At 62.9% G+C, this 57,671-nt stretch carries 46 protein-coding genes, 1 tRNA gene and 1 other RNA gene (2 of these 48 running past the window's edge); 15 read left to right on the top strand and 33 right to left on the bottom strand.

Translation table 11 applies throughout. The features are described from left to right. A protein-coding gene (locus J2858_RS09890) for a protein-L-isoaspartate O-methyltransferase family protein (protein ID WP_210104619.1) crosses the window boundary here: on the bottom strand, positions 1-4 show its start. 650 nt of this gene lie to the left of the window's left edge; only the first 4 of its 654 coding nucleotides appear in the window; its start codon is at positions 2-4; its stop codon lies beyond the left edge, outside the window. 190 nt (positions 5-194) lie between these two features. On the opposite strand from J2858_RS09890, the gene J2858_RS09885 reads away from it, so the two are divergent. Continuing rightward, entirely contained in the window at positions 195-401 is a 207-nt protein-coding gene (locus tag J2858_RS09885; protein WP_210104618.1) for a hypothetical protein, read from the top strand. A 126-nt stretch (positions 402-527) separates the two neighbouring features. On the opposite strand, the gene J2858_RS09880 is transcribed toward J2858_RS09885, so the two are convergent. Beyond that, positions 528-601 (bottom strand) — tRNA-Cys (locus tag J2858_RS09880). Positions 602-933: 332 nt separating this feature from the next. After that, on the bottom strand, positions 934-1,854 hold the full coding sequence (gene thyA, locus J2858_RS09875) for a thymidylate synthase (protein ID WP_210104617.1): 921 nt from the start codon (positions 1,852-1,854) through the stop codon (positions 934-936). 256 nt (positions 1,855-2,110) lie between these two features. Between thyA and ssrA the strand changes: the two genes are divergently transcribed. The 4 genes from ssrA to J2858_RS09855 all read left to right on the top strand — a co-directional run bounded on the left by ssrA (position 2,111) and on the right by J2858_RS09855 (position 3,677). Continuing rightward, positions 2,111-2,481: a transfer-messenger RNA gene (gene ssrA, locus J2858_RS09870) on the top strand. A gap of 132 nt (positions 2,482-2,613) precedes the next feature. Beyond that, complete coding sequence (locus J2858_RS09865; RefSeq protein WP_210104616.1) at positions 2,614-3,120, top strand: SspB family protein; 507 nt, start codon at positions 2,614-2,616, stop codon at positions 3,118-3,120. A 23-nt stretch (positions 3,121-3,143) separates the two neighbouring features. After that, entirely contained in the window at positions 3,144-3,350 is a 207-nt protein-coding gene (locus tag J2858_RS09860; RefSeq protein WP_210104615.1) for a DUF4169 family protein, read from the top strand. A 90-nt stretch (positions 3,351-3,440) separates the two neighbouring features. Then, positions 3,441-3,677: a ribbon-helix-helix domain-containing protein gene (locus tag J2858_RS09855; protein ID WP_210104614.1), complete on the top strand. Its 237-nt coding sequence runs from the start codon at positions 3,441-3,443 to the stop codon at positions 3,675-3,677. A gap of 151 nt (positions 3,678-3,828) precedes the next feature. Here the strand turns inward: J2858_RS09855 and J2858_RS09850 are convergent, their stop codons facing one another. The 4 genes from J2858_RS09850 to J2858_RS09835 all read right to left on the bottom strand — a co-directional run bounded on the left by J2858_RS09850 (position 3,829) and on the right by J2858_RS09835 (position 13,554). Beyond that, positions 3,829-7,434, bottom strand: coding sequence for an AsmA family protein (locus tag J2858_RS09850; protein WP_210104613.1), 3,606 nt, complete (start codon positions 7,432-7,434; stop codon positions 3,829-3,831). Positions 7,435-7,636: 202 nt separating this feature from the next. Further along, entirely contained in the window at positions 7,637-9,052 is a 1,416-nt protein-coding gene (locus J2858_RS09845) for an FAD-binding oxidoreductase (RefSeq protein WP_210104612.1), read from the bottom strand. 153 nt (positions 9,053-9,205) lie between these two features. Further along, positions 9,206-12,358 carry an efflux RND transporter permease subunit gene (locus J2858_RS09840; RefSeq protein WP_210104611.1) on the bottom strand — a complete coding sequence of 1,051 codons (3,153 nt, stop codon included), beginning with the start codon at positions 12,356-12,358 and terminating at the stop codon, positions 9,206-9,208. Continuing rightward, the gene (locus J2858_RS09835) at positions 12,355-13,554 is read right to left on the bottom strand and encodes an efflux RND transporter periplasmic adaptor subunit (RefSeq protein ID WP_210104610.1); all 1,200 of its coding nucleotides are present in this window, start codon (positions 13,552-13,554) and stop codon (positions 12,355-12,357) included. The genes J2858_RS09840 and J2858_RS09835 overlap by 4 nt, the downstream gene beginning before the upstream one ends. Positions 13,555-13,837: 283 nt before the next feature. Between J2858_RS09835 and J2858_RS09830 the strand changes: the two genes are divergently transcribed. Both J2858_RS09830 and J2858_RS09825 read left to right on the top strand, forming a co-directional pair. Further along, positions 13,838-16,438, top strand: coding sequence for an ATP-dependent helicase (locus J2858_RS09830; RefSeq protein ID WP_245365694.1), 2,601 nt, complete (start codon positions 13,838-13,840; stop codon positions 16,436-16,438). A 63-nt stretch (positions 16,439-16,501) separates the two neighbouring features. Then, positions 16,502-17,650 carry an amidohydrolase gene (locus tag J2858_RS09825; protein ID WP_210104609.1) on the top strand — a complete coding sequence of 383 codons (1,149 nt, stop codon included), beginning with the start codon at positions 16,502-16,504 and terminating at the stop codon, positions 17,648-17,650. A gap of 87 nt (positions 17,651-17,737) precedes the next feature. Here J2858_RS09825 and J2858_RS09820 read toward each other — a convergent pair whose 3' ends face one another. Both J2858_RS09820 and J2858_RS09815 read right to left on the bottom strand, forming a co-directional pair. Next, positions 17,738-19,099 carry a DUF2778 domain-containing protein gene (locus J2858_RS09820; protein WP_245365693.1) on the bottom strand — a complete coding sequence of 454 codons (1,362 nt, stop codon included), beginning with the start codon at positions 19,097-19,099 and terminating at the stop codon, positions 17,738-17,740. Between the two features lie 273 nt (positions 19,100-19,372). Then, a complete protein-coding gene (locus J2858_RS09815; RefSeq protein ID WP_210104608.1) occupies positions 19,373-20,599 on the bottom strand; it encodes a YeeE/YedE family protein in 1,227 nt (408 codons plus the stop codon). 171 nt (positions 20,600-20,770) lie between these two features. Between J2858_RS09815 and pncA the strand changes: the two genes are divergently transcribed. The 3 genes from pncA to J2858_RS09800 all read left to right on the top strand — a co-directional run bounded on the left by pncA (position 20,771) and on the right by J2858_RS09800 (position 22,560). Continuing rightward, positions 20,771-21,397, top strand: a complete 627-nt coding sequence (gene pncA, locus J2858_RS09810; RefSeq protein WP_210104607.1) for a bifunctional nicotinamidase/pyrazinamidase — start codon at positions 20,771-20,773, stop codon at positions 21,395-21,397. 141 nt (positions 21,398-21,538) lie between these two features. Then, the gene (locus J2858_RS09805; RefSeq protein WP_210104606.1) at positions 21,539-22,246 is read left to right on the top strand and encodes an AzlC family ABC transporter permease; all 708 of its coding nucleotides are present in this window, start codon (positions 21,539-21,541) and stop codon (positions 22,244-22,246) included. After that, positions 22,246-22,560 (top strand): AzlD family protein, encoded by a 315-nt coding sequence (locus J2858_RS09800; RefSeq protein ID WP_210104605.1) that lies wholly within the window; start codon positions 22,246-22,248, stop codon positions 22,558-22,560. The genes J2858_RS09805 and J2858_RS09800 overlap by 1 nt, the downstream gene beginning before the upstream one ends. A gap of 5 nt (positions 22,561-22,565) precedes the next feature. Here the strand turns inward: J2858_RS09800 and J2858_RS09795 are convergent, their stop codons facing one another. The 4 genes from J2858_RS09795 to J2858_RS09780 all read right to left on the bottom strand — a co-directional run bounded on the left by J2858_RS09795 (position 22,566) and on the right by J2858_RS09780 (position 26,366). Continuing rightward, complete coding sequence (locus J2858_RS09795; protein WP_210104604.1) at positions 22,566-24,395, bottom strand: aminopeptidase P family protein; 1,830 nt, start codon at positions 24,393-24,395, stop codon at positions 22,566-22,568. Positions 24,396-24,465: 70 nt separating this feature from the next. After that, positions 24,466-25,347: a 50S ribosomal protein L11 methyltransferase gene (locus J2858_RS09790; protein WP_210104603.1), complete on the bottom strand. Its 882-nt coding sequence runs from the start codon at positions 25,345-25,347 to the stop codon at positions 24,466-24,468. Positions 25,348-25,470: 123 nt separating this feature from the next. Then, the gene (locus J2858_RS09785) at positions 25,471-26,070 is read right to left on the bottom strand and encodes an SCO family protein (protein ID WP_210104602.1); all 600 of its coding nucleotides are present in this window, start codon (positions 26,068-26,070) and stop codon (positions 25,471-25,473) included. Positions 26,071-26,210: 140 nt separating this feature from the next. Beyond that, positions 26,211-26,366, bottom strand: coding sequence for a hypothetical protein (locus J2858_RS09780; RefSeq protein ID WP_210104601.1), 156 nt, complete (start codon positions 26,364-26,366; stop codon positions 26,211-26,213). A gap of 202 nt (positions 26,367-26,568) precedes the next feature. On the opposite strand from J2858_RS09780, the gene J2858_RS09775 reads away from it, so the two are divergent. Both J2858_RS09775 and J2858_RS09770 read left to right on the top strand, forming a co-directional pair. Beyond that, positions 26,569-28,533 (top strand): methyl-accepting chemotaxis protein, encoded by a 1,965-nt coding sequence (locus tag J2858_RS09775; protein WP_210104600.1) that lies wholly within the window; start codon positions 26,569-26,571, stop codon positions 28,531-28,533. 2 nt (positions 28,534-28,535) lie between these two features. Next, positions 28,536-29,000, top strand: coding sequence for a chemotaxis protein CheW (locus tag J2858_RS09770; RefSeq protein WP_210104599.1), 465 nt, complete (start codon positions 28,536-28,538; stop codon positions 28,998-29,000). An 86-nt stretch (positions 29,001-29,086) separates the two neighbouring features. Here J2858_RS09770 and J2858_RS09765 read toward each other — a convergent pair whose 3' ends face one another. After that, complete coding sequence (locus J2858_RS09765) at positions 29,087-29,578, bottom strand: CreA family protein (protein ID WP_210104598.1); 492 nt, start codon at positions 29,576-29,578, stop codon at positions 29,087-29,089. A gap of 86 nt (positions 29,579-29,664) precedes the next feature. Further along, entirely contained in the window at positions 29,665-30,255 is a 591-nt protein-coding gene (locus J2858_RS09760) for a 3'-5' exonuclease (protein WP_210104597.1), read from the bottom strand. 264 nt (positions 30,256-30,519) lie between these two features. Between J2858_RS09760 and J2858_RS09755 the strand changes: the two genes are divergently transcribed. Beyond that, entirely contained in the window at positions 30,520-31,047 is a 528-nt protein-coding gene (locus J2858_RS09755) for a GNAT family N-acetyltransferase (RefSeq protein ID WP_348635467.1), read from the top strand. A gap of 118 nt (positions 31,048-31,165) precedes the next feature. Here J2858_RS09755 and ligA read toward each other — a convergent pair whose 3' ends face one another. The 4 genes from ligA to lpxC form a co-directional block, all read right to left on the bottom strand. After that, positions 31,166-33,325, bottom strand: coding sequence for an NAD-dependent DNA ligase LigA (ligA, locus tag J2858_RS09750; RefSeq protein ID WP_210104596.1), 2,160 nt, complete (start codon positions 33,323-33,325; stop codon positions 31,166-31,168). 171 nt (positions 33,326-33,496) lie between these two features. Then, positions 33,497-35,170: a DNA repair protein RecN gene (gene recN, locus J2858_RS09745; RefSeq protein ID WP_210104595.1), complete on the bottom strand. Its 1,674-nt coding sequence runs from the start codon at positions 35,168-35,170 to the stop codon at positions 33,497-33,499. A gap of 13 nt (positions 35,171-35,183) precedes the next feature. Further along, positions 35,184-36,050, bottom strand: coding sequence for an outer membrane protein assembly factor BamD (locus J2858_RS09740; protein WP_210104594.1), 867 nt, complete (start codon positions 36,048-36,050; stop codon positions 35,184-35,186). A 185-nt stretch (positions 36,051-36,235) separates the two neighbouring features. After that, on the bottom strand, positions 36,236-37,189 hold the full coding sequence (gene lpxC / locus J2858_RS09735; RefSeq protein ID WP_210104593.1) for a UDP-3-O-acyl-N-acetylglucosamine deacetylase: 954 nt from the start codon (positions 37,187-37,189) through the stop codon (positions 36,236-36,238). A 308-nt stretch (positions 37,190-37,497) separates the two neighbouring features. Between lpxC and J2858_RS09730 the strand changes: the two genes are divergently transcribed. Continuing rightward, positions 37,498-38,190: a hypothetical protein gene (locus J2858_RS09730; protein ID WP_210104592.1), complete on the top strand. Its 693-nt coding sequence runs from the start codon at positions 37,498-37,500 to the stop codon at positions 38,188-38,190. Positions 38,191-38,307: 117 nt separating this feature from the next. Here J2858_RS09730 and ftsZ read toward each other — a convergent pair whose 3' ends face one another. From ftsZ to J2858_RS09710, 4 genes are all read right to left on the bottom strand, one after another. After that, positions 38,308-40,158: a cell division protein FtsZ gene (ftsZ, locus tag J2858_RS09725; RefSeq protein WP_210104591.1), complete on the bottom strand. Its 1,851-nt coding sequence runs from the start codon at positions 40,156-40,158 to the stop codon at positions 38,308-38,310. Positions 40,159-40,235: 77 nt separating this feature from the next. Further along, positions 40,236-41,567, bottom strand: a complete 1,332-nt coding sequence (gene ftsA / locus J2858_RS09720) for a cell division protein FtsA (RefSeq protein WP_210104590.1) — start codon at positions 41,565-41,567, stop codon at positions 40,236-40,238. Continuing rightward, the gene (locus J2858_RS09715; RefSeq protein ID WP_432443312.1) at positions 41,564-42,493 is read right to left on the bottom strand and encodes a cell division protein FtsQ/DivIB; all 930 of its coding nucleotides are present in this window, start codon (positions 42,491-42,493) and stop codon (positions 41,564-41,566) included. The genes ftsA and J2858_RS09715 overlap by 4 nt, the downstream gene beginning before the upstream one ends. Next, positions 42,481-43,407, bottom strand: a complete 927-nt coding sequence (locus tag J2858_RS09710; protein ID WP_210104589.1) for a D-alanine--D-alanine ligase — start codon at positions 43,405-43,407, stop codon at positions 42,481-42,483. The genes J2858_RS09715 and J2858_RS09710 overlap by 13 nt, the downstream gene beginning before the upstream one ends. A 279-nt stretch (positions 43,408-43,686) precedes the next feature. Here J2858_RS09710 and J2858_RS09705 point away from each other — a divergent pair, with 279 nt between their 5' ends. Next, positions 43,687-44,991: an MFS transporter gene (locus tag J2858_RS09705; RefSeq protein WP_210104588.1), complete on the top strand. Its 1,305-nt coding sequence runs from the start codon at positions 43,687-43,689 to the stop codon at positions 44,989-44,991. 440 nt (positions 44,992-45,431) lie between these two features. Here J2858_RS09705 and murB read toward each other — a convergent pair whose 3' ends face one another. The 10 genes from murB to ftsL form a co-directional block, all read right to left on the bottom strand. After that, entirely contained in the window at positions 45,432-46,406 is a 975-nt protein-coding gene (gene murB, locus J2858_RS09700; protein ID WP_210104587.1) for a UDP-N-acetylmuramate dehydrogenase, read from the bottom strand. Further along, positions 46,403-47,818, bottom strand: a complete 1,416-nt coding sequence (gene murC, locus J2858_RS09695) for a UDP-N-acetylmuramate--L-alanine ligase (RefSeq protein WP_210104586.1) — start codon at positions 47,816-47,818, stop codon at positions 46,403-46,405. Before murC ends, murB begins: the two co-directional genes overlap by 4 nt. Continuing rightward, a complete protein-coding gene (murG, locus tag J2858_RS09690; protein WP_210104585.1) occupies positions 47,815-48,939 on the bottom strand; it encodes an undecaprenyldiphospho-muramoylpentapeptide beta-N-acetylglucosaminyltransferase in 1,125 nt (374 codons plus the stop codon). The genes murC and murG overlap by 4 nt, the downstream gene beginning before the upstream one ends. Positions 48,940-48,948: 9 nt before the next feature. Further along, positions 48,949-50,103, bottom strand: coding sequence for a putative lipid II flippase FtsW (ftsW, locus tag J2858_RS09685; protein WP_210104584.1), 1,155 nt, complete (start codon positions 50,101-50,103; stop codon positions 48,949-48,951). Between the two features lies 1 nt (position 50,104). After that, on the bottom strand, positions 50,105-51,514 hold the full coding sequence (murD, locus tag J2858_RS09680; RefSeq protein ID WP_210104583.1) for a UDP-N-acetylmuramoyl-L-alanine--D-glutamate ligase: 1,410 nt from the start codon (positions 51,512-51,514) through the stop codon (positions 50,105-50,107). Positions 51,515-51,518: 4 nt separating this feature from the next. Continuing rightward, positions 51,519-52,619, bottom strand: coding sequence for a phospho-N-acetylmuramoyl-pentapeptide-transferase (gene mraY / locus J2858_RS09675; RefSeq protein WP_210104582.1), 1,101 nt, complete (start codon positions 52,617-52,619; stop codon positions 51,519-51,521). A gap of 22 nt (positions 52,620-52,641) precedes the next feature. After that, entirely contained in the window at positions 52,642-54,075 is a 1,434-nt protein-coding gene (locus J2858_RS09670; RefSeq protein ID WP_210104581.1) for a UDP-N-acetylmuramoylalanyl-D-glutamyl-2,6-diaminopimelate--D-alanyl-D-alanine ligase, read from the bottom strand. Further along, on the bottom strand, positions 54,072-55,532 hold the full coding sequence (locus J2858_RS09665) for a UDP-N-acetylmuramoyl-L-alanyl-D-glutamate--2,6-diaminopimelate ligase (RefSeq protein ID WP_210104580.1): 1,461 nt from the start codon (positions 55,530-55,532) through the stop codon (positions 54,072-54,074). Before J2858_RS09665 ends, J2858_RS09670 begins: the two co-directional genes overlap by 4 nt. Before the next feature lie 64 nt (positions 55,533-55,596). Further along, on the bottom strand, positions 55,597-57,342 hold the full coding sequence (locus tag J2858_RS09660) for a peptidoglycan D,D-transpeptidase FtsI family protein (RefSeq protein WP_210104579.1): 1,746 nt from the start codon (positions 57,340-57,342) through the stop codon (positions 55,597-55,599). After that, a protein-coding gene (ftsL, locus tag J2858_RS09655) for a cell division protein FtsL (protein WP_210104578.1) crosses the window boundary here: on the bottom strand, positions 57,342-57,671 show its 3' portion. Its footprint extends 141 nt past the window's final position; only the last 330 of its 471 coding nucleotides appear in the window; the start codon falls outside the window, past its right edge — the gene reads right to left on this strand; it ends in the stop codon at positions 57,342-57,344. The genes J2858_RS09660 and ftsL overlap by 1 nt, the downstream gene beginning before the upstream one ends.

The following is a 57,671-nucleotide window of genomic DNA, read 5'->3' as shown; positions in this document are numbered from 1 at the left end:
TCATTGTCGTTCGCCCCGTAAAAGCGCTCGTGAAAACGTTTGTGTGGTCTTCTCATTACTGGGGGCCGGGTCGGCTTTCAAGACCGCTCAGCAAGCGCCCCGCCAAAAAGCACGCCCGCGCCCGCAAAACCACGGAACATTCCAGGGAGCGCACCGTTGGCCCTTCAGAGAAGCCTTAAAAAAGGGAGACGACCATGCCGACAAACCTGCCTGATCCCAATCCCGCCGAAGGCCCGCGCGGCCCAACCCCTGTTCCCGGTGTGCCCGACCGCACCCAGGAAAAGCCGCCGCTCACGCCGGCGCAGGATCCGGGAGACAACAAGAACCCCAATGATCCGACGCTCGATCCCACGCTTGAGCCGGCGCTGATGCCGATCGGCGATCCCGCCAGCATGGCCTAAGCGGCGCCCCATCTTAAACGATCAGAAGGCCGTCTTTTGCGCGAGCAGGAGGCGGCCGTTTTCATGCGGAAAACGCGCGACGCATGTGCACCGGGGAAAACAATCGGCTGAAGATAAAAGGAAGGTTGGAGGCCTCGCCCGGAATCGAACCGGGGTGCAAGGATTTGCAGTCCTCTGCGTAACCACTCCGCCACGAGGCCAACCAGGTATTAAAAGCGTGTGGTGACGGGCGTTTAGAACGGATCTCAAAACTGTGCAAGTCCTTTCCGACGCGCGACACGGATTTTTCCCAAGCCCCGGTGGAAAGATCGATGCTCCGCCTGCCGCCTTTGCAAAAGGCGCACCGAGCCGCGGCCACCGCTTGAAACCTCCGCGGCCGCCCCCCCCGTCACAGTCTGTTCAAGAATTCCCTCTGTTGCGGCGAAAATGGTGACTTCGAGAACCGGAGCGGAGCGTACTTAGAAGTACGTGAGCACCGGACAATCAGAAATCGCCATTTGAAGCCCGCCGGAGGGAATTATGGGACGGTCTGTCAGACGGCCACCGGCGCCTCGACCGCCGGATGCGGATCATAGCCGGTCACCTCGAAATCCTCGATCCTGTAGCCATCGATGCTGTCCGGCTTGCGCAGGAGCCGAAGCTTCGGGAACGGGCGCGGTTCGCGCTTCAGGATCGTTTCGGCAAGCTCGATGTGGTTGAGGTAAAGGTGGACGTCTCCGCCGACCCAGATCAGTTCGTCCGGCACCATGTCCACCTGTTGCGCCACCATGGCCAGAAGGGCGGCCTGCTGGCAGACATTGAACGGATTTCCGAGACCCAGATCATTCGACCGGACGCCGACCATCAGCGAGAGCTTTGCCGGCGACTGTGCATCATCATCCATGCCGCGCACGAAAAACTGGTAGAAGTTGTGGCAGGGATTGAGCGCCATTTGGCTGAGATCCGCCACGTTCCAGGCATGAAACAGCATGCGGCGGCTGGTGGGATTGCTGCGCAGCGTCTCGATCACGGTTGCGATCTGGTCATGCTCGCGGCCGTCCGGCCCCAGCCAGCGGCGCCACTGCTTGCCATAGACCGGGCCGAGATCGCCCCAGGCCAGTGCAAATTCCTCGTCAGCGAGCACCCTCGCCTCAAAATCTTCCTGGGAGATGTCCAGGCCAGTTTCCTTGCGATACTTGGCGAGCGGCCAGTCGGTCCAGATGCGCACATTTTCCTGCAGCAGCGAGCGGATATTCGTCTGGCCGGTCAGGAACCAGAGCATCTCCTTGACCGCCGTCTTCCAGTAGACGCGCTTGGTCGTATAAACCGGAAACGTGCCATCCGACATGTCGAAGCGCATCATTGCGCCGAAGGAGGCAAGCGTGCCGACGCCGGTGCGATCGATGCGCTTGTCGCCCTTGGTGAGAACCTGCTCGACGATATCGAGATACTGGTATTCCGGATGGCGCGCCATGACGATTCCCTGATTCTTCTGCGCGGGCATGCTGTATGCGCGCAAAACCGGCGGATGGGCCAGGCCCCCGCCTCAAACGGCCGGGATCATAGGGCAAGCATGTCTGGATAGACAGACCCGACCAACGCAGTTTCCCCACCATTCCGCAGGCGCCAGGCGGGGCCGGTGGACAAGGAACCGCGCCGACCACCGGTTCAGCCACCTACCGTGCAAGCGCCCTCACCCGCCGAAACACGTTGAAAACAAAAGCGGAGGCCCCCTTTTCAGCGCGCCATAAAACACCTATATCACTCGTGCCGGGGCTTGCTCCGGCTATGGCAATAAACTGTCGGTGTAATAAACCTATTGGACCCGGGGGCGGTACCCGGCGCCTCCACCAAAAACCGGCGGCCTCAAAGACAGGCCGGCTTTTGATGGGGGCGAAATAGGATCGACAAGGGCGTAAAGATCGAACTTTTGCTCGGCATGATACCGCCGTTATCGGGTCACAAGTGTAGTTGCAAACGACAACAACGCTAAGGGTTATGCTCTCGCTGCCTAATGGCGGTGCGGGAAATCCGAACCAAGTCCTCTAGGTTAGCCCCTTGAGGCGGGGTCCGAAGGCACCTGGCAACAGAAGCCTTCACTTTTCCAATTTGCCAGTTTTTCGCTATGATCGTCACGAACCACGCCTCGGGACTTCCGTGCGGGCCGCACCTGTCTTATAACGGGTGAGGCAAATCGCCGGAACAAGACGAACTTGATTGGAAGAAGGCACCTATGGGGCAGGATCACATCCGTTACGACATTCTGGCGCAGGACGCATTGCGTGGCGTCATCCGTAAGGTTTTGACCGAGGTGGCCGCAACCGGCCGGCTTCCGGGTGATCATCATTTCTTCATCACCTTCCTCACCGGGGCACCGGGCGTGCGCATCTCGCAGCATCTGAAGACCAAGTATGTCGAGCAGATGACGATCGTCGTGCAGCACCAGTTCTGGGACCTGAAGGTGACCGATACGCAGTTTGAAATCGGCCTGTCCTTTTCCGATACGCCGGAACGCCTGGTCATTCCGTTCAACGCCATCCGCGGCTTCTACGATCCTTCAGTCAACTTCGAGCTGGAATTCGAGGTGCCGCTGGTCGAGGAGGACGAAACCTCTGCGGAAATCACCGCCTATCCCGTGGATGCGGTCGCAAAGCCTGCCGGCGATGGCGAGCAGAGCGGCGGCGAGGAAAAGAAGCCCGCTTCGGTCGTCTCGCTCGATTCCTTCCGCAAGAAGCAGTAACCGGCGTTTTTAAAGAGGACGTCATGAGCGCGGACATCGTCAATCTTCGACAGTTTCGAAAGACGAAGGCGCGCTCCGAGAAAGAGCGTCAGGCGGAACAGAATCGCCTGACCTTCGGCCGCACCAAGGCCGAGAAGAACCTGACCCGGGCGCTGAACGACAAGGCTGCGAAAAACCTTGAGCAAGGGCGGATCGAGGACAAGCCTACGGACGACACGGGCGAAGACTGACGCCGAAAGATCCTGATAGATCAACGACTTGCGAAAACCTGCAGACTCAACTTCAAAACCTCTTCTACCGATTGATCAGGGCAGGCCCGCGTGATCCGCAAACACTCCGCCACGCTGCACGGTCACCGCACCAGCTTTTCGCTGGAGGCTGAATTCTTTGACGACTTGAAATCCATTGCCAATGCACGCGGCTTAAGCCTTGCCGCGCTGATCGCCGAAGTCGACGACGCCCGATCACCCGACAGCAATCTCTCCTCGGCCCTCAGGCTTTATGTGCTGGGCTGGGTGAAGGCGCATGGTGCGCCCGTGGAAACGCGCAGAACCTGAGCAGCAGACATCGGCGTCGCCTTGCGCAGCGTGAACGGTTTGCTGGCCCGCCTTGCGCAGAGTCAGGCGGATCCGCCTCCAGATCGCAGCTGGAAATTTTTCGCTATTTGCTACTCCCTGCCCATGTCCGACAGGGCAATGGTTCCCGACCTTACCGGAACGGCGGCGGCTGCATCTGCATGTCGAAGAGTGGCGGCTGTTGCTGGCGCTGCTGTTCCGCCTCGCGGCGCAGCTTCTGTTCTTCGTCAAGGCGGGCCCGTTCCTCGGCCGCGGCCTTTTCGCGGGCCAGCCGACGCTCCTCTTCGCGCGCGGTATAGAGCACCACCTCGCGGCGAAGGCGCTGTTTTTCGAGCACGCTTGCCTGCAGCGTTTCCACCCGGCGGCGCTCCCGCTCGAAGGCGCGCATGGAGAGGAAGTTGGTCATCGCCTCCACCTCGATGGTTTCCTGAGGGGCGCGCACATCGCCATCATAACGTAGCGTCAGCGCGGGCTCAGCTCCGGCAAGCGCCTCATCGCCGGGATCGAAGGTGAGGCCCAGCTCGCCCGCCAGACCGCCGTCGGCAAGGTCCATGCGAAGCTCCCCGGCAAGCGAGGCGCTGCCGGCCCGCGCTGTAATATTCTGCGCCCGCCACTCACCGCCGGTGATGGTGAAAGGCACCTCGACGGCGCCGATCTCGGCGCGTCCCGCATGGATGCGGCGCCGCACCAGCGGCTGAACCTTGGCGGCCGTCACCTCGCCGTCGATGCGGTCGGCGTCGGCCAGCAAGCCCGGCAGCATCGACGCGTTGAGCGCCGGCAAAGCGACATCCTTGACTTTGATCGTGCCCGAGCCGCTCGCGGCAGACAGAAGATCCGCCGGGCTCTTGGCGGTTGCCTCGGCCGCGAGTTCCGCGCTCAGCCGGCCGGTCGCCACCGGCTGGCCACCGCTTTGCCAAAGCATGCCACCGAGATCCGCTCCCTCCACCTTGAGACGGGTCTGGAAGAGGCCAACCCCACCGCTATGCGACATAGAGAGGCGCCCTGAAAGACGGCCGCTCTTCCAGCCGCCGCTTGCATCATCCAGCGCCACACCGCCTGCCTTGCTGGTCAGCCGTCCGGCAAAACCGTCGATCGGGCCAAAGCCCAGCGTCCCCAGCGTGCGCGCCTTCAGATCGAGCGTCACATCCCAGCCGGCAAAAATCGGCAGGGCAAATTCCTTTTGCGATACAGCACCGGTTTTTGCGTCGGTGAGCGGCCCATAGACGGTTTCGGCAAGCCAGCCGAGATCGACGCTGCCCAGCGACATGGCCCCGGTCACCGTCGGCACCGGTGCCGCGCGGGCAAGCGTCAACTTCCCGTCGACCGGGTTTCCGCCAAGCGTACCGGTAAGGCCGGCGATGCCGATTTCGCTGCCGCTGACGGCAATGTTCGCCTTCAGGTCTGCGGCAAGCCCCATCCCGAATTGCGGAAGGCCGATGCCGAAGGTCAGAAGCGTCGGCTCCAGATCCGCGCTTTTCAGCGAAACGCCAAACGATCCTTCGCCGAATGTCTCGGCGTGCAGCGCGAGGCTCCCCTCTGCCGAAAGGGCGGTTCGGTCTGTCTGGTAGGAAAGCTTGGCGGTGGCCGGCGCCTCGCCATGCGTCTCTACGCCAAGGGTCAGGCGCGCGTCCGCATCGCCCTCGAAGGGTAGCGTCTCAAAGCCGGCCTGGCCGAGCAACGTCGCGGCCTGCGGATTGGAAAACACGGCGTCCAGCTTCAGGTCGGTGGCAGCCGTCAGGTCAAACAGGTTGGGCAACGCCAGTTGCGCATCCACCTTCGTCCCATTGCTGTTGCCGGCGACATGGGCGGAGACCCCGTTTGCCAGTGTCACATCGGCCGTCAGGTTCGTATCGGCATACCAGGAGGCGCTGCGCGACAGCTGCTCCAGTGCCGGGTGGCGCGGCAACTGCTCGCGCAGCATGGCAACAAACGGGCCGGGATCGAAGGCGCTGAAGGTCAGCTGGCCCTTACCGGTATAGTCCAGAAAAGAGCCTTCCGCCCTGCCCTTGGCCGCAAGCTTTGCCCCGGCAATATCGCCGACCGTCAACCGCTCAAGGGAAAGCGCACCATCGCCCAGCGTGAAGGCGGTATCGACATCGTTGGCGGCAATGCCGAAGGCCGTCAGCCGCCCGGCCTTCAGATGCGCCGACAGGCGATGATCAAGAACCTGTTCCCCCGCATCGCCGCCGGTGAGCAGCGAGGCCAGCGCCCGCAGCGCATCGAAATCGATCTCGTTTCCGGCCAGATCCATGGCGAGATCCGGCACGCCATCGCCCGGCGACTTGCGCTCGACGCGGCCCTTGAGGATCGCAGGCCCTACCGACAATTCCAGCCCCTCGAACCGCTGCAGTTCGGGCGTCAGGGCAACCTCAGCCGAAAAACCCGCGGTCTTCAGCTGGCGAATGGCCGGATCCACCAGCCCCTTCAGCCAGTCGGCAAGGCCGGAAGGCTGGTTTGAGGCAAGCAGCATCGTGCCGGTAAAGGAAGGGCCACCGAGAAGCTTCAGCGCGCCTTGCGCTTCCACCCGCGTTCGCCCGGGCAGGATGGCAACCGCATTGTCGACATTCCAGCCGGTGCCGGCCGGGCGCATGTTGAGCTCCACATCGCGCACCGTCGTGCCGTCGGCAACGATCGCCGGCAGGCGAATCGTGGCACGGCCCGGCACCTGCGGCACCGGTATTCTCGCCGCCATCTCGACAAGCGCATTCAGCCGCCGCTGTGCCGACGCATGCGGATCGCGCGCGGTCTTGCCGTTCACCAGTTCGCCCGTCAGGCGGTTCACATCCACCTGCTGCCCATCGGCCGTCAGCAGGAATTCCGGCTTGTCGCCGGTGTCGAGGGTGGCTTCGCCCGTCACCACGTAAGGATTGTCCAGCGCCCCGACCTCGACCCGGTATTCAGGAATGCGGATGCGCTCATTGGTCAGTTCGAACTTGCCCTTGGTGCGCGGCGGTGGCGGCGGCTTGATGCCCTTGGGAACGACAGGTTCTACCGGCGCATCGAGGAAGACCATGGAAAAGGCGCCCTTGTAGTCGGGCTTTCCGGCCGCAACCGCAAGCGCACCATCCAGCTGCACTTCCACGGGTTGAATGTCGGGACGCACCTTCATGCGCAGGGGCACGGTGCCGGTCGCGGCATCCGGTGCGCCGCTCGAAAGCGAAAACTGCGCCTCTTCGCCATCAAGCGTCGCATTGCCATCGGCGCGCCAGGGACCGGCAAGCGAGGTGGCCGACATTTTGGCGGAAAGCCCGGTCAGGTGGCGCGTGCGGCCGGTGCCGTCATCGATGAATTCGATCTGGCCGCCTTCGATATGGACATCTTCCAGCACGACATTGCGAGCCGGGATGTCGGGCTGGCCGCCGCGCGTCCAGTCGAGACGGCCGTCCTTCAGCAGACGGATGCGGGCCTTCGGGTGCTCCAGGCGCATGTCGAAAATGCGTGCTTCGCCGGAGAGGAAGGGCGCAAGCTCCATATCCATCGAGAAGCGCTCGACCTGGACCAGCGGCGAACCATCCAGATCCTGCCCCACGCGCACATCATGCAGGGTGACGGAGGGAAAGGGCAGGATGCGGGCATCGACCGCACCGTGAACAGAAACCTTCTTGCCCAGGATATGGCTTGCCTGTTCCTCGAAGCCCCGCCGAAAATTCGACCAGTCGACAAAAAACGGCGCCAGCAAGGCCGTAAACAGCGCGATGACCACAAGGCCACCGAGCAACAGCATTATCCGTCCGAGCACCTGTTCATTCTCCTGAGAGCGCCGCCCGACCCGACAGATCCGCCGGCCGCTCTAACATTTTGAACTGTTTCGCAATTGTCCTGCGCCGGCCAAAACCCTGCCTCACCACAGGGTTTATCCTTCGCAGATGCACTCTAGCGCATAACCCCATGCGGTTTAAGGACAAAATTCCCAAGCACCCAGAGGAGTTTAGCGGCAAGCATCAGACGCCGGGGCGCAGGATCTTGCCGGGGTTGAAGATATCGTATGGATCAAGCCCGTGCTTGATCGCCCGCATCAGCGGAAGCGCCGAGCCCGCCTCCTGCTCGAGGAACGTCATCTTGCCCTGGCCGATGCCGTGCTCGCCGGTGCAGGTGCCGCCCATCGAGAGGGCCCGACGGTTCAGCCGTTCCACGAAGGCTTCGGTGCGCGCCACAGCCTCGGCATCCTTGTCGTCGAACAGGATAAGCACGTGGAAATTGCCGTCGCCGGCATGGCCGACGATCGGTGCCAGATAGCCGTGCTCAACGATATCGGCATGGGTTTCGGCCACGCATTCCGCCAGGCGGGAGATCGGTACGCAGACATCGGTGGAGAGGCCTGCCAGATGCGGGGCAAGCGCGCGCGACGCCCAATAGGCATCATGACGGGCTTTCCACAGCTTTGCCCGCTGCTGGGCATCGCCGGTCCACTGAAAATCCTCGCCGCCGCATTCGGCAGCGATCATGGCAAACTGTTCCGATTGCAGCGGCACCGTCTCTTCCGTGCCATGGAACTCCAGAAACAGCGTCGGCTTTTCCGCGTAGTTCAAACCGGAATAGGCGTTGCAGGCGCGCATCTGCACTTCATCGAGCAGTTCGATGCGGGCGACCGGAATGCCCATCTGGATGGTCATGATCACCGCGTCGCAGGCCGCCTTCACCGTCGGAAAGGCGCAGACGCCGCCGCCGATCTTTTCCGGAATGCCCTGCAGGCGAAGCGTGATCGAGGTGATGATGCCAAGCGTTCCTTCCGAGCCGACGAAAAGCCGCGTCAAATCGTAGCCCGCCGAAGATTTGCGCGCCCGCGTCCCCGTGGTGATTTCCTCGCCATCGGCCGTCACGACGGTCAGGGACAGGACATTGTCCTTCATCGTGCCGTAGCGCACCGCATTGGTGCCGGAGGCGCGGGTGGCCGTCATGCCGCCGATCGAGGCATTGGCACCGGGATCGATCGGAAAGAACAGGCCGGTATCGCGCAGATAGGTATTCAGCGCCTCGCGCGTCACACCCGGCTCCACCGTCACGTCCAGATCCTCCGGCGAAACGCGCAGCACCTTGTCCATGCGGCTGGTATCGAGCGAAATGCCGCCGCGCGGTGCATTCACCTGCCCTTCCAGCGACGAACCGGTGCCAAAGGCAATGAGGGGTACATGATGGGCAGCGCACGCCTTCACCACCGTCTTCACATCCTCGACCGATTCGGCAAAGACGACGCCATCGGGCAGCTGCGACGGCAGATAGGTGGTGGTGTGCGCATGCTGCTCGCGAAAGGCCTGGCCGGTCTGCAGCCGGTCGCCCAGGCTCTGCTTCAGAATTGCAAGAACAGCCGCGATGCCCTCTTCATTGCGTGGGCCGGCCTGCGCGTCTCTCATCACCATCGTCATGCCTCCAGATCGGGCAACACACGCCCGTCATGCTCTGTAACGCTTGGTACGGGAGCCGGTCGTGGTTGTCCATATCGATGAGTGACACGTTTGCAGGATGTCCTGCGCGCCCAGCACATGCGCGCAGGAAACGGGCGGCTGACAGCGTCACTCCGCCGCCAGCAGCGGCTTTTCCTGCGCATTGGCCGCCCCTTTGTGCGCCCGCTCCAGTTCCTCGTGCAAGCGCTCTTCCTCATGGGCATGGGGCTTTGCGAAGCGGGCAATCAGCAGGTAGGCGACCGGCGTCACATAGAGCGTCACAAGCGTTGCAAGCCCGAGCCCGCCGACGATGACCCAGCCGAGCGCCACGCGCGCTTCGGCACCGGCACCGGCCGCCAGAACCAGCGGCACGCCGCCGAGAATGGTCGCGATCATCGTCATCATCACGGGGCGAAGGCGCAAGCGGCAGGCTTCCTCGATCGCCTGGCGCACAGCGATCCCCTGATCCCGCAGCTGGTTGGCAAACTCCACGATGAGAATACCGTTCTTCGCCATGACGCCGACCAGAAGCACGAGGCCGATCTGGCTATAGACGTTGAGCGACGATCCGGTGAGGACCAGGGCAAACACCGCGCAGGCAAGCCCGAGCGGCACCGTCGTCATGATGATCAGCGCCGACAGCACGCTTTCGAACTGTGCAGCCAGCACCAGGAAGATGATGGCGATGGCAAAGCCGAAGGTGATGGCCATGCCGTTGGCGTTTTCGCCGAGCGTCTTTGCCTCCGCCAAGGGCATCAGGCGAGAGCCTTTGGGCAGGAGGGGCTGGGCAAGCGTCGTCACCTCTTGGAGGGCCGCGCCGAGCGAGACGCCATCGCCAAGGCTTGCCGAGAGCGATACGGAAGCAAGCTGCTGCTCGCGGTTGAGGCGCGGCGAAACGGCGCCTTCCTTCAGGCTGGCAATGGTCGACATCGGCACGACCTTGCCGTCCCCGGTGCGCAGGAACACGTTTTCCAGATCGGTCGGATCGTTGATCGGTTGCATGGAGGACACGAGCTTCACCGGCAGCGCCTCGCCATCGACAAAGACGTCGACGATGGAGCGGCCTTCCAGCAGCGCCTGCATGGAGGTGGATAGCCCGGTAATATCGATCCCGAGATCGGACGCCCGTTCACGGTCGATGGACACGGAAAGCTGCGCCTGGGTGGGCTCGTTGTCGAGGCGCGGGGTGACGAAGGAGGAGCTTTTCTCCATGGCCTGCACCAGCTGGATGGCGGCCGCGGTCAGGCTTTGATGATCGGCACCGACCAGCGCCACCTGCAGCCCGCTGCCGGCGCCACGAATGCGCAGGCTGTTCGACTGGATCGCAAAGCCGCGCAACGCCGGCACGCGGGCGGCCGCTGCGGTAATGTCGCTCGCGATCTTGTCCTGGCTGCGGCTGCGCTCCTCCCAGGGCGCCAGCGTGATGACCATGAAACCGGTATTGGACGAGCCGCCCATGCCGGAAATGGAATAGAGGTTGCGGATATCGCCCTGATCGATCAGCGGCTTCAGGTTTTCCTCCACCCGCTGCAGCTGGTCCTGCGTATACTCCAGGCTGACACCTTGCGGCGCCGTCGCCCGCAACATGATCATGGAGCGGTCCTCGCGCGGCGTAAGTTCGCTGGTCACAAGACCGAAGGCGACATAGGCCGCGCCCATGATGACGACGCAGACGGCGATCACCACCACCGGCGCATTGAAAGAGAACTGCAGCGTGCGGGCATAGGTTGCCGCAAAGACATTGCCGAAACCGGAGAGGAGGCCCTTCGGCTCCACCATCGGTTTTGTCAGCATGCGCGAGGCAAGCATCGGGCAGAGTGTGAGCGCCGTGATCGAGGAGAGGCCGACGGCGAGCGCCAGCACGAAGCCGAACTCGCGGAACAGGCCGCCCAGCTGACCCGGCAGGAAGGACAGCGGAATGAAGACGGCGGCCAGCGTGGCGGTCGTTGCCAGAACGGCGAAGAACACTTCCTGGGTGCCGAGAATGGCTGCGGCACGCGGCCCGAGCCCCTGCGCCCGGCGCCGCACGATATTTTCCAGCACCACGATCGCATCGTCCACCACAAGGCCGGTGGCGAGCACGATGGCAAGCAGCGTCAGGATGTTGATGGAAAAGCCGACGAGATAGATCGCCGCAAGCGTGCCGATCAATGCTACCGGCATGGTCAGCGCCGGGATTAGCGTCGCGCGCCAGTCGCGCAGGAAGAGATAGAGCACGGCAACCACGATAAGGGCCGAAAGCCCGAGCGCCAGTTCCACTTCGTGCAGCGCGCCGCGAATGAAGGTTGCATCGTCGGAGGTAATGACAATCCTCGTGCCCGCGGGCATCGCCGCTTGCAGGTCGGCCACCGCTGCGGCCACGCCGGTGGAAATGTTCAGCGTATTGGACTGGGCCTGACGGATGATGCCGAGACCAACACCCTGCACGCCATTGGAGCGCAGCGTCGTGGTGCCGTCATCCGGGCCGAGCGTGACGCCTGCCACATCGCGCAGGCGGATATTGTCCTTGATCAGCACGTTTTCGAAATCGGCCGGCGTCGACAGATTGGCCGTCGCGCGCACGACGATATCCTGCGTGCGGCTGGTCAGCGATCCGGCCGGCACGTCAAGCGCGGCACTTGCCAGCGCATTTGAGACATCGGCAACCGTCAGCCCGCGGCTGGCAAGGGCAGCCTGGTTGATATCGACGCGGAAGATCTTTTCCTGGTCGCCGTAGAGCTCGACATCGGCGACACCTTCGACGGCGGCCAGCCGGTCACTGATCTCGTTGTCCACGAGCAGCGTCAGGTCTTCCATGGAGAGCGTGGACGAGGTGACGGCAAGCCGCATGATGGGCTGCGAATCGGAATCAGCCTTGACGATGCGCGGGTCGTCAGCGCTTTCCGGCAGCTGGCCGGCAACGCGGCCGATCGCATCGCGCACGTCGTTGGCCGCGACCGCCAGATCCACCGTATCGGAAAACTCCATCGTCACGCGGCTCGCGCCGAACTGCGATTCCGACGACAGCGCCTTCAGCCCGGAGACGCGCGCCACCGCCCCTTCGATCACCTGGGTCAGTTCCTGGTCGACGGTCTGCGGCGAGGCGCCGTCATAGGTGGTGCGCACGGTAATCACCGGCTGGTCGACATCGGGCAGTTCGCGCACCTCGACGCCGACAAGCGCGGCAAGGCCGGCCACCACGATCAGCGTGTTGATGACGGCGGCCAGAATGGGGCGTCTGACGAAAAGGGCAGTGAACGTCGATTTGGCGTTCTCGATCTTCAGGTCGGAATTCTCGCTCATTGACGCGCCACCTCTTCAGGCTTTTCGCCGGCGCCTTCCATGCGCACCGGCTGGCCTTCGCGCACGCGCTGCAGGCCTTCCACGACGATCCGGTCATCCGGCTTCAGATCGGCCTTGACGAGGACCGTATCGGCGTTGCGCTGAATGATGCCAACGCGCACCTTGAAGGCCTTGTTGTCGGCGATCTTCCAGACATAGGCGCCTTCGGCATCCCACTGCACGGACAGCGGATCGACGGCAGGAAATGTCTCGCCCTCGAAGCGCATGGACACTGCAAAAGACATGCCGGCCCGCAAAACGTCGGACCGGTTGTCGATGCGGGCGCGCACGCGGATCGTGCGGCTTGCGGCATCGACCCGGTTGTCGATGCTTTCGACCTTGCCGGCAAAGCTTTCGCCCGGACGGCTGATCGAACTTGCCTCGACCGCCATTCCCGGGGCAATGGCGGTGACGAACCGTTCCGGTGCCCAGAAGTCCACGAGAATTTCAGAGCGATCGTCCAGCGTCACGATGCTGGTCTGGGTGGTGACATTGTCGCCGAGATTGATGGCGACGATACCGGCGATTCCGTCGATCGGGGCAAGGATTGCCCGGCGGCGCAGGTTGAATTCGGCAGTGCTGACGGCAAGCTTTGCCGCTTCCTCGGCAATCTGCGCGTCGAGAACATCGAGCCGGGCAACCGATTGCAGGTTGCGGTAGGAACTGGATTTTTCCACGGCGCTGCGCAGCGCGACACGCGCCTTTTCAAGTTCGATCTTCTGTTCCTCGTCATCGAGACGCGCCAGCACATCGCCCTTCTTCACCGGCTTGCCGGAGGAAACCAGGATCTCGTTGATCGTACCTGCCGTCTGCGGCATGACGACGACGGACTGGATGGCCATGCCGCTGCCGATGGCGTTCAGGCGATCATTGACCTTGTCGACGACCACCGGCCGGGTCACGACCAAGGTGGCCCGCTGCCCGCCCTGTCCGCGGCCGCCCTGCCCTGCCGCAGCGCCCGCCCCGCGCGCCGGCTGCGCGCCAGCGCCTGGCGTCTTTTCCGGTCCGGCAACAGCCGGCTGCACGAGGGCGACGGCCTGTTGCGGCACGCCGATCCGCACAAGCGCATGGCCTGCATCGGGGCTTATGACCAGCCACAGACAGAGACCCGCCAACAGCAGGACAAGACTGAGGAGCAATTGCTTCCAGATGCGCATTCGGCACTCCGATGGGGGAAGACGTTTTATATCGAGCCAAAGTATCACGTTTAGCAAGATCTTACGCAATGCCGGATTGCCAACCTTGCCGAATTGTAACCTGACGTATCTTCACGGCAGCGTGATGACGAAGGCCGCCGCGTCTGGGGGCACCTCCTCTCCGCCCGCACCGCCGCTTTGCCTGCGCAAAACATAGGCGGCTGCCCGTCTTTCGCGCCGCATCTGGAATAAAAGCAGAACATGCACTATGGCCTTGTCCGGCGCAAACCACTAGATTGACCTGATGACGAACAGCTTCGACGATATTCCGTTCTTTGACGAGGAACCGGATCACGCTCCCAAAAAAGGCCGCGCGCCCGGCACGGCCGGCGCCCACCCATTGGAACCGCCCTTTCCGGACACGTCTCTGACGGGAAACCGCGCGGCACGGTCTGCCGATGATGAGGGTTTTGCGCCCGGTAGTCCCTCCACGGGCGTGCCGCCCACGGGCGTGCAGGCAGCCGGTGGCCTTGGCCTTGCCGCGCGCGCCATGGCGGCGCGCGACCAGCACCGCGCGCCCGACTATCTCTCCGGCCTCAACCCGGAACAGCGCGATGCGGTGGAAAGCATGGATGGCCCTGTCCTGGTGCTGGCCGGCGCCGGCACCGGCAAGACGCGGGTTTTGACGACGCGAATCGCCCATATCCTCGCCACCAACCGCGCCTATCCGAGCCAGATCCTGGCTGTCACCTTCACCAACAAGGCCGCGCGAGAGATGAAGGAGCGCATCGGTGTTCTGGTCGGCGGCGCCGTCGAGGGCATGCCATGGCTCGGCACGTTCCACTCGATCGGCGTCAAGATCCTGCGCCGCCATGCGGAGCTGGCCGGTCTTCGCTCCGATTTCTCCATCCTCGACACCGACGACGTCATCCGTCTCATCAAGCAGTTGATCCAGGCCGAGGGGCTGGATGACAAGCGCTGGCCGGCCCGCCAGTTCGCCGGCATGATCGACACGTGGAAGAACAAGGGCCTGACCCCGAAGGACATTTCCGAAGGGGATGCGCGCGCCTTCGCCAACGGCAAAGGCCGCGAGCTGTATGCCGCCTATCAACTCCGGCTGAAGACGCTGAACGCCTGCGATTTCGGCGACCTCCTGCTGCATCCGATCGACATTTTCCGCCGCAACCCGGATATCCTGCGCGAGTACCACCAGAAATTCCGCTATATTCTGGTGGACGAGTATCAGGACACCAACACGGCGCAGTATATGTGGCTGCGGCTTCTGGCCCAGCGCCCGAAGGACGTGCCGCAAAACGTCTGCTGCGTGGGTGACGACGACCAGTCGATCTATGGCTGGCGCGGCGCGGAAGTGGACAATATCCTGCGCTTTGAGAAGGATTTTCTCGGCGCCAAGGTCATCCGGTTGGAGCGCAACTATCGCTCGACCGAACATATTCTGGGTGCTGCCGGCCACCTGATTGCCCATAACGAAGGGCGTCTCGGCAAGACGCTATTCACCGAACGCACCGACCCCGATGACGAAAAGGTGATCGTTCACGCCGCCTGGGATTCGGAAGAGGAAGCCCGCGCCGTCGGCGAAGAGATCGAACAGCTGCAACGCACCGGCCATGCGCTGAACGACATGGCCATCCTCGTGCGCGCCTCCTTCCAGATGCGCGAATTCGAAGACCGCTTTGTCACACTTGGCCTCAACTACCGCGTCATCGGCGGTCCGCGCTTTTACGAGCGGCTCGAAATCCGCGATGCCATGGCCTATTTCCGTCTCGTCTGCCAGCCGGCCGATGATCTCGCCTTCGAGCGCATCATCAATACGCCGAAGCGCGGCCTTGGCGATTCTACCGTGCGCAACCTGCATGATTATGCCCGCGCCCGCGACATACCCATGCTGTCTGCCGCAGCCGACATGATCGAGACGGATGAGCTGAAACCGAAGCCCCGCAAGGCGCTGTTCGATGTGGTTCAGAGCTTTGCCCGCTGGAGCGAGCGGCTGGAAGATACGCCGCATATCGAGCTTGCCGAACAGATCCTTGAAGAGTCGGGCTATACCGACATGTGGAAGAACGACAAATCCGCCGAAGCGCCCGGCCGTCTCGACAACCTGAAGGAACTCATCCGTTCGATGGAAGCGTTCGAGAGCATGCGCGGATTTCTCGAGCATGTCTCGCTGGTCATGGATGTCGAGCAGAACGAAAACCTCGATGCCGTCTCCATCATGACCCTGCATTCGGCCAAGGGACTGGAATTCGAAACCGTGTTCCTGCCCGGCTGGGAAGAAGGCCTGTTTCCGCACCAGCGCTCGCTGGACGAAGGTGGCCGCTCGGGGCTGGAGGAGGAACGGCGGCTGGCCTATGTCGGCATCACCCGCGCCAAGCGCCGCTGCCACATCTGGTTCGTCTCCAACCGGCGCATTCATGGCCTGTGGCAATCCACCATGCCCTCGCGCTTCCTCGACGAGCTGCCGGCAGCCCATGTCGACGTGGCTGCCGCCGATACCGGCTATGGGGGCTATGGCGGGCGTGGCGGTTATGGCCAGTCGCGCTTCGACAAGGCCGAGCCGTTCCAGAACTCCTATTCGACGCCCGGATGGAAGCGCGCCCAGGCCAACAAGACCGACGCCACCCGCGACAACTGGGGCAGCCGCTCCGGCCACGCGGTGGATCGGATCGGCTACGGCGAAAGCGGGCCGAAGGCACGCACCATCGATGGCGAACTGGTGGCAAAGTCGGTGGCCGACACACCGTCGAAGTTCAAGACCGGCGACCGCGTGTTTCACATGAAGTTCGGCAATGGCCATGTGGCCGCGATCGAAGGCAACAAGCTGACGATCGATTTCGACCGCGCGGGCCAGAAGCGGGTGCTGGATGGTTTTGTGGAGAAGGTGTGACGCCATTTCCTTTATCAAGCCGGCAACCCACCTGATCCCGTTCCGCAACGACAGGAGCCCCGCATGACCCTTGCCGCGCGCGATCTTGAAGCCCTCAGCCTCTGGCGTCGCGATCTCCATGCGATGCCGGAGGTCTCCGGCGAGGAGCATGGGACGGCGGCGGAAGTGGTGCGGTTTCTTGCCCAGACATCGCCGGACGAGATCGTCACCGGTCTTGGCGGCACCGGCGTTGTCGCCGTGTTCAACGGGGAAAAGCCCGGGCCGACCGTGATGTTCCGCGCCGAGCTGGATGGACTGCCGATTGCAGAATTGTCGCATGACCTGCCCTATCGGTCGCGAATCGACGGCAAGGGACATATGTGCGGCCATGACGGGCACATGGCAACGCTTGCCGGTCTGGCGCTTGCCCTCGCTGAGAGGCGTCCCGCCACAGGCCGGGTCGTCCTTCTCTTTCAGCCGGCCGAAGAAACCGGGGCCGGCGCCGCTGCCGTGCTGGCGGACGAGGCATTCAAGCGCCTGGCGCCCGATTATACGTTTTCACTGCACAACATGCCGGGCATCCCGCTCGGCCTGAGCTGGATCAAGCCGGGTGCGGCCAACTGCGCCTCCTGCGGGCTCAAAATCCGCCTGACGGGCAAGACCGCCCATGCCTCCATGCCGGAAACCGGCATCTCGCCGGCCAAGGCCATTGCCTCCCTCATTCCGGCGCTGACGGATCTGCGGCGCGGCACGATCGAGGGCGGGGATCTGGTGCTTTCCACCGTCACCCATGTCGCGCTCGGCGAACCGGCCTTCGGCATTGCGCCTGGCGAGGCCGAGCTTTGGGTGACGCTGCGCACGGTGAACGACGACCAGATGGCAGCGTTGCAAGAGCGCGCCGAAGCCCTTGGCCGGGGTGCCGCGGCTGAAGGCGGTCTTGCCGTCACCTTCAGCTATCACGAGGCGTTCCGCCATTGCATGAACGATGCACAGGCCGTCGACATCATCCGGCGCGCGCTCGATGGCGAAGGCCTGCCGCACGTCGAGGGCGAAACGTTGCGGGCCTCGGAGGATTTCGGGCGGTTTGCAGATGTGTCGACCTCCGCCATGTTCTTCCTTGGCGCCGGTGAGAACCACCCCGCCCTGCACAATCCGACCTATGATTTTCCCGATCAGCTGATCCCGATCGGCGCCCGCATCTTCAAGCGGATTGCCCACGATCTTCTCGGATAAACTTGCTCTTACAGTTCGGCCGCATGAAAATGCCGCAGGCCCTGTCAGGACTGCGGCATCTTTTTATTCAGCAAAGGGCGTTGAAGATCAGCCGTCGTTCTTCAGGTAGTCCACCAGCGTGCGACGTCCGTCATTGCCGCTGGCAACCGGCGTGGAGGCGCCGCCGCCCGAGCGCGGGTTGATCTTGCGGAGCGCCGTGGCCGGGATGCTGCCGGTGTGGCGTTCAACGATGATCATGTGGGTGATATCGCCGCGCTGAAAAGCCTTGAGGAAGCGGTTGTAATCGGCAAAGGCCACGCAGCCGTGGGAATCGCCGCGGGTGCGCAGCAGATAGCTATGGGCGAGAAGGCCGGTACGTCCAAGCGGCGCCACGCCATCGGTCGGCGTTAGCCGAATGGCAGCAACGCCGTGGAACAGCGTTTCGCGCATGGAGAGTTTGTAGGTGCCCGGCGGGGTGGGGCCGCGCATCTTCACATGGGTGAATTTCGGGTTGTCACGCATTTCGCCAATGCCCGAATGGGCTTCCAGCGTCTCGCCGTTCGGCATGTGCACGACGCCGTTGGTGATATCGTAGACGGCAATCTTGGCAGCACCGCGATCCGGCCACGGAACCGCAGGCGCAACGCTCTTCATCGGGTTTTCCGGGCGGGCGAAGGCGAGCGCCTTTGGCGCTTCTTCCTCTTCTTCTTCTTCGGCAACCGCAGGCACCGGCGCGCGCTGCGGCTTTGCGACCGTGCGCTCGGCAGACGGCGCGATGGCAAGCGCCAGCGCATTGGCCGGCGGACGACGCACCGGAAGCGGCCCTGCCATCGGCAGGCCATCATCCTCGTCAGGCCCGATCGCCTGGGCAACGGCAAGCTCTGCCGGGCTCTGCAGATCGGCCACTTCCACCTCGCCGCCCTCGACATTGCCGGCCGGGACGGCGTCCCAGGCGGTTTCAGTCTTCGGCGCGACAAGCACGGTATTTTCCAGCGCCGAGGCAAGAACCGTCTTCACGGCATCCTCATTCGGACGCTTGTCGGCAAGGCTTGCAAATTTTTTCTGGTCTTCGGCCGCCGCCAGTGCAACCGAAAGGCTGTCCTTGACGTTGTCGGCCTGAGCCCGTGCGGCGGCGAGATGGGCAAAGCCTGCATCCTCCAGCCGCGCCACCTTCGGCGTTGCGCCGGAAGAGAGACGCGAAAATTTCGAGACGCGAATCACTCGCGCGTCCGCGCTCGGAGCCATGAGCGGCTTCAGGTCGAGCGAGGCACGCATCTGGTAGCTAAAGTCGGCCGGCTGGATGCTTGCCATGCTGTGGACGGTCGCGAGCGCCCCGATCATCCAGGCACCCACTGCAAGGCCGGTTCCCACCAGCATCGTGTAGGTCAGGAGACCGCGCGAGGCGGGCGTCTTGGCTCGATATTGTGAGGTTCGTGGGACGGATCGCTCCGTCGCAAAAGCCAGTGCCATGATACGCTTCACCCTTTAACCGCTACTCGAACACGCGGCACAGAGCACCGCACACTTTAGAGAGACCAACACCGGGCATGGCGCATACCCACGGTCTCTGCCGAACAGCGATAGGATGACGACTTATGGTAACCAATGTGTTTACAAGGCCCCCTCTTCAGTACGAAGGCCATTATAAACGGATACGGCCGGAAGTTTAGCGAAAATGCGACAAAGGCGCGGCAAAGCCTCAAAAATGCCGCGCCGTCGCAATTTGCGGTAGAATTTTATGCTTTATCCATCGTTACGACGGATGTTGACGCGTTCGAAAAAGAACCACGGACGCAGCCGGACACCGATCACATTTCCGGCAAAGGCAGCAACGGCCCAGAGATATCCGTGCAGGCTGCCCGATGCGATCCCGGAAAAATAGGCCCCGATATTGCAGCCGTAGGCGATTCGCGCGCCGTAGCCGAGCAGCAGGCCGCCGACGACCGCGGCCAGGACCGAGCGCAGCGGAATATCGAGCGACGGGGCAAACTTGCCGGCCAGGGACGCCGCCAGCATGGCGCCTGCAATGATGCCGAAATCCATGACCGAGGTGACATCGGCAAAGACGCTTGCGGCAAGCGCCTTGGCATTGGCCGGCGTCTGCCAGTAGGCCCAATGGGCCACATCAATGCCGATCAGCTGCGCGCCCTTGGCGCCCCAGAGGGCAAAGGCCGAGGTGATGCCCCAGGGACGGCCGGCAAGGGCAAGCGTTGCAAAGTTGAGGACGACCAGCGCCACGGCACCGGCAACCAGCGGCCAGGGACCGCGCAGATAGCGCTGCAGACCTTGACGGTCACTTTCCGGCTCCTGTTCCAGCGCGCCGCGCCGGCGCCGTTCCACCACAACGGTCAGCGCTGCAATCGCACCAAATATCAGCAGCGACACGGCAATGCCGCCGAGCGCTCCAAAGCTCTGGAAGAGGGCTGTCGGCGGCAGCGCCGGCAGGCTTGCCCACCAGTTGAAATGCAGCGTGCCGAGCAGCGAGCCGACGATGAAGAAGAACAACGTCACCAGCATGCGCGCATTGCCCCCGCCTGCGGTAAACAGCGTTCCCGAGGCGCAACCGCCACCGAGCTGCATGCCGATGCCGAACAGGAAGGCGCCGGCCAGAACACCGACCCCGGCCGGCGAGATATTGCCGCGCACGTCATGACCGAACAGCGTGCCGCCGGACAGGACGGGGAAAAACAGAATGACGGCGAGCGCCAGGAGCAGCATCTGGACGCGCAGCCCCCGCCCCCGACCCTCGGCAATGAACACGCGCCAGGCGGAGGTAAAGCCGAAGGCGGCATGATAAAGCGAGATGCCGAGAGCACCGCCGATCAGGAACAGAGCGCCCTGGACGGGGCCGTAGGTGAAGCCGAGCGCCAGCGTTCCGGCCACCAGAACGACAAGCGCGGCAAGGCCCGGCGCGCCAAGCGGCGGCAGACTCGACGCGCCGGGCGCGATCGATGAATTTGCAAAGGTCATGACAATCTCCTGAAATTATGTGCTTCAGGTAGGGCAGAACTCCCGCTGGTTCGAGGCATCACCTTCCAACTTGCGCGCGGACTGCAGAAAGACATTCCACGCAAACCGCGAACGCTTGATCCCGCACGACAGGCTTGGCATCTTGGGCGATCATCACGCAGGGAGACGATCATGAAGGCGCTGCTGCTCATCGACATCCAGAACGGTTTTTGCCCGGGCGGCAACCTGCCGGTCGCAGACGGTGACCGGATCGTGCCCATCGTCAACAGGCTCATCGAGGAAGGATCCTACGATCTGGTGGCGGCCTCGCAGGACTGGCATCCGGATCATCATGGTAGCTTTGCCTCGCAGCACCCTGGAGCAAAGCCCTTCGACATGGGAACGCTGTCGGGAAAGCCGCAGGTGCTTTGGCCCGATCACTGCGTGCAAGGCACGCCGGACGCGGAATTTCATGCCGATCTCAATGTTGATGCCATCGACTACATCCAGCAGAAGGGCGAGAATCCGGCCGTCGACAGCTATTCGGCCTTTCGCGACAATGATCAGGCGGCCATCACCGGCCTTGCCGGCTATCTGCGCGCCCAGCAGGTGAGCGAACTCGACATCTGCGGTCTGGCAACCGACTACTGCGTCAAATTTTCCGCCCTCGACGCGCGCGCCATGCTGCCGGATGTGAAGGTGCGCTTCATTTCGGATGCCAGCCGCGGCATCGACGCGGCAGGCGTTGCCGCCGCCATTGCCGAAATGCGCGACGCTGGCGTCGCCATCGTGACCAGCAGCGAGATCCTCGCCGACTGACGCTTCACGGCTGTTGCGAATCGAACGTGGCCTGCGCACATCAAAGGCCGGTTTCAATCCTATGCATGATGATATCAGTATTCCTGTCTTGTCCGAAGGGCCCCAGCGCTTTACCAGCGGGGCCTATCGGGAGATCAGTCCATGAGCAGTTCATTTTTCCGCCAAGGCGCCAGAGCCGGAATGGTCGTCGGGTTTTCGACGCTGCCCTTCGGGCTGCTGTTCGGTGCCGTGGCCGTCGATGGGGGCATGACGCCCCTTGAGGCGACCATGATGAGCGGCGTCATTTTTGGCGGCGCAAGCCAGTTGGTCGGTGTCCAGATGTTCGGGACGCACGTGCCGGCCTGGCTGATCGTCCTGTCGGTGTTTGCGGTCAATTTCCGCCACATCCTTTATTCGGCGGCGCTTTCCCCGCATCTGCGTGCCTATTCGCCGCTCGCGCGCTTTTCCGCCCTGTTCTTCCTGACGGACCCGCAGTTTGCAGAAGCGTCGAAACAGGTGGACCGCAACGGAAAGGTCGAGCCCTCCTGGTATTTCGGCATGGCCTTCGTGGTCTATGGGCTATGGGTTGCCAGTTCCGCTATCGGTGCCCTGTTCGGGCGTCTGGTCGGCGATCCGGCCGCTCTGGGCTTCGACGTGCTTTTGCCGGTCTATTTTCTCGGCCTCGTCCTTGGCTTTCGCCGCCGCCCTCTGTTTTCCATCGTGGTGCCGATCAGCGCCACTGCCTCGATCCTTGCCATGCACACCGTCGGTTCGCCCTGGCATGTGAGCATAGGTGCCCTGGCCGGCGTTATCGCGGCCCTTGTCCTTCACAAACCGGCCAAGACCGCCGATGCCGGGGAAACCTCCTGATGGAACATCTGACCGATCTTCACACCGCACTGGTCATCCTTGCCGCGGGCCTTGCGACCTATCTGACCCGGATCGGCGGACATCTGCTCGTCAGTGCGATGACACGCATCCCGCCACGGCTGGAAACCGCGCTCAATGCGGTTCCGGCAGCCGTGCTGACCACGCTGGTGGCGCCCGCCTTTTTCGATGGTGGTATCGAGGTGAAGATTGCCATGATCGTGGCGCTGCTGGTCGGCCTTCGCCATCCCGGCCTGCCGCTGTTGATTGCCGGCTGGGGCGCAGCCCTTCTGCTGCGCCACCTTTTCCTGTCCTGACGGCGTCAGAGCGGCTGGGTGGCCTGTTCCAGCCAGGAGAGCACCTCCCGATCGGAGATCAGCGGCGACAGTTTTACCCGCACCGTCTGGTGATAGGCATCGAGCCATTGATGCTCTTCCTCGGTTAGCAGGGCCTTGACCACCAGGCGCCGGTCAATCGGGCACCAGGTCAGCGTCTCGAACCCCATCATCGGCAGATCACCGCCGGCGATGGCCTGCAGTTCGGTCACATAGACAAGGTTTTCGATGCGGATGCCGAACGAACCGGGACGGTAATAGCCCGGCTCGTTGGAGAGAATCATGCCGGGCAGCAGCTCCTGCGTCGACAGACGCGCAATCCGCTGCGGCCCCTCGTGCACGGAGAGATAGGAGCCGACGCCATGGCCCGTGCCATGGGCAAAGTCGGCCCCGGCCTTCCACAGCGCAATGCGCGCCAGCGGATCGAGGTCGCAGCCGCGCGAGCCCTTGGGGAAGCGCGCCAGCGAAATGGCGATCATCCCCTTCAGCACCAGCGTGAAGAATTTCTTCTGCTCGTCCGGCACCGCGCCGATGGCGACCGTGCGCGTGATATCCGTCGTGCCGTTGATGTATTGGGCGCCCGAATCGATCAGAAAAAGTTCGCCGGGCAAAAGCATCCGGTCCGTCTCGGTCGTTACCCGGTAGTGCATGATCGCGCCGTGCTCGCCGGCGCCCGATATGGTATCGAAGGAAATGTCCTTGAGCGGGTTCTGCAAGCTTTCGCCAACGCGGGCGCGAAATGCTTCGAGCACATTCACTGCCTTGATCTCGCTCACTGTGCCGGGCTGCTGCGTGTCCAGCCAATGCAGGAAGGCCACCATGGCGGCACCGTCCTGCACATGGGCGTCTGCCGAACCGCGAAGTTCCACGGCATTCTTGATCGCGCGCGGCAGACGGGCCGGATCGGTCGCCTCGACCACCACGCCGCCGGCTTCCTCGATGACGCGGGTGAGCGCAATCGACGTGGCATCGGCGTCGACATGGATCTTGGCGCCCCCCTTTGCGTGATACGCAAGACGGTCCGCGAGTTCTGCCGGATCGAGACGACGTGCGAGACCCTCCAGATGGCGCGCCGCCTCAGGGCCGAGCTTGCGGGCGTCGATGAACAGTTCGGCCGTGCCGTCGGCAAGCAAAATGGCCCGTGCCAGCGGATGCGGCGTATGGGGCACGTCGGCGCCGCGGACATTGAAGATCCAGGCAATCGAGGAGGGATCGGCAATCAGCACCGCATGGGCGCCCTTTTCGGCAAGCTCCTGGGCGATCGCCGCAATCTTGTCTGCCGCGGGCTTGCCCGCATGCGCCTCCTGCTGCACGGCAACAGCGCCCATCGGCTCGGCCGGGCGGTCCTGCCAGATCGCGTCGAGCGGATTGTGGTCCAGCATCACGAGGCTGCCGTCGCGCCCGGCAAGGGCGGCCGTCAGACGCTTGACCTCCGCGCCGCTGTGCAGCCACGGATCGATGCCGAGACGCAGGCCCTTCGGCGCATGGGCAGCAATCCAACTGTGCGGCGGCTCGCCGACGAGATCGCCGGGGGTGAAGGTCGCGGCGTCCACCTGCTGCACGAGCTGCGTCGTATAGCGCCCATCGACAAAAACGATCGCCTGCGACCGCAGAATAAGTGCCATGCCGGCTGACCCGGTAAAGCCGGTCAGCCACGACAGACGCTCGGCCGAGGCCGGCACATATTCCCCCTGGTACTCATCGGCACGCGGCACCAGGAAGCCATCGATACCGAGGGCATCGAAACGCTCACGCAGCGCCTTGACGCGCGAGGGACCGGAAGCGGGAGACGAGGTGGTGTCGAAGGACTGGAACATGGTTCAACTTTCGATAGGGGCTATTCCGTTCGGGCGCGATGTCACTTGAAATTGCCGCAGGGCCAAAAACTCAGGCGCCGTGGCGCAGATGGATTGTCACCCAGCCATTGCGCCAGATGGTACGTACATGGGCAAGGCCTGCGCCATTATAGGCGGCAATCACCTTCCACCGCTGCGAGGCCAGAATCCCCGACAGGATGACATCGCCGCCCGGTGAAAGGTGTGTTGCAAGCTGCGGCGCCATCTTGATCAGTGGCCGCGCCAGGATGTTGGCAATGATGAGGTCGAACGGGCCGTGGCGACGGAAGGCCGACGAGTGAAAACCCGGCGCGGTTTCCAGCGTGATGCCCTGAGCGATCCCGTTGAGGCGGACATTGTCCGCCGCCACCCGCACGGCAACCGGATCGATGTCGGTCGCCAGAACCGGGATAGGCGCAAGCTTTCGCACAGCGATGGCGAGGACTCCGCTTCCGGTGCCAAGATCAAGCGCATTGCGCAGCGGGTGCGCGCGCATGACTCGGGCAATGGTTTCCAGACAGCCGGCCGTGGTGCCGTGATGTCCGGTACCGAATGCCTGGCCGGCATCGATCTCGATGGCGAGATCCCCCGGGCGCGCCTTGTCGCGATCATGCGAACCATGGACGAGGAAGCGCCCGGCGCGCACCGGCTTCAGGCCCTCTAGCGATTTTGCAATCCAGTCGATATCGGGCAGGACCTCGCGCTCGATCGCAAGCCCCGGATAGGCCTCGCCGATGGTTTCCTCAAACCGCGCGCGGACCTCGTCCTCGTCGTCGCGCATCATGTAGACAGAGGCTTCCCAGCGGTCTGCCTTTTCGTCCACTTCCGTGGTGCCGATGGCAAAATCCTCTTCGCCGAAGCAAAGCGACAGAAGGTCAAGGATGTCTTCCGATTCGCGCTCGGTGACGGTGACGTAGAGGCGGATCTCACTCAAGGTCTGGTTCTTTCTGCAGCTGGCATTCCGCGACCGACATCCCCGGGCCGCTCGACACGAAGATCAGCCATGCCACAAAATCGTCGGCCCTATCAAGCAACAGCTCGGATCTTCACCAGGCGATCAGCCCTTGATGAGGTTTTGCAGCTTCTTCATCGCCGTATCCGCGTTTTCGCCATAGGCGATCGTGCCGGCAAAACGGCCGCCATTGTTGAGCAGAAACACCGAGGCGGTGTGATCCATGGTGTAGTCGCCGTTCGGATCCTTCTCGTCCACCGGCACCTTGCGGGCATAGACGCGGAACCCCTTGATCACCTCGGCTATCTTGGCCGGATCGCCGGAAATGCCGACCACGCGGTCGGTGACATTGGACACATAGCGGCCGAGCAGTTCCGGCGGATCTCGCTCCGGATCGACGGTGACGAAATAGGCGTTGAGCTTCGTGCCGTCCGGATCCACCTGGTGCAGCCAGCCGTTCAGTTCAAACAGCGTGGTGGGGCACACTTCCGGGCAATGGGTGAACCCGAAGAACAACGCCGTGGGCTTGTCCTGAAACGCCTTTTCGGTGATCGGCTGCCCGTTCTGGGCCACCAGCGTGAAGGGAACGCCAAACGGCCCCTCCGCAATATCCTTGTTGGAGCGCGTGACTTCGAGCGTCAGCCAGCCGAGCACACCGGCCATGACGGCACAGGCAATCCATAAGGCTATTCGGATGGTCTTCATGGCGAATGCGGGCTCCCGGCGGTCAAGATATCCCACCTCCTTACCCCTTGCGAGGGTGAGCCGCAATTCACGAACAGGATGTTGGAATAAAGCGCGCTGCATCGTCGCAGGCGAGTGCAGCAAGCCGCCTCATCGGGCACCTAGAGGCACCAGGCGGCAAAGTTCTGCGACAGTGCCAGATAGATCGCCGCACCATGCTGGATCCAGCCATAGGCGGCAAAACCGCAGGCGCCGGCGAGAAACAAGCCTGCCGCAAGCCCGAAAGGCAAATATGAAGGATAATCAGGTAACCGCATGGAAAGTTTCTAGCGCAACACTGCAGTTGGTTGAAGTTCCATTCGTCATATCAGGATTAGCGAATGTTTAACACCTGTTTGAGACAGTTTTGCTGCGCGTTGACGTAACGGCCGGTGCATGATGGCGCCTTTCAGGAGCCATATCGACGCAGCAAGCCTCCTTCTCTCTCCGCCAAAGCTTCAACAGGAACCAGCAGCACTCATGACCAGCACATACGGCAGCAGGACAATGTCGGTAAGCCAGCGCCTGATGACGCTCGGCGCCACGGCCTTTGTGGGCATGGGCGCGATCGTGGCGGTCGGCTGGTATCAGCAGGCGCGTGTCGAATCAGGCCTCAATCGGGCCGTCGTGATCAACCAGGATGTCGATCGGTTGAATGCACTGAGGGCCGACAGCCTCGAAATGATCCTGGCGGCCATGGACACCATCGTCGACAAGGACGAAGGACACGTTAAGCCCGAACGCCTGCAACTGGTTGCCGATACGGCGAAGAAACTCACCGAGGGCACAGCCGTCGTCACCCGGCTTGCCGCTGATGCCGGGCGCCCGGAGCTGGCTGCGACATTTCCAAGCGACCTTGCAAAAGCCGTACAGGCCATTCAGGTGGACCTGACCAAACTGGTTGAGACGCGCGGCTCGGATGAAGCCTTTGAAGCCATCGATGATGCGATCGACGCTGCCGGCGACAAGATCACCTCGACGCTCAGCAACATATCGACACTTGGAAGCGCCCTTGCGTCTGACAGCATCGACACGGTGCAAGGCATCTCCAGAAATTCGCTGTGGATCCAGTTTCTCTGCGGTCTCTTCTCCATGGCCGTGGTCGGCATCCTGCAGTTCATCCATGGCGGCGCCATCCGCCGCGGCATCCGCAACCTGAAGGACAGCATGCAGCGTATTGTCGCCGGCGACTGCCAGACCCCGGTTCCTGGGACCCAGGGCAGCGACGAGATCGCCGACATGGCCCGGGCGACGGAAATCTTCCGCCAGGCAAGCCTCGACAAGATAACGCTCGAGCAGCAGACGCAGGAAGAGCGCAGCCGCACCGAAGAAGCTACGCGCGAGCGCGACGCACTGCAGAAGGCGGAGGCGGAGGCGATCAAGACGGCAACGCAGGCGCTGGCCGCCGCCCTCACCCGCCTCTCGGAAGGTGACCTCAGCATCGTCATCGATCGGCCCTTCCGCGAGGATCTGGAGCCGGTCCGCGCCGACTTCAACCGGCTGACCGAGAAGCTGCGCCTGATCATGACGGAGATTTCCGGCAGCTCCAGCTCCATCCAGGCCAATGCCCAGCAGATGCGTTCGGCCGCCGATGATCTGGCCAAGCGCACAGAACAGCAGGCGGCAGCGCTTGAGGAAACCTCGGCGGCCCTTGAGCAGATCACCCGCACGGTGCGCACGGCAACCGAACGGGCCGAAGGCGCAAGCCAGATGGTGAGCAACGCCAAGGATTATGCCGAGCGCTCCTCGCAGGTGGTCACCGATGCGATGGCCGCCATGGAGCGCATCGAAGGTGCGACCGGCGAAATCGGCAAGATCATCAACGTGGTCGAGGAAATCGCCTTCCAGACCAACCTTCTGGCGCTGAACGCCGGCGTCGAGGCCGCCCGCGCCGGTGAAGCCGGTAAGGGCTTTGCGGTCGTGGCCCAGGAAGTGCGTGAGCTTGCCGGACGGGCCTCGGGCGCTGCCAAGGATATCAAGGCGCTCGTCACCCGCTCCAGCGGCGAAGTGCAGACGGGCGTAGCCCTTGTGCGTGCAACCGGCGAAGCCCTGCACCGCATCGGCGACGACGTCCTGAAGATCAACGACGATGTCGGCGCGATCGTGACGTCGGCGCGCGAACAGTTCGTCGGCCTGTCCGAGATCAATACCGCCATCTCGCAGATGGACCAGACCACCCAGAAGAACGCCGCCATGGTGGAGGAAACCAATGCCTCCAGCCATACGCTGGCCAGCGACGCGGAAAACCTCACCCGCCTGATGGGCCAGTTCCGCGTCGAAGGTACCGGACCCCGCGCGGTCGATACGGCAGCCGCCGCCGTCGTCTCGCGTCCCTCTCCCGCCCGCAGCCTGATGAACCGGGTTGCAGGCGCCATCACCAGCAGCAGCAGGCCTTCAGCGGGTGCAACCGCCGTCGCCACCAAAGAAAAATGGGAAGAATTCTAACCATGACGAACGCTATCAAGAAGACCGGCGCCTATCTCGAGATCGTCTCCTTCCACCTGGGCGACCAGGAGTTCTGCATCGACATCATGGCCATCCGCGAAATCCGCGGCTGGGCTCCGGTGACGCCGATGCCGCATACGCCGCCTTACGTACTGGGCCTCATCAACCTGCGCGGCGCGGTTATCCCGGTCATCGACATGGCCTGCCGTCTCGGCATGAAGATGACCGAACCGTCGGAACGGGCGGCAATCATCGTGACCGACATTGCCGGCAAGCTGGTCGGCCTGCTCGTCGAGCAGGTATCGGATATGATGACGATCAAGAGCGAAGACCTGCAGCCGGCGCCGGAAATCATTCCGGAAGCCCAGCGTGCCTTCTGCCGCGGCATCGTGGCACTGGAAAAGACCATGGTCTGCTTCCTGAACCTCGACACGGTGATTGCCGACGAGCTCGCCCAGGCCGCCTGATTTCGACGTGCCTGCTGCTGGATGAAAGACGCCGCCCCGGTCTTCGCGACCGGGGTTTTTGGCGTTAGGTCGCGGTCAGTTCGCCATTACTTCGGCTGGCCGTTGATCCATGTGACGGACTGGTTGAACAGCGGCACGGTGGAAATCGCCATCTTGGCGGAGCCGTCGGTCAGTTCGCGCGTGTGGATGAGATAGACCAGCGTGTTGTTCTTCTTATCGTAGATCCGGTTGACAACCATCTTCTTCCAGATCAGCGACATGCCCTGCTTGAAGACTTCTTCGCCGCCCTTCGAGAGCGAGATGTCGCCGATTTCGATCGGGCCGGTCTGGCGGCAGGCGATGGAATTGTTGGACGGATCCTCGAACCATTTGCCGTTCTTCAGCCGGTCGAGCACGCCGCGATCGAAATAGGTGACGTGGCAGGTGACGCCCTTCACCTTGGGGTCGGAGACGGCATCCACGATGATATCATTGCCCATCCAGTCGACGCCGACCTCACCGACCACGTCGGCAAAGGAGGGCGAGGCCGAGACCATGCCGCAAAGGGCAGCGGCGGCAAGAAAAAGACGGGCGCGCATGAACGAAATCTCCGGTGAGCGGTGGTGATCACGAGATAGGCATCGCAGACGCGAATGCAAGACGGTCTGCGCGCCGGCCAGCCGGTTCAGCGCTTGCGCAGCGTGCAGGCCGAATAGCCACCGGCATACAGCCTGCCGATCGTCATGCCGATGCGGGCCGCAATGTCGTGCGCATGCGCCGCTCCCACCGCACGGGCCATGGCAAGCGTCGCCTCCGCGCAGATCGCCGCGTCTTGTGCCGCGTTATGGTGCTGGAAAGTCAGGCCAAGATGGGCAGCCAGCACGTTCAGCCGGTGCGACGTCAGGTGCGGCCAGACACTCTTTGCCATCTTAACGCTGCAGAGATAGGACAGGTCCGGATAGGACTGGCGGTAAAGATCGAGGCAGGCGCGCCAGACGCTGAAATCGAAGGCCGCATTATGGGCAATCATCGTGGCGCCGGCAAAATCGTCGATGAACTCGTCCATCACCTCGGGAAACTCCCCGGCATCCTCGACATGCTCCGGCCGGATGCCGTGGACGGCGATGTTGAAGGAGGAAAAGCGCATGTCGCGCGGGCGGATCAGCCGCTCCTCGACCCGCACCACCCGGCCATCCTCGATCCAGGCGAGACCGACCGAACAGGCGCTGCCGCGCTGTTCATTGGCGGTTTCGAAATCGATGGCAATGGTTTTCAAGGGTGATGTCCGGACTGGTTGCTATGGCCAGCGTTCTATCCGGGCCGGCTGATTCGGCAAAGCTGTCTTGACGGCAGGCAAAGCGTCTGAGACCTTGGCCGCATGATCCGTTCGTGCACCCATCTTGTGATGACCCACACCATTCGCCCCGCAGGGCGTGTGGACGGTTGGCGCATGGCCTGATCAGTTCACACATCCCTGCCGGTTTCAGGCAGGGACCCGTCACATGGCTCTGCCTCGGCTTTCCTGAGAACCCGAGAGAGAATGATGCAAGACGAACCACCCGAACAACGCCCTGCCCCCTACGCCGACCTTATCATCCGCGCATCAAAGCCATCGGATGCGGACGCCATCACGACACTCGTCAATCTGCCGGGCTTCAGACGTGGAACGCTGCGCCTGCCCTACCAGCCGCTTGCGGAAACGGCCCGCCGCTTCAGCGATGCCAACCCCAATACGCATGGCCTCGTGGCCGAACGGCAGGGAGAGATCATCGGCCAAATCGGCCTGATGCGCCAGGCGGGCCGACGCGCGCATGTGGGGATCATCGGCATGGGCGTTCACGATGCGCATGCCGGACGCGGTGTCGGCTCCGCCCTGATGGCCGCCGTCACCGACCTGGCCGACAACTGGCTCAACCTGCGCCGTCTGGAACTTACGGTGTTTGTCGATAACGGAGCGGCGCTGGCGCTTTACCAGAAGTTCGGCTTTGCCGTGGAAGGCACCCACCGCGATTTCGCCTTCCGCGACGGCGCTTTTGTGGATGCCCATGCGATGGCTCGGTTGAAATGACTGCGCCAGCCGCCGCCTCATCGCCTCGCCCGCGCTCGGCACGTATCCCCGCTGGGGAGAAGATGCCGGCTGCCGATGAGGGGGCCGCTTGCCGTGCGGGACGAACAGAAAAAGCCCCTCACCCGCCGATCAGCGCCAGCCACTCGTCCTCGTCCATGGTCTGGACGCCAAGCTCAGTGGCCTTGGCCAGTTTCGAGCCGGCACCGGGGCCGGCGACCAGGATATCGGTCTTCTTCGATACCGAGCCGGCCACCTTGGCGCCGAGGCTTTCGGCGCGGGCCTTGGCCTCGTCGCGGGTGAACTTTTCGAGGCTGCCGGTAAAGACCACCGTCTTGCCGGCAACCGGGCTATTGCTTGCCACCGGCTGCTCGGCATCCTGCGGGGTCACCTCAGCCAGCAGGCGGCCGATGACCTCGACATTGCGGGGCTCCTTGAAGAACTCGACAATGGCGCGCGCCATCACCTCGCCGATGCCTTCGATGTTGTTCAAATCCGTCCAGGCATCGCCGGAGAGCGTCGCGGCCTCCTTCATCGCCGCTTCGAAGGCCGCATAGCTACCATAGGCGCGGGCCAGAAGCTTTGCCGTGGTCTCACCGACATGACGGATGCCGAGCGCAAAGATGAAGCGGTTGAGCGCGATCTGGCGGCGCTCATCGATGGCATCATATAGTTTGCGGACGCTGACCTTGCCGAAGCCATCGATGTTTTCGAGCTTGGTGAGGGTGGATGCCTCCTGCCGGGCCTTCAGCGTGAAAATGTCCGGCGCGGTGCGGATCTGCAGGGCGGGATCGTCGGCCTCGAAGAAGAAATCGATCTGTTTGGCCCCAAGCCCTTCGATATCAAAAGCATTGCGCGAGACGAAATGCTTCAGGTGCTCCTTGGCCTGCGCCGAGCAGGTAAAGCCGCCGGTGCAGCGCATGACCGAATCAAGCTTGCCGGTCTTCTCGTTGCGCTCACGCACCGCGTGGCTGCCGCAGACCGGGCATTTCGGCTGAAGCACATATTCGCAGGAGTCGTCGGGCCGCTTTTCCAGCACCACATCCAGCACCTGCGGAATGACATCGCCGGCGCGCTGCACGATCACCGTGTCACCGATGCGAATATCATGGCCTTCGGGGCGAATGCGTTCGCCGGAATTGCCGATGCCCTTGATGTAATCCTCGTTGTGCAGCGTGGCGTTGGTGACGACGACGCCCCCCACGGTGATCGGCGTCAGGCGTGCCACGGGTGTCAGCGCGCCGGTGCGGCCAACCTGGATGTCGATGGCCTCGACCGTCGTAAAGGCCTGTTCGGCGGGGAACTTGTGGGCGGTTGCCCAGCGCGGCGAACGGGAGCGGAAGCCCAGGCGCTCCTGAAGCGCAAGTTCGTCCACCTTGTAGACGACGCCATCGATATCATAATCGAGATCCGGCCGCTGAAGGCCGATCTCGTTGTAATGCGCAAGGATGTCGGCAACCGAGGTCAGCCGCTTCATCAGCGGATTGATCGGAAAGCCCCAGTCGCGAAAGGTTTCGACCATGCCCATCTGGGTCGTTGCCGGCATCGCCGACATTTCCCCCCAGGCATAGGCAAAGAAGCGCAGCTTGCGGCTTGCCGTCACCTTCGCGTCGAGCTGGCGCAGCGAGCCGGCAGCCGTATTGCGCGGATTGACATAGGTCGGCTTGCCTTCCGCCTCCATCTGGGCATTCAGCGCCAGGAAGTCGCTTTTGGCCATGTAGACCTCGCCACGTACCTCCACCACATCCGGCACGCCCTCCGGCAATCGCTGGGGAATTTCGGCAATGGTGCGGATATTCGCCGTGACGTTTTCGCCCGTCGTGCCATCGCCGCGCGTGGCTGCACTCACCATGCGCCCGTCTTCATAGCGGATCGACATGGAGAGCCCGTCGATCTTCGGTTCGGCGGTAAAGGCAATGGAATTGTCCGGCAGCCGGCCCAGGAAGCGATAGACGGAACCGATAAAATCGCTGACATCCTCATCGGAAAACGTGTTGTCGAGCGACAGCATGGGGCGGGCGTGGGTGACCTGCGAGAAGGTCGGCAGCGGAGCCGCTCCCACCCGAAGGCTTGGGCTGTCGGAGCGAACCAGCTGCGGGAAGCGCTTTTCGATCGCGTCATTGCGGCGCTTGAGGGCGTCGTAATCGGCGTCGGAAATCTCCGGCGCATCGCCTCCATGATAGGCAAGATCATGGCGGGCGATGTCGGCCGAAAGTTGCGCAAGCTCGGCTGCCGCCTGATCCTCGTTCAACGTCTCGACGGGGCTTTGTTCAACGGGCATGCGCTACTCTCCAACACAGCAAGGCCTTGGCGATCAGATCCTCGCCGGTGTCTTTTTACGCTAAAGCGGGGCCTCGCAAAACGGCAAAGCATGCCGATCCACTGTCCGATGCCGATTGTTTCGACGCCACGCGATTTTCCGGCTGTGCCTGGAACGGGCACCCAAAAAAACTCAGGCACTGCCCGACAGCAGACGGGCGGCAGCGGCGCGGGCCTCGTCGGTGACCGAGGCCCCCGACAGCATGCGGGCGATTTCCTCGGCGCGGTGTTCCGGCGCCATGGTGGCGACGCGGGTCGCGATCTTGTCGGAGCCGTCGCTTGCCGGCCCCTTGGAGATGAGAAGATGCGTTGCGGCGCGCGCGGCCACCTGCGGCGCATGGGTGACGGACAGCACCTGCACGGTTGCCGAAAGCCGCTTCAACCGCTGGCCGATGGCATCGGCGACCGCGCCGCCGACGCCGGTGTCGATCTCGTCAAACACAAGTGTGGGCGCCGAGCCCCGGTCGGCCAGCGCCACCTTCAGCGCCAGCAGGAAGCGCGACAGTTCACCGCCGGAGGCCACCTTCATGATCGGGCCGGGGCGCGTGCCGGGATTGGTCTGCACGTGGAATTCGACCGTGTCGATGCCGTCTGCCGTGGCAGCATCCGGATCGGCGGTGACATTCACCATGAAGCGCGCCCTCTCCAGTTTCAGGGCCGGCAGTTCCGCCATGACCGCCGCCGCCAGCGCATCCGCGCCGTTGTGGCGCTTTTCAGAGAGCGCACGCGCGGCATGGTCGAACTCTGCCTTGGCAGATGCTGCCGCCTTTTCGAGCTGGCCCAGGCGCTCCTCGCCGGCATCGAGTTCGGCAAGGTCTGCCACCATCTTTTCGGCAAGCGCCGGAAGATCCGTGACGGGTACCGCATATTTGCGGCTGGCGGCGCGCAGAGCAAACAGCCGTTCCTCCACCCGCTCCAGCTCGCGCGGATCAAATTCGGTGCGGCGCAGCGCCGCTTCCGCCTCCATCTGCGCGTTGGAAAGATTGTCGAGGGCTGCATCGAGAAGCTGCACGGTGTCTTCCAAGAGACCCGGCGCCTCATGGCTCTTGCGCTCCAGCCGGCGCACCAGCGAGGCAATCAGCGGCACGGGCGAGCCATTGCCGTTCAGGAAGTCGCAGGCCTCGGAAATATCCCCGGCGATGCGTTCGGATTTCTGCATGCGGGAGCGCTGCTCGGCCAGTTCCTCTTCCTCGCCGTCGCGCGGGCTCAAGACTTCCAGCTCCTCGACGGAGGCCCTCAGGAAATCCGCCTCGCGGGCCGCCGCCTCGACACGGGCGCGGTGGGTCTTCAAGGCCCGGTCGGCATCGCGCCACTGCCTGTAGAGGGAAGCAACCGTCGCCACCTCCTCGGTGAGGCCCGTAAAGGCATCGAGCAGGGCGCGATGCGCATCGGTATCGACAAGCGCACGGTCGTCATGCTGGCCGTGGATCTCGACCAGCAGCTGTCCCGCCTGGCGCATCAGCTGGACGCTCACCGGCTGGTCGTTGATGAGGGCCTTGGTGCGCCCATCGGCCGATTGCGTGCGGCGAAAAATCAGGTCGCCGTCATCGTCCAGACCGTTTTCGCGCAGAATCAGGCGCGCCGGATGATCGGCTGCAACATCGAAAACGGCGGTGACCTGGCCGCGGTCGAGACCGTGGCGCACAAGCCCGCCATCACCGCGCCCCCCAAGCGCCAGCGACAGACTGTCCAGCAGGATGGATTTCCCCGCCCCCGTTTCGCCCGTCAGAACCGAGAGGCCGCTTTCGAACGAAAGGTCCAGCCGCTCGATCAGAACGATATCGCGGATCGACAACTGGATCAGCATGATGTCCCTTGTTTCAGGCGCCGATCAGCTTGGCGCCGGCCCGAGAAATCCACGAACCGCGGTTCTCGCGCGGTTCCAACCCGCCGCCCTTCAGCAGTTTGAAACTATCCGCATACCATTGGCTGTCCGGATAGTTGTGGCCGAGCACGGCGGCTGCCGTCTGCGCCTCTTCCGTCACGCCCATGGCATAATAGGCTTCGACGAGACGTGCGAGCGCCTCTTCGACCTGATTGGTATTGCCGTAATTCTCCACCACGACGCGGAAGCGCGTGATGGCCGCCAGATATTCCTTACGTTCCAGATAGTAGCGGCCGACCTGCATTTCCTTGCCGGCAAGCTGGTCGCGGGCAAAGCGGATCTTTGCCTGCGCATCCTCGACATATTCCGACTTCGGATAATCGCGCACAACCACCGACATCGCCTCGATGGTGCGGTTGGAGGCCTTCTGATCCTGCGTCACATCGGAAATCTGCTTGGAATAGGACAGACCGACGAGATACTGCACATAGGCGGTATCTTCCGAACGCGGGTATTGCTTCAGATAGCGATTGCCGGACTGCACGGCGTCGTCATAGCGCGCCAGGCGATACTTGGTGAAGGTGCTCATCACCAGCGCCTTGCGGCCCCATTCCGAGAAGGGGTTCTGCTTTTCGATCGAATCGAATTTGCGGCTGGCTTCCGTCAGATTGCCCGCCTTCATGTTGGCGAGCCCCTGATTGTAAAGCTGCTCCGGCGGATCGGCGTTCAGACCGAGCTTGGTAATGTCGATGTCCGGGTCGGATTGGCAGGAGGTCACCAGCGTACCCGTGCCCACCAACAGCAGGGACACAAGCGCAAGGCGTGCGGTGTTCCTCAATCCAACAGACTTCGTCTCAGTCATTCGACACTTCCCGATTGCCACGCGATGTTACCTGGACCGCCCGAATTGGCGTTCTAGCCATAAAAGAAGCGGGAGAGCAACGCAATGATGGTGCTTTGACGCATTTTTGTGGCACGGCGGCACCCTGTCCCAAAAAGAAAGGCCGCCTCCGGGGAGACGGCCTTGCAAACCCGATCTATCAGTGCTCAGCCAGCCCAGGGAGCAAACTCAAGGCCGTTCACGGCAACGAATTCGCGCGCCCGAACCCGCTGGCTGCGCACCGGCGCTTCGACCACTTCATAGGCGGTCGGATCGCTCAGCAACGCCTTCAGCGCATTGGCATTCATCTTGTGGCCGCCGCGATAGGACCGATAGCAGCCGATGAACTGGGCACCGGCAAGCGCCAGATCGCCGACGGCGTCGAGCGTCTTGTGGCGGACGAATTCGTCCTTGAAGCGCAGGCCTTCGATATTGACCACCGAATCATCATCGGAAATGACGACCGAATTTTCCAGCGACGAACCGAGCGCAAAGCCGGCGGCCCACAGGCGCTCGACATCGCGCATGAAACCGAAGGTGCGGGCGCGCGACAGCTGATCGCGGAAAACCTGCGCCGTCAGGTCACCCTTCCAGGACTGGCGGCCGATGAGCGGCGAATCGAAATCGATCTCCACCTCGAAGCGCGTGCCGTCATAGGGGCGGAATTCCGCCCAGGAGGCACCCGAATCGATGCGAACCGGCTTCAGCACGCGGATGTAGCGCCGCTTTTCGCCGAGGTTGACGATGCCTGCCTGCTCGATGGCTTCGATGAAGGGAAAGGAGGAGCCGTCCATGATCGGCATTTCGGCGCCATCGACTTCGACCACCAGATTGTCGAGGCCGAGCGCATAAAGTGCTGCCATGACATGCTCGATCGTTGCGATCGACCGCGGCAGCGAGGTGCCAAGCACGGTGCAGAGATCGGTATTGCCGACATTGGACGATACCGCCCGGTATTCGGCGACCGACCCGTCCGCCAGCTGGCGGCTGAACAGGATGCCGGTGCCGGCTTCCGCCGGCTGGAAGGTGATCGAGACAGGGCTGCCGGAGTGTACACCAATCCCCGAGAGGCTCACCGGGGCGGCGATTGTAGTTTGGAAACCCAGAAGTCCGATCGTCATGTCTTGTGCCTTCTCATGCCCGGCCCCGCGAGCGGGGCGTCAAAGCCTTGACGTTTCGTTACGCTTGTCGCGTCGAAACATTGTTTTCTCAATTCTGTACATAAGCCGGGAGGGCATCCAAGCCAAATCACTGTTTCTTTCGCATTGTTACGAAGCCAGCGCGTTGATTTACCATGATTTTAAACGATACGCCGCAAAAGTGCGCGCTGCGCGGTCTGCGGCCCACAGTGGAGCTTGACGAAAGCCGCCGCATGTAAATAGAATTCATAAAATAAATTAAAAATTAGAAATACTGCAGGGAGCGGGCCGTGATCGAAGAATACAACCCCATCAAGCAGGGTCAACGGGCCATAATGCACCGCACAATATTTATTTTTGCTTCTTTATATATTTCATTGTCACATATGGGTATAGCCTCGGCAGACGATGTCGTTCAAGCGCCTTCGCCGCAAATTTCCTGCGGGTCTCCTGCCAAGACGGTTGCCCTGCCTGTCGCGGCTGGAGTGCTTCGGGCCTCTGCAAAGAGCGAAGAGCCCTGCATCGGCGCTGCGCGTGAAGACACTCTCACCTTTTCCGGTCTCGACCTCACCGGATCGGTTCAGACATACAAGGAGAAGGGGTACACACTCATCGGGCGCAGCGGCTTGAAGCCCTGCAGCGCCGATGGCGACTGCATCCGCGGACTGCGCGAAAAAGGCAGCCCCCATATTTCCGCCTATGCCGGCGCCAGTATCAATTTCAACCTGTCCATCGATGACCCTGACAGGCCCTTTCGCCTCAAGGCGCTGAAAATCTGCAACCTCAGTCAAACCGCACCGACACAATCGATCATGTTCGTCGGGCAGCTTGCCGATGGCGGCACGACCGCCTTTGCCGTCACCGTCCGCGGCAACTCGACCAGGGACCAGCTTTTCATTTTTCCGGAAAGCTTCCGCAACCTGGTCTCTGTCAGCTGGTCGCCCAAAAACACGGCGGTCGCAGACATTGTGCTCTCAAACTGAACCGGCACAAATCTTCGCACATCGACGTCCTGTCACGAAAACGCCCGCGGTCCGGTAGACCGCGGGCGTTTTCTTGTCAAGGTCGGAAGAGGCCGGTGATCCGGCCTCCGGTCATGATCAGGTGGACTGGCGACGGAGGAAGGCCGGGATTTCCAGCTGGTCGTCCTCATGATGAGCCTTGGAGGACGGAACCGAACGGCCGTGATCGTCCAGATTGCCACGGCGCGGGGCGTAGAGGCTTGCTTCCGGCGACAGCGGACGACGCTGCTGCGAGGCAGCGGCCGGTGCCGAAGTCATGTCGGCAGCCACACCTTCTTCGTCGTCGCGACGGCCGAGCGAGTTCGTGATCCGCTTCAGGAGACCCATCGGGCCGCGTTCCTCGACCGCATGCGCGGCCGGCTGGGCGCGGTGTTCGATCTCGGCCTTCAGTACCGGCGGGAAGTCTTCCACGCGCGGCATGCGAACCTGCTCTGCCACATTGCGAATGATCGGAGCAGCCTGTTCAACCGGCTGCGCCACACGCTGCTGCATCGGCTGCTGGTGTACCGGCTGATGCTGCACCGGCTGGTGCTGGATCGGCTGATGCTGGAGAGGAGCCGGCTGGCTCATCACCGGCGCCTGCGGTGCCGGTGCCGAATAGGTCGGTGCGGGCGTGTAGGCGGGAGCCGGACGGGCGGCGACCGGCTCGACAGGGGCTGCCGGCTGGAACAGGCGGCTCTGCGGGCGGAACTCTTCCTGCACGGGGGCGGGAGCGGGCTGCGCCTGCACCGGCTGGGGAGCCGGGGCCGAATGCTGCAGGGTGGCAATCGACAGTTCGCGTTCCATCTGGGCTTCCGCCTGACGGATCGTTTCGGCAACGTGATCGACCGGTGCGACGGTGCGGGGCGCCTGCGCCATTGCAGGCTGAACTGCGGCCGGAGCCGAAGCAACGGCCGCGGAAGAACGGATAATCGGTTTCGTGGCGGCGCGCATTTCAGCGGCACGCAGGTCGTTTTCATTCACGGCGCGGTCGATGCCGGTGGCAACGACGGAGACGCGGATGACGCCTTCCAGCGCTTCGTCGAAGGTGGCGCCGAGGATGATGTTGGCGTCCGGATCGACTTCCTCGCGGATGCGGGTTGCCGCTTCGTCGACTTCGAAGAGCGTGAGGTCGCGACCGCCGGTGATGGAGATGAGCAGGCCCTGAGCACCCTTCATCGAAGTCTCGTCGAGCAGCGGGTTGGCGATCGCCGCTTCAGCCGCCTGCATGGCGCGGCCCTGGCCGGAGGCCTCGCCGGTGCCCATCATCGCACGGCCCATTTCGCGCATGACGGAGCGAACGTCGGCGAAGTCGAGGTTGATCAGGCCTTCCTTGACCATCAGGTCGGTGATGCAGGCGACGCCCGAATAGAGAACCTGGTCAGCCATGGCGAAGGCATCGGCAAAGGTCGTCTTGTCGTTGGCAATGCGGAACAGGTTCTGGTTCGGGATGACGATCAGCGTATCGACCGACTTCTGCAATTCCTGGATGCCCATCTCGGCAAGCCGCATGCGGCGCTGGCCTTCGAAGTGGAACGGCTTGGTGACGACGCCGACGGTGAGGATGCCCTTGTTACGGGCCGCCTGTGCGACAACCGGGGCCGCGCCGGTGCCGGTGCCGCCGCCCATGCCGGCGGTGACGAAGCACATATGCGTGCCCGACAGGTGATCGATGATCTCGTCGAGGCATTCTTCGGCAGCGGCGCGACCGACTTCCGGCTGCGAACCCGCGCCAAGACCTTCGGTTACCTGCACGCCCATCTGGATGATGCGTTCGGCCTTGGCCATCGTCAGCGCCTGGGCATCGGTGTTGGCGACGACGAAATCGACGCCTTCGAGGCCCGCAGTGATCATGTTGTTGACGGCGTTGCCGCCGCCACCGCCAACGCCGAAGACGGTGATCCGAGGCTTCAGCTCGGTGATGTCCGGCTTTTGCAGATTGATGGTCATGTAACCGTTCCTTCTTTCTCTGGCCGCCTCGCCAAGCGGGCCGATTCTCTAAACTGGGCTGACACTCTGATCGAGGGTCAGAAACTTTCCTTGAGCCACTGCCCCATGCGGGCGATGCGGCTGTTGCCATTGCCGAGCGTGGCGAGAAGACCGCCCTGCCCCGCATGTGTTTCCATGTCTGCGACCTGCGGATAGATCATCAGACCCACCGCCGTCGAAAATGCCGGGCCCTTGGCCGCCGTCGGCAGGCCCGAAACCCCCATCGGACGCCCGATGCGCACATTGCGCGCCAGAATGCGCCGCGCCGTTTCCGGAAGGCCGGTCAGCTGCGCTGCGCCACCGGTCAGCACCACGCGCTTGCCGACGATCGGGCTGAAGCCCGACTTCTGGATGCGGTCGCGGATGAGTTCCAGCGTTTCTTCCAGCCGGGCCCGCACGATGCGGGTGACGAGAGCACGCGGCACCTGCGTCGGCAGGTCACGGTCGTCCTCGCCGATCGGCGGAACCGAAATCATGTCGCGCTCGTCGGCCGCCGTGGTGATGGCGGAACCGTGCACAACCTTCATGCGCTCGGCGTCCTCGATTCGGGTCGAGAGCCCGCGTGCCAGATCCGTCGTCACGTGGTGGCCGCCAATGCCGATCGCATCGGTGTGGACAAGCTTGCCTTCGGCAAAGACCGAAATCGTCGTGGTGCCGCCGCCCATGTCGATGGCAGCGCAGCCGAGTTCGACCTCGTCATCGACAAGCGCCGCAAGACCGCTGGCATAAGGCGTCGCAACGATTCCCTCAACCGACAGATGGGCGCGGTTGATGCACAGTTCGAGGTTCTTCAGGGCGGCGCGCTCGGCAGTCACCACATGCATGTCGACGCCCAGCAGGTCGCCATACATGCCGAGCGGATCGCGGATGCCACGCTCGCCATCCAGCGAAAAGCCCGTGGGCAGCGAATGCAGCACGGCCCGGTCCTGGCGCACCGACTGGTGGCTCGCGGTCGTCAGCACCTTGCGCAGATCCGTTGCATCCACTTCCTGGCCACCGAGATCGATGGTCGCGGTATAGACGTCGCTGGTGATTCGGCCAGCCGACACATTGACGATCAGGCTGTCGACGGTAAGGCCCGCCATGCGCTCTGCCGCATCGACAGCCAGCCGCACGACGCTTTCCACTGCATCCAGATCGGAGATCACGCCGGACTTGACGCCACGCGAACGCTGGTGGCCGATGCCGATGATTTCGACGCTGTGCGTGCGGTTGGGCAGGATCTGGCTTTCGGCGCGCGGCGTCAGCCGTGCGATCATGCACACGACCTTGCTCGAGCCGATGTCGAGAACCGACACCACATGCGACCGCTTCGAAGACAAAGGCTTCAGGCGCGGCAGGCCGAAATTGGAAGAACCGAACAGGCTCACGTCTGACCTCCTGCCTTCTTGAGGGCCTTGGCACGGGCCTCGACAGCCGAGGCGCGGCGTTGTGCTGCGTCCGCCGTCAGGCGGATCGTCGTACGGTCATGAAGACGCAAATCAACCGCTGCGATATCGCGGTTCAACAGCCCTTCGGACTGTTCGTAGCGGTGAAGCAGGACGAGAGCCTGCTGAATATCCGATTCCGGCAGTTTGATGACCACGCCGTTGTCAAGATGCAGATCCCAGCGACGGCCGGCCACCCGCACAAAGGCCCGCACACGGGCCTTCAGCTCCGGCCAGCTGGACATTTCATCCAAGAAATCGGCGGCTGCCGATTCGGCGTCGCGGCCAACGAACAGCGGCAGGGAGGCAAACTTGTTGTCGCGCAGCGGCGCAATCACGCTGCCGTTCTTTTCGATCAGCGACAGCTCCGTGCCATGCTGCCAGATGCCGAAGGCTTCGCGCTCTTTCAGCGTGACCTCGATCGTCTTCGGATAGACCTTGCGCACCTGGGCGTTCTCGACCCAGGGCAGATCCGCCAGCTTGCGACGGGCCGCCTCGATATCGAGGGCGACGAGCGAAGTCGCGCCGTCGAGGCCCAGCATCTGCAGGATGTCGATTTCGGACGTCTGCACATTGCCCGAGATCATCACCTTCTCGATGGCGAAACCGGCGGCCGCGGTCGTTACCTGGGCGAAATTATCCGCATGGCCGCCAAGCGACATGCCGTAAAGGCCAACAGCGCCAAACAAGACGAAAACGCCGGCCGTGCCGGTGTGACGGGGAATATGGATGCGACCCGTTGCAAGGCTCACGCAGAAGCGAACGACGCGACGCATCGGGCGCGGCAGCACCATGCGGTCATCAGCGACCGGATATTGCGACGGGCGCCCGCGGGAAACCGGAGCTTTATTGCCATTCAGCGCGAACACGAAGCGTCCTCCACCATCCAGCGGACGAGGTCACCAAAGGAACGGCCGGCATGAGCGGCCATTTCAGGCACCAGGGAAGTCGGCGTCATGCCGGGCTGGGTATTCACCTCAAGCCAGACAAGCTCGCCATCCTCGGACAGACGGTCATCGTAGCGGAAATCGGAGCGACTCACACCGCGACACCCCATCGCCTGGTGCGCCTTAAGGGCCAGTGTTTGTACTTTTTGGTAAATATTCGGTAAAATTTGTGCCGGAATGACGTGGGAGGAGCCGCCGGCGGCATATTTCGCGTCATAATCATAGAAGGCGCCGGACAAGGGCACGACTTCCGTCACACCCAGCACTTCATCGCCCATGACACCGCAGGTCAGCTCGCGACCGGCGACATAACGCTCCACCAGGACGCGGTCGCCGTAGCGCCAGTCAGAAGAACCAAGAACCTGAGGCGGATGCGACTGGCCTTCGCGCACGATCACGACGCCGAAGGACGAGCCTTCGCACACGGGCTTCACCACATAAGGCGGCTTCATCGGATGAACCGCCCCGATCTCATGGCGATCAAGCACCAGACCTTCGGCGACCGGAATGCCGGCAGCCGCCGCAACCGCCTTGGCGCGGTCCTTGTCCATGGCAAGAGCCGAGGCAAGGACGCCGGAATGGGTATAGGGGATCTGCAGGTATTCGAGGATGCCCTGGATGGTGCCATCCTCACCGTTTGGCCCATGCAGCGCATTGAAGGCAACATCGGGTTTCAGCTCCGCAAGAACGGCGGCAATGTCGCGCGCCACGTCGATGCGGGTGACGCGGAAGCCCTCGGCCTCCAGCGCGGATGCACAGGCATTGCCGGACGACAGGCTGACCGGGCGCTCGGAGGAGAGCCCTCCCATCAGAACTGCCACGTGCTTGCCACTCATTAAAAGTCCCCTGAGACTGCCTTGGGTTTATGCGTTCTTGCTTGCGCCGACCTGATTCCTGCGCAGACCAATTAGACACCGGGCATGGTTAATGAATCGTTTACTTTGGTTAACCGCCGCCGCCCTGTGGCCATCCGGCACCACCTGCAATGAGGTGCCACCGGGGGACGCTTTCTGGTCTTTCAGCGACTCAATTCGCTTTGACCTTTGCAAAAATGTCCGTAAAGAACGGCCAGCCCTTTCCAAAAGAGCTGTCTTTAACTCTCAGTGGACAAGATTATGACGCAAGCGACCTCTTCCGTGTCGCCGTCCGCCGAGCCGTTGGTACCTGCTGCATTGAATTCCCCTGCACGAGTCCTGACGGCCAGCCTGGTCGGCACGACGATCGAATTTTTCGATTTTTATGTTTATGCCACCGCAGCCGTTCTGGTTTTCCCGGCGCTGTTCTTCCCCAACAGCGATCCGATGACTGCGTTGCTCGCCTCCTTTGCAACCTTCTCCATCGCCTTTTTCGCGCGCCCCTTCGGCGCCGTGGTGTTCGGGCATTTCGGTGACCGCATCGGCCGCAAGACGACACTGGTGGCGGCTCTTCTGACGATGGGCATTTCCACCGTCATCATCGGACTCTTGCCGACCTATGAGCAGATCGGCGTCATTGCGCCGCTGCTTCTGGCGCTGTGCCGGTTCGGCCAGGGCTTTGGCCTCGGCGGCGAATGGGGTGGCGCAGTGCTGCTCGCCACGGAAAATGCCCCGCCCGGCAAACGCTCCTGGTACGGCATGTTTCCGCAACTCGGCGCGCCCGTCGGCCTGTTCCTGTCCTCGGGCATCTTCTGGCTTCTCCTGCATGTGATGTCGCAGGAAGCCCTGCTCAGCTGGGGCTGGCGCGTTCCCTTCATCTCGTCCATCGCGCTGATCGCCATCGGTCTGTGGGTCCGCCTCTCGATTACCGAGACGCCTGCCTTCCAGAAAGCGATCGACAAACATGAGCGGGTCGAGGTGCCGGTGGCAGAGCTGTTCCGCAACCACAAGCGCAGCCTCGTGCTCGGCACCTTCGTGGCGCTTGCCACCTTCGTGCTGTTCTACATCGGTTCGGCCTATCTTCTGTCCTACAACGTCAAGGTCCTGAAGATCCCGTTCACGGATGCGCTGGAAGTGCAGCTTCTGGGTTCGGTCGTCTTCGGCCTGTTCATTCCGATCGCCGGCAAGCTTGCCGACCGGGTGGGACGCCGGGAACTGCTGATTGCCATAACCGTCCTCATCGGCCTCTTCTCCTTCCTGCTGCCGACGCTGATGACGAGCGGCGAGACCGCCATCTTCGTCTTCTCGGCCGCCTCGATGGCGCTGATGGGCGTGACCTACGGCCTCATCGGCACAGCCCTTGCGGCACCCTTCCCGACCGCCGTGCGCTACACCGGCTCGTCGATCACCTTCAATTTCGCCGGCATTTTCGGCGCATCGCTGGCCCCCTACATCGCCACCTGGCTGCAGACGACCTATGGCATGACCTATGTCGGCTATTACCTGCTGGTGGCAGCCATCATCACGCTGGCCTGCATCCTGCTCTCGGGTAAGGAAGAAGTCTGATCCCGTAGAGTCAGTTCGACACAGAAAAGCCCGCGAAACCATTGGTTCCGCGGGCTTTTTGTTGGAAGTTCGGAGAGGCTATTCGCCGGGATGTATCCGATCTTTGCGTGCACTGCGTTCATTCAGCACAACGGCGATCCAGCCTGCTCCCGCAATCACGAAAGGAAGCAGATAGAGGAAGAAGAAGGTGGCTGAATTCATGGCATCAGGCCTCCAAGGGCGCGTCTTGCCAATAAATGTAGGAGAACGGCGTTCGAAAGCCAAGCGCTCGTTGAAACCAGGATTCCGACGGAGATGGTTGATTGCCCGGACGACAGCGCAGTTGCGGGTGCGATGAAGCCTGCAGCCACACAGGCCGTCGAGAGCCGATCCAAAGAATTCGCCAGCAACTTGGTTCGTTCGTTATGGATCAGGCTCACGTCGACCTCATCAGAAGCGGATCACTCCGTCGTCGCCCCCTGGAACGGCTTCACCTCGCGCCCCGGCATGAAAATGCCCAGCCGCTTGATTTCCCATTCGAGCTTGATGCCGGATTTTTCGAATACGCGCTGGCGCACCATCTCGCCGAGATATTCCAGATCGTAGCCGGTCGCGTGGCCGATATTGATCATGAAATTGCAGTGCAGGGACGACATCTGCGCGCCGCCGTTCATCATGCCGCGGCAACCGGCATCATCGATCAGTTCCCAGGCGGAATGGCCGGGCGGGTTCTTGAAGGTCGAGCCACCGGTCTTTTCCTTGACCGGCTGAACGGTTTCCCGGTGATGGCGCACGGCGTCCATTTCGGAGCGGATCTTCGCCCGGTCGTCGGCATAGCCTTCAAAGACGGCATGGGTGAAGATGAGGTCTGCCGGCACGGACGAGTGACGATAGCTGTAGCCCATTTCGGCCGCCGTCAGCACATGCTTGTCGCCCTTGCGGTCGACGGCATGAACCTCGATGACGCGGCCGGAGGTTTCACCGCCATTGGCGCCGGCATTCATGCGCAGCGCACCACCGATGGAGCCCGGAATGCCATAGTAGAAGGCAAAGCCGCCGATGCCATTGTCCATGGCCATGGCGGCAATGTGCTTGTCCGGGCAGATGGCGCCGGCCATGATGCGGTTTTCGCCGGCAAGCTCCAGCTGGCCAAAGCCCTTGGCCGACAGACGCAGCACGACGCCGGGAATACCGCCATCGCGCACGAGAAGATTGGAACCGACGCCGACGACGGTCAGCGGCACATCCTGCGGCAGAAGTTTCAGGAAGGTGACGAGGTCCTCCAGGTCATGCGGCTGGAACATCAGTTCGGCGAGACCGCCGGCCTGGAACCAGGTGACACGATCCATCGGTGCGTCGGGCGTCAGCCTGCCCCGGATCGCACTTACGCCGGCCCCAAGCGAGGCCAGCAACTTTTCCCCATTCACCTGTTTCATGCAGACTGTCCCGAAATACCTTCTAGTTCCTTTGGCAAGGCCGCAGCCCACTGCGTGATATTGCCAGCCCCAAGAAGAACCACGAAATCACCCGGTTTTGCAATGCCGGCGATGATGCCTGCCAGCGCGTCAGGCGAGGAAAGATAGCGGGCATCGCGATGGCCGCCGGCACGGATGCGCGAAACCAGCGCTTCCGAGTTGACGCCGTCGATCGGATCTTCGCCGGCGGCATAGACAGGCGCCAGCAAAATGCTGTCGGCATCGTTGAAGCAGGTGACGAAATCCTCGAAAAGGCTCGCCAGACGGCTAAACCGATGCGGTTGGTGCACCGCAATGATTCGGCCCTGGCAGCTTTCCCGCGCCGCCTTCAGCACCGCCTTGATTTCCACCGGATGGTGTCCGTAATCGTCAAACACGGACACGCCGTTCCAGGTGCCGGTAAGCGTGAAGCGGCGCTTGACGCCGGAAAAGGCCGCAAGCCCCTTGCGGATATCGGCTTCCGAAATGCCGAGCCGGTTGGCAACCGCAATGGCGGCCGTCGCATTGGAAATATTGTGACGCCCCGGCATCGGCAGCGTCAGGTCCTTGAAGGAAAACACCCGGCCGGTACGGCGACGGCGAATTTCCACGTCGAAGATCGACTTGGTGCCTTCCATGCGCACGTTGGAGAAGCGCGCATCGGCCTGCGGGTTTTCACCATAGGTGACGATCTTGCGGTCCTCGATCTTGCCGACAAGCGTCTGCACTTCCGGATGATCGAGGCAGAGCACGCCAAAGCCGTAGAAAGGCACGTTCTCGACGAACTGGCGGAAAGCCGCGCGCACGGCATCAAAGCTGCCGTAGTGATCGAGATGCTCCGGGTCGATATTGGTGACGACGGCGACGTCTGCCGGCAGTTTCAGGAAGGTGCCATCCGATTCGTCGGCCTCCACCACCATCCACTCGCCCTCGCCCATGCGGGCATTGGTGCCATAGGCATTGATGATGCCGCCGTTGATGACGGTCGGGTCAAGCGCACCGGCTTCCAGAAGCGTTGCCACCATCGAGGTGGTCGTCGTCTTGCCATGCGTGCCGCCAATGGCAATCGCATTGCGGAAGCGCATCAGTTCGGCGAGCATTTCGGCGCGGCGCACGATGGGCAGCGATTTTTCGCGCGCAGCGACCAGTTCCGGATTGTTCTTCTTGATGGCGGTCGAGACGACCACCACTTCCGCATCGCCAAGATTATCGGCCTGATGGCCGACGAAGACCGGAATGCCCTTGTCGCGCAGGCGCTGCACATTGGCGCCGTCCGACTGGTCAGATCCCTGAACCCGGTGGCCGAGATTGTGCAGCACCTCGGCAATGCCGCTCATGCCGATGCCACCGATGCCGATGAAATGGACAAGACCGATGGCCTTTGGCATCTTCATGGGCGAACTCCTTTAAATGTCGAAAGATTTTGCCGGTCGGCAATAGCTGCAACCAGATCGGCGAGCAAGACGGCGGCATTCGGCCGCCCGGAGCGCCGGGCCGCCTCGGCCATCTGCGCCATCCGCTCGGGTTGGCGCATGGCATCGGCAATCAGCCCTGAGAGCTTTTCGGGCGAGAGTTCCGCCTGCGGCACCACTTCAGCGCCTCCGGCCTTCACCAGAGCGGCCGCATTGGCCGCTTGGTCATGGTCGAGTGCATAAGGGTATGGCACGAGGATCGCCGGGCGGCCGATGACGGAGATTTCCGACACAGTCGAGGCGCCGGAGCGGCTGATGACGAGGTGGGCCGCAGCGATGCGCTCGGCCATGTCGCCGAAGAAGGGCGAGACGTCGGCATTCATCTTCAGCTTGCCCATGCACTGGTCGACCTGCGGGCGGTCTTCCGGCCGGGCCTGCTGGGTCAGCACGATACGGGCACGCAAGTCTTCCGGCAACAGCGCAAGCGCCGTCGGGATTGCCCCTGAGAAGAATTTGGCGCCCTGGCTTCCGCCGAACACCACGAGCCGGAACGGATCATTGCCGGCAGACGGGACATAGGGCGTGGCCGCGGCGGCCAGAACGGCGGGTCGCACCGGGTTGCCAGTGGTGACGATCTTTGCCGCATGCGGGCCTTCGCCTTCCGGCAGGAAACCGCCGGCAATGGCCGACACCCGCGAGGCGAGCGCCTTGTTGGCGCGCCCCATCACGGCGTTCTGCTCGTGCACCAGGGAGGGAATGCCAAGGCCGGTGGAGGCGAGAAGCGGCGGCACGGTTGGGTAACCGCCAAAGCCGACGACGGCGAGCGGCTTCAGCCGCGTCATCAAGCGGCGGGCCGCACGCAGCCCCTTCCACAGCGTCAGCAGTGCCTTTGCCGTGGCAATCGGGTTCTTGGAGGCAAAGGTGGCGGAGGGCACGACATGGATCTCGTCGGCCGGGAAACTGCCGGCAAAGCGCTCGGCCCTTTTGTCGGTGACGAGATGGACGCTGTAGTCGCGCGCCCGCAATTCATGCGCCAGCGCTTCGGCCGGAAACAAATGGCCGCCGGTTCCCCCGGCGGCAAGCAGAATGATACCCTTGCTCATGGATCTGGCCTATTCTGCGGGGACGCTGTTGGATACACGAAACAGGCTGCGTTCCTGGGCCCGTTTTTCCGGGCGATGGCGCGTGAGCGCTAGGATGAAGCCGGCTGTCACGCAGATGGCGATCATCGAGGAGCCGCCATAGGAAATGAGCGGCAGCGTCATGCCCTTGGCGGGCATCAGTTCGAGGTTCACGCCGATATTGATCATCGACTGGATGCCGATCTGCAGCACGAGGCCTGCGACCGCAAACCGGTTGAAATCATTGCGCTCGCGATAGGCGTGGCTGAGGCCGCGAATGACAATGAAGGCAAAGATCGCCACCAGAACCATGCAGAAGATGATGCCGAATTCTTCCGCCGCCACCGAAAAGATGAAGTCGGTATGGCTGTCCGGCAGGATGCGCTTGACGATGCCTTCGCCCGGCCCCTGGCCGAACCAGTTGCCGCGGATGATGGCTTCGCGCGCCGTATCCACCTGGAAGGTGTCGCCCTCGCCGGTCATGAAACGGTCGATACGGCCGGCCACGTGCGGGAAGATGTGGTAGGCCGCAAACAGGCCGCCGACGCCCATGCCCCCGAGCAGCACGATCCACAGCCACGGCATGCCCGCCATGAAGAACATCGAACCCCAGACGGCGCTGGTGAGAATGGTCTGGCCAAGGTCGGGCTGGGCAACAAGAAGCGCCACCACGATGCCGAAGAGGATCATGGCAAACAGATTGCCCGGAATCTCCGGCTGGCGCGCATGCTCGGCAAACAGCCAGGCGCAGACGACCACGAAGGAGGGCTTGAGGAATTCCGACGGCTGGATGGACAACGGCCCGAGCGAGAACCAACGGCGCGCGCCCTTGATTTCCACACCGAAGAACAGTGCCAGCACCATCATCATGATCGAGACCACGAGAATGATGATCGCCGTGCGGCGCACCTGTCTCGGCGTCAGGAAGGACAGGCCGATCATCACCATGAGCGAAGGGATGAGGAAGACGGCATGCCGCTCGACGAAGTGGAAGCTCGGCAGGCCGATGCGCTCGGCCACCGGCGGCGATGCGGCAAAGGACAGCATGAAGCCGATGCCCATCAACAGCACGAAGGTCGCCAAGAAGAAGCGATCGATCGTCCAGAACCAGTCTGCGAGTGCCCCGCGATCGGCACGACTTACCATGTCACATCCCCTTTTCCGGTTCGACCAGCATCGTTGCGCCGTCGAGTTCTGCGACCAGGGAAACGAATGCCTCGCCCCGGACCTCGAAATTCCTGAACTGATCGAAACTTGCGCAGGCCGGCGACAGCATGACGGCTGACGGGCCGCCCGTGTCTGCGGCGGCATCGGCTGCCGCATGCGCCACGGCACGATCCAGCGTGCCGGAAATCTCGTAAGCCACCGCCTCGCCAAGCGTTGCGGCAAATTCCGCAGCCGCCTCACCAATCAGGTAGGCTTTGACGATATGCGGAAAAAGTGGCGCGAGGCTTGCGATACCACCGGCTTTCGGCAGGCCGCCGGCAATCCAGAAGATGCGCTCATAGCTCGACAGGGCCGGCGCGGCCGCATCCGCATTGGTGGCCTTGGAATCATTGACGAACACGACGTCACCCCGTCGCGCCACCGGCTGCATGCGGTGCTTCAAGCCGGGAAAGCTTTGAAGGCCAGCCCTGATCTCGTCCTCGGAGACGCCGACGGCACGGCAGGCGGCAATGGCGGCGGCGGCGTTCTGGGCGTTGTGGCTGCCCTTCAGCGTGTCGATGGCAGAAAGATCGGCAATCTCATGGGTCGCGCCGGTCTCGGCGGCAATCAGATGCGAACCTTCGGCATAGATGCCCTTAGCGAGAACGCTGCGGCGCGAAATGCGCTGGACGGCAACGCCTGCCCGCTCCACCCGGTCGGCAATCAGCGCCGAATGGCTGTCGTCGATGCCGATGATGGCGGTCTTGCTGCCGGCAACAAGACGTTCCTTGACCTCGGCGTAATGCTGCATGGTGCCGTGACGGTCGAGATGGTCGGGCGTCAGGTTCAACAGAATGCCGGCGCTCGGATTAAGCGTCGGTGCAAGATCGATCTGGTAGGAGGAGCACTCGACGACGTAGTAGCGCCCGGCCTTCGGCGGATCGAGCGTCAGGACGGCGGTGCCGATATTGCCGCCGAGCTGTGTGTCGCGACCGCTCGTTTTGAGGATATGGGCAATCAGCGCCGTCGTGGTGGATTTGCCATTGGTGCCGGTAATAGCGATGAACGGGCAATCTGGCGCATGGGCGCGCCGTTCGCGCACAAAAAGCTCGATATCACCAATGATCTCGACGCCGGCCGCGCGGGCAAGATCCACCGTCCAGTGCGGTTTCGGATGAGTGAGCGGCACGCCGGGGGCAAGCACAAGCGCTGCCTGCGCCGCCCAGTCGATAGTACGCAGGTCCGCCGTCGCAAGGCCTGCCGATGACGCCTTGTCAACGCTGTCAGGATTGTCGTCGAAGGCCGTCACCAGCGCACCGCCGGCCTGAAGCGCCTTTGCCGTAGCAAGACCGGAACCGCCGAGCCCGAAAAGTGCGACTTTTTTGCCGGCAAAGGTGGTGACGGGGATCATGATGTCACCGCAGCTTCAGCGTGGAGAGGCCCAGCATGGCAAGGCCGACGGCGATGATCCAGAAGCGGATCACCACCTGGCTTTCCGTCCAGCCCAGCTTTTCGAAATGGTGATGGATCGGCGCCATCAGGAAGACGCGCCGGCCGGTGAGCTTGAAGAAGCCGACCTGGATGATCACCGAGAGCGTCTCCATGACGAAGAGGCCGCAGATGATCGCCATGACGATCTCGTGCTTGGTGGCAACGGCAACGGTACCGATGAGGCCGCCCAGCGCCAGCGAGCCGGTATCGCCCATGAAGATGGCGGCGGGCGGCGCGTTGAACCACAGGAAACCGAGCCCTGCCCCGATGACGGCACCGAGAATGACGGCAAGTTCCCCGGTGCCCGGCACGAAATTGATCTGCAGGTAATTGGCAAACACGGCATTGCCGGCGAGATAGGCGATGCAGCCGAAGGAGGCCGCCGCAATCATCACCGGCACGATGGCAAGGCCGTCCAGACCATCGGTGAGGTTCACCGCATTGCCGGCCGACACGATGACGAAACCACCGAACAGCACGAAAAACGGGCCGAGATTGACCACCAGCTCCTTGAAGAAGGGAAAGGCGATCGAGGTACCGAGCACGGAGCCCGACGGGCTGTTGGCGACGGCGACCCGCATCATGAAATAGACGGCGACGCCGGCGATGAGGAATTCAATCCCCAGGCGCGCCTTGCCGGAAAAGCCCTTGTCGGTCTGCTTGGTGACCTTGAGGTAATCGTCGTAAAAGCCGATGGCGCCGAAGCCGAGCGTGACCAGCAGTGTCGCCACCACATAGACGTTGGACAGATCCGCCCAGAGCAGCGATCCGCCGACGATGCCGGCCAGAATCATCAGGCCGCCCATGGTCGGCGTACCCGCCTTCTTGAAATGCGTCTGCGGTCCGTCGGCGCGGATCGGCTGGCCCTTGCCCTGCCGGATGCGCAGCGAAGAAATGATCTGCGGCCCGAACATGAAGACGATCAATGCCGAGGTGAACATCGCTGCACCGGTGCGGAAGGTGATGTAGCGAAACAGGTTGAACACCTGGAAGGTGCCCGCAAGCTCGACGAGCCAGATCAGCATGATGGGACTTTCTTAATGCCGGTCAAAGTTGGCGCTCCGTGTCGGGCAATGCCGGGTAGTTGTCAATAAGTGCAGAGACGATCTTGCCGAAGCCGAGGCCGAGGGAGGATTTCACCATCAGCACATCGCCCGGCAGCACATGACGCACAACGAAATCGGAAAGTTCAGCGGTGGTGGGCAGGTGCGTCACCTCTACCGTATCAGGCAGCGCATCGCGCAGCGCCACCATTTCGGCGCCAGAGAGCCAGACATGCTCGATGCCGGCGGCAAGAAGCGGTCCGGCCAGATCCTCGTGCACCTGCGCGGAAAACGCCCCCATTTCCAGCATGTCGCCGAGCACCGCGATGCGGCGCCCGCCGCCCTCGGGCACGCTTTGCGCCAGAAGCGACAGCGCGGCCCGCATGGACGCCGGATTGGCATTGTAGCTTTCGTCGATCAGCGTCAGAACACCCTCGCCGAGCGCAAGGCGGTGACGCTGGCCGCGTCCCTTGACGGCACGTAGCTCGGCAAGGGCGGCCTTTGCCGCCTCCATATCGGCGCCGAACAACGCAACGACACCCAGTGCCGCAATGGCATTTTCGGCAATATGACGGCCGGGCGCGCCGATATGGACCTCGATCGTCTCACCATTGATCACCGCCCAGATGGTCGAGCCGCTGGCCGTTCCCTCGAAATCGGCGAGACGGAAATCGGCCTTGGCATGCTGGCCAAAGGTCAGGATATTGGCGACGCCGACCTGGTTGGCCGTCTCGGCCAGAAAGGCGAACTGCTTGTTGTCTCGGTTGATGAGCGCCACGCCGTTCGGCTCCAGCCCCTCGAAGATTTCGGCCTTGGCGGCGGCAATCTCTTCCAGGCTTTTGAAATTGCCGAGGTGGGCTGCCGCAATGGTGGTGATCACCGCCACATGCGGGCGCACCATTTTTACCAGCGGCCGGATCTCGTCCGGGTGGTTCATGCCGATCTCGAAGACGCCGAACGCGCAATCGGCCGGCATGCGGGCCAGCGTCAGCGGCACGCCCCAGTGATTGTTGAAGGAGGCAACGGCAGCATGCACCTTGCCGGACGGGGCAAGCACATTGCGCAGCATTTCCTTCGTCGTGGTCTTGCCGACAGAGCCGGTAACCGCGACGATCTGCGCACGGCTGCGGGCGCGTGCGGCAACGGCCAGCTTGCCAAGCGCTGCCAGCACGTCCTCGACCACGATCATCGGGACGGTCAACCGGCCCATGGCCGGAAGCTTGGCTTCACTGACGACAATCAGCGAGGCACCATTGGCCACGGCGATGCTTGCAAAGTCATGGCCATCTACCCGGTCACCCTTGATGGCGAAGAAGGCCTCGCCGGGCGCAATCGAGCGGCTGTCGATGGAAATGCCCGTAATGCCGGCGGGCGGCTGCCCTACCGGCCTGCCGCCCATGGCGGCCATCATCTCCGCGGTTTCCCAGAGCCAGGTCAAGCTTGCGTCTCCTCCAGTGCCTTGCGGGTCTCGATATGATCGGAGAACGGCAGAACCGTCTCACCGATCTTCTGCCCTTCCTCATGCCCCTTGCCGGCCACGATCAGCGTATCGCCGGCCCGCAGCATGGATACGGCATGACGGATCGCCTCGGCGCGGTCGGCAATTTCCTCGGCGCCCGGCGCTGCGGCCAAGATTTCGGCGCGGATGGTTGCCGGCACTTCCGAGCGCGGATTGTCGTCGGTGACGATGACGACATCGGCAAGCCGCGTCGCAATCTCCCCCATGATCGGGCGCTTGCCCTTGTCGCGATCGCCCCCGCAGCCAAACACGACGATGACGCGGCCGGTGGTGAAGGGACGCACGGATGAAAGCACATTGGCGAGCGCATCGGGCTTGTGGGCGTAATCGACATAGGCGAGCGCGCCGTTCTTCGCCTGGCCGACAAGCTCCAGCCGGCCTGCCGCGCCGACGAGCTTTTCAAGGGCAGCCATTGCAATGGGGGGCTGAACACCGGTGGAGATGGCAAGGCCTGCCGCCACCAGCGCATTGGCAATCTGGAAATCGCCAGCAAGCGGGATCTCGACCTCGAAGATCGCCGTCCCGACATGGACTTCCGCCAACTGCTTGTGGCGGAAATGCTCGACCCGCTTCAGCGCGATGAACTGCCCTGCCCGACCGACGGTCCGCACATCGTGCCCCGCTTCGGTTGCCACGCGGATGGCCTCGGCAGACCAGGGATCGTCGGCAAAGATCACCGCCGGACTGCCCTTCGGCAGGAGATCGGAAAACAGCCGCATCTTGGCGGCCATGTAATCCTCGATCGTCGGGTGGTAGTCCATGTGGTCGCGGCCGAGATTGGTAAAGCCTGCCGCGGCAAGCCGTACGCCATCGAGGCGGAACTGATCGAGGCCGTGGCTGGAGGCTTCCATCGCCGCGTGGGTCACGCCTTCGCCGGCAAGTTCGGCCAGCAACTGATGCAGATCCACAGGATCTGGCGTCGTCAGCACACCGTAATCGCTGCGGCTGGGAGAAATGACACCAGTGGTGCCGATCTGTGCGGCAGCAAGGCCGGCATGAGCCCAGATCTGGCGCACGAAGGAGGCAACGGAGGTTTTTCCGGCGGTTCCGGTGACGGCCACCATGGTCTGAGGCTGCGCGCCGTAAAACCGGGCGGCGGCAAGGGCAAGGAAGCGGCGCGGATTGGATACGACGAGCACGGGGACATCGGCTGCGACGGGCTGGCCGGACACGATGGCGGAGGCGCCGCGTTGTACGGCATCGGCCACGAAGCGCGTGCCATCCGCCTTGTTACCGGCAATGGCAACAAACAGGGTGCCGGGCGCAACCTTCCGGCTATCAGCGGTCAGGGCAGAAATTTCAATATCGCCCGCCGAACCGGCGGCCGCGTCAAAAATCTCCGGAAAATCCCCACCGGAGAGCTGTCTCAACTTCATAGGTACCCTCTCTCAGCTGCAACCCCCACGGTGGCTGCGAATCGTCGGGTGCGGTCATTATGGCCTAATAGGACACCAGCGTGGCGGCCCCATCTTCCCCGAAGCGGGGTTTTACACCGAGAATTGCGGCAGAACGGCGAATGATCTCCTTCACCATGGGTGCCGCGCTATTGCCGGCAAGAACGGCATGATCGGTTTCGCTGCGCGGATCATCGATGAAGGTCAGCACCACATATTGCGGGTTGTTGATCGGGAAGGCCGCCAGGAACGCATTGAAGTTGTGATCATGGTTGTAACGGCCGTTCACCACCTTGTCCGCCGTGCCCGTCTTGCCACCGACGCTGAAACCGTCGACGAGCGCATTGCGGCCGGATCCGTTGACGCCGTTCCAGCGGAACAGATAGCGCATGTTGTCGCTGGTCTGCGGGCGAATGACGGTCGTTGCCACCTCGTCCGCCTGGGCGCGGGTGCGCGGCAGGAAGGTCGGTTCGATCAGATGGCCGCCATTGACAAGCGCCGCCCCTGCCACCGCCGTCTGCAGCGGCGTCGTTGCCACGCCATGGCCGAACGAAATGGTGATCGAGTTGATCTTCTTCCACTCGCGCGGCTGGCTGGGCTGGGCGACTTCCGGCAGTTCGGTCTGCATCTTGGTCAACAGGCCAAGCTTGGTCAGAAAGGCCTTGTGGCCATCGATTCCGACGAGGTCGGCCATCTTGGCGGTGCCGATGTTGGAGGAATACTGGAAGATTTCCGGCACGCTCAGCATACGGCTCTGGCCGTGAAAGTCCTTGATCGTATAGCCGCCGATACGGATCGGATAGCGGGCGTCGAACATGTCGTTCATCGAGGCCTTGCCGCTGTCGAGCGCCATGGCAAGCGTAAACGACTTGAAGGTGGAGCCCATTTCGAAGGTGCCGTTCGACATGCGGTTGAGCCAGCCGTCCTCGCTGCCGCCGGCCGGATCGTTCGGATCGAAATCGGGGGCAGAAGCCATGGCCAGCACTTCGCCGGTCCGTGCATCGAGCACGACGCCGCCAGCACCCTTGGCCCTGAACTTGGTGATGTTGGACATCAGCACTTCGCGCAGGATCGCCTGAACGCGGATGTCGATGGACAGCCGGACAGGTTCGAGCGGCTGGCTGCTGGTCATGCCGACGGCGGCAAGGTCTGCAAGGCCCTGGCTGTCGACATAGCGCTCCATGCCGGAGACGCCGCGGTTATCGATATTGACGTAGCCGACGATATGGGCCGCCGTCGGGCCGCCGGGATAGAAGCGGCGCTTTTCCGGGCGAAAGCCGATGCCGGGAATGCCGAGTGCCAGGATCTGGCTCTGCTGCTTCGGCGTCAGCTGGCGGCGCAGCCACTGGAAGCGCGATTTGGACGACAGCTTGTTGTAGATCTGGCGGCTGTCGATATCCGGCAGCACGGTCCGCAGCTTCTCGATCACCTCGTCGGGATCGACGATCTTGTGCGGCTCGGCAAACAGCGAGACAGTGCGGATGTCGGTGGCCAAGACTTCGCCGTTGCGATCCAGAAGATCCGGGCGCGAGGCCATCAGCCGGTCAGCCGGCATGATGCTGGAGGTCGCTTCCGGCTGCATCGTGCCATAATAGATGAGCTTGCCGCCGATCACGCAGTACATGATGGCAAAGCCACCGATGATGATGCCGACGCGGGTTCGGGTCTGGCCGCTGCGCCTTTTGCGCACGCCTTCAAAGCTTGCGCCGCGCTGAGACAGATTGACGCCGCGGGCGCCGGCGGAAAAATGGGCCCGGCTCTTGAGCACCATGACGCGGGAGAGGAAGGACATCAGCGCCTCACCGATCCGGTTGAAATGACATCGACGGAAGAAGCCCCGCGCGGCAATGGCACGGGAATGCGCGGCTCCGGCTTGGATGCCTTGGCCTTGTCGACGCCCGCAATGGCGGCAGCAACCGCCGGATCATTGCCGGCAATCAGCTGCTCGATGGTGGTCTCCGGCTGCGGAAGCTGCGATTTCGGCATCGGCAGTTCCTTGGGCATGGCCAGCTGCGTCGGCTCGGTGGGCACAAGGTCGAGCTCCGACTGATAGACGGCGGTCAGCCGGTGCAGACGGTTCGGCTGCGTCAGCAGCGCCCAGTCGGCCTTCAGGAGATCGAT

Source organism: Neorhizobium galegae (assembly GCF_017877135.1).
Classification (GTDB): Bacteria; Pseudomonadota; Alphaproteobacteria; order Rhizobiales; family Rhizobiaceae; genus Neorhizobium; species Neorhizobium galegae_A.
The sequence above is the reverse complement of the archived record's forward strand: the minus strand, read 5'-3'. Positions and strand labels throughout refer to the sequence as shown.

Bases quoted from the DNA above. Each gene is read 5' to 3' on its own strand.
- pncA (WP_210104607.1), top strand. From the start codon at position 20,771: ATGAAGGCGCTGCTGCTCATCGACATCCAGAACGGTTTTTGCCCGGGC.
- J2858_RS09795 (WP_210104604.1), bottom strand. From the start codon at position 24,395: ATGTTCCAGTCCTTCGACACCACCTCGTCTCCCGCTTCCGGTCCCTCG.
- J2858_RS09835 (WP_210104610.1), bottom strand. From the start codon at position 13,554: ATGCGCATCTGGAAGCAATTGCTCCTCAGTCTTGTCCTGCTGTTGGCG.
- thyA (WP_210104617.1), bottom strand. From the start codon at position 1,854: ATGGCGCGCCATCCGGAATACCAGTATCTCGATATCGTCGAGCAGGTT.
- J2858_RS09770 (WP_210104599.1), top strand. From the start codon at position 28,536: ATGACGAACGCTATCAAGAAGACCGGCGCCTATCTCGAGATCGTCTCC.
- lpxC (WP_210104593.1), bottom strand. From the start codon at position 37,189: ATGACGATCGGACTTCTGGGTTTCCAAACTACAATCGCCGCCCCGGTG.
- J2858_RS09800 (WP_210104605.1), top strand. From the start codon at position 22,246: ATGGAACATCTGACCGATCTTCACACCGCACTGGTCATCCTTGCCGCG.
- murD (WP_210104583.1), bottom strand. From the start codon at position 51,514: ATGATCCCCGTCACCACCTTTGCCGGCAAAAAAGTCGCACTTTTCGGG.
- J2858_RS09765 (WP_210104598.1), bottom strand. From the start codon at position 29,578: ATGCGCGCCCGTCTTTTTCTTGCCGCCGCTGCCCTTTGCGGCATGGTC.
- J2858_RS09860 (WP_210104615.1), top strand. From the start codon at position 3,144: ATGAGCGCGGACATCGTCAATCTTCGACAGTTTCGAAAGACGAAGGCG.
- ftsZ (WP_210104591.1), bottom strand. From the start codon at position 40,158: ATGACCATCAATCTGCAAAAGCCGGACATCACCGAGCTGAAGCCTCGG.
- ftsW (WP_210104584.1), bottom strand. From the start codon at position 50,103: ATGGTAAGTCGTGCCGATCGCGGGGCACTCGCAGACTGGTTCTGGACG.
- J2858_RS09740 (WP_210104594.1), bottom strand. From the start codon at position 36,050: ATGACTGAGACGAAGTCTGTTGGATTGAGGAACACCGCACGCCTTGCG.
- J2858_RS09820 (WP_245365693.1), bottom strand. From the start codon at position 19,099: ATGGCACTGGCTTTTGCGACGGAGCGATCCGTCCCACGAACCTCACAA.
- J2858_RS09885 (WP_210104618.1), top strand. From the start codon at position 195: ATGCCGACAAACCTGCCTGATCCCAATCCCGCCGAAGGCCCGCGCGGC.
- J2858_RS09660 (WP_210104579.1), bottom strand. From the start codon at position 57,342: ATGTCCTTCCTCTCCCGCGTCATGGTGCTCAAGAGCCGGGCCCATTTT.
- J2858_RS09780 (WP_210104601.1), bottom strand. From the start codon at position 26,366: ATGCGGTTACCTGATTATCCTTCATATTTGCCTTTCGGGCTTGCGGCA.
- J2858_RS09665 (WP_210104580.1), bottom strand. From the start codon at position 55,532: ATGAAGTTGAGACAGCTCTCCGGTGGGGATTTTCCGGAGATTTTTGAC.
- ligA (WP_210104596.1), bottom strand. From the start codon at position 33,325: ATGCCCGTTGAACAAAGCCCCGTCGAGACGTTGAACGAGGATCAGGCG.
- J2858_RS09830 (WP_245365694.1), top strand. From the start codon at position 13,838: ATGACGAACAGCTTCGACGATATTCCGTTCTTTGACGAGGAACCGGAT.
- J2858_RS09845 (WP_210104612.1), bottom strand. From the start codon at position 9,052: ATGGTGATGAGAGACGCGCAGGCCGGCCCACGCAATGAAGAGGGCATC.
- J2858_RS09755 (WP_348635467.1), top strand. From the start codon at position 30,520: ATGATGCAAGACGAACCACCCGAACAACGCCCTGCCCCCTACGCCGAC.
- murB (WP_210104587.1), bottom strand. From the start codon at position 46,406: ATGAAACAGGTGAATGGGGAAAAGTTGCTGGCCTCGCTTGGGGCCGGC.
- J2858_RS09815 (WP_210104608.1), bottom strand. From the start codon at position 20,599: ATGACCTTTGCAAATTCATCGATCGCGCCCGGCGCGTCGAGTCTGCCG.
- J2858_RS09865 (WP_210104616.1), top strand. From the start codon at position 2,614: ATGGGGCAGGATCACATCCGTTACGACATTCTGGCGCAGGACGCATTG.
- J2858_RS09785 (WP_210104602.1), bottom strand. From the start codon at position 26,070: ATGAAGACCATCCGAATAGCCTTATGGATTGCCTGTGCCGTCATGGCC.
- recN (WP_210104595.1), bottom strand. From the start codon at position 35,170: ATGCTGATCCAGTTGTCGATCCGCGATATCGTTCTGATCGAGCGGCTG.
- J2858_RS09775 (WP_210104600.1), top strand. From the start codon at position 26,569: ATGACCAGCACATACGGCAGCAGGACAATGTCGGTAAGCCAGCGCCTG.
- J2858_RS09710 (WP_210104589.1), bottom strand. From the start codon at position 43,407: ATGAGTGGCAAGCACGTGGCAGTTCTGATGGGAGGGCTCTCCTCCGAG.
- J2858_RS09705 (WP_210104588.1), top strand. From the start codon at position 43,687: ATGACGCAAGCGACCTCTTCCGTGTCGCCGTCCGCCGAGCCGTTGGTA.
- J2858_RS09805 (WP_210104606.1), top strand. From the start codon at position 21,539: ATGAGCAGTTCATTTTTCCGCCAAGGCGCCAGAGCCGGAATGGTCGTC.
- murG (WP_210104585.1), bottom strand. From the start codon at position 48,939: ATGAGCAAGGGTATCATTCTGCTTGCCGCCGGGGGAACCGGCGGCCAT.
- murC (WP_210104586.1), bottom strand. From the start codon at position 47,818: ATGAAGATGCCAAAGGCCATCGGTCTTGTCCATTTCATCGGCATCGGT.
- mraY (WP_210104582.1), bottom strand. From the start codon at position 52,619: ATGCTGATCTGGCTCGTCGAGCTTGCGGGCACCTTCCAGGTGTTCAAC.
- J2858_RS09825 (WP_210104609.1), top strand. From the start codon at position 16,502: ATGACCCTTGCCGCGCGCGATCTTGAAGCCCTCAGCCTCTGGCGTCGC.
- J2858_RS09840 (WP_210104611.1), bottom strand. From the start codon at position 12,358: ATGAGCGAGAATTCCGACCTGAAGATCGAGAACGCCAAATCGACGTTC.